This is a genomic window from Wolbachia endosymbiont of Ctenocephalides felis wCfeT, assembly GCF_012277295.1.
Classification (GTDB): Bacteria; Pseudomonadota; Alphaproteobacteria; order Rickettsiales; family Anaplasmataceae; genus Wolbachia.
Map to the genome: position 1 here is coordinate 1268175 of NZ_CP051156.1, position 57671 is coordinate 1325845.

The window sequence follows — 57671 nt, forward strand, 5'->3', positions numbered from 1 at the left end:
TGATTGTATCAGAAGAAATAAAGGCTAGTTTATCAGTTATAAATTTTTCAGAAAGTAGTGTAGATATACTCACTCCATACGAACTGGGAAAATTACTAGGATTAGAGCTAGCTATAAGTCAGAAAGACAAATTCTGCGACACCGTTATTTTATTTCATAGTTTAAAAAATAAACCAATAGCCATCTTTAATACGAAAGAGACAAGAGAATTCTATCTATACAATTCCTTTTCTTTGAATTCTCCTCGAGCTTTTTTATATTTCGCTCTGATATTGGTTGTAATCAATATTCTATCTTTATTAAATTTGCGTTCAAATTTCAATGTTTCTGATAATTTATCAGCGAAAGAGAAGACCTTAAATAATCAATTAGTAAAGCTCAGCCAAGATTATAATGTAAAAAAAATAGATGAAATTTATGATTTTATTAATATGAACAATATTTTATCAAAAATAGAGTATTCTCCTCTTACGCAAGTCAGATACGTGGAAAAATTAAAAGTACCAGGTGCGGAACTTCAGTCTTTTAAATGGCATTACAACGAGCTAAAAAATTCTATTAGCACAGTTTTAAGATTTCATTTGCAGCCAGGCAAAAATCTTACTAGCCAGTATGAAAAGCTACGAAAGAATTTAAATAGTAATTTTCGCACCTATAACACTGATATTTCTAGCTTGCCTGACTCTATAGAACGAAGTGTCTTGGTTGATGTTAAAATAGGAGAGGTAATGTAAATCCATGGCTATTTCTCAACTAAAAAGAAAGGCTACAATACAATTTATATTATATTTATTACTATCTGTTGTGTTAATAGGACTGCTAACGTATATCGTAATATATAACGGCAAGATCTATAGTAAAAACCAAAGCACTGCCAATAAAATACGCTCCATTAATTCACAAATTGTCGAAATTCAAAAGAAAGAAGTTATCCTCAATAAAAACTTAGATTTGTGGCAAAAAATTTCTTCTGCAAATTTACATAGCAGTAGATATATTACAAATTTAAATTTTGAACTTAATAAGTTATATAAGAAGTATTTTATATTAGAACCAGAAATATCAATCTCTGTACCTCAAGAAGTTGATATTCCATATAAAAGTGAACAGGCAGAAGTAATAAAAAGCGAAGTTACTTTAAATTTTAGCTCGATAAGCGATAAACATATTTTTTTCTTTTTACAATCTATTCCAAGTTTGCCTGGTTATGTTATGATTAAGTCTCTTATTTTGAATAAGATAAAAAATATTGACTCTACAATTGTAGATCAAGTTTTAAGTGGTGATATGGTAGAGGTAGTGGGGGCTAATATGGTTTTTGACTGGTACATTTTATTAAGCAGATAAAATGAATATAAAGCTGCTTTTTATTTTGATACTGCTATGTTTCAACTTCAACACGTATTGCGATTGTGAAGATATTGCAGAAAGTATAGAAACGTGTAAAAAGTATTCTTGCACACGGTTTATCAATGATGGCAACTCCATTGAACACAAAATATTAGGATTAAATAGTGAAAATCTATGTGTATATATAGAAAAGCAGGGTGATGATGAAATGGTATGCCATCATTCTCATGATGGAATGATTATAGAAAAAAAGTATTTTGAAAGTATTGCAAGACAAGAAATTGATGATTTGATTGATGTGGCAAAGATTCGTGCAGAAGAATGTTTTTTTATCAATGGTTCAAAGTCAAATGATAAAGATCAAGATTCTGTAATGAAAGAGGCCATCGATTTTGAAGCTTCACCAGAATATAGTGATATAAAAAGCATTTTTTTTGATGAGGAACCAATTAATAGGATGATCCACGAAATGGAGCAATTTAATTTGCGATCTTCAAGAGTAGTAGTAGAAGAAATACTAGATGACTTCGATTGTAAGGTAGTTAGCCTCGATTCGATTTTATACCTTTCACCTGATACGTGGAAAATATGGGTAAATGGAAAGCTATTCATTAACACCCGTGATTTAAAAATACATTCAGTAACTGAAGATTACGCAACTTTTATATGGGCTGTAGATCAACAAGTGGTGAAAAAACAAATAAGCAACCCTAAAAATATATATTTTGAGCGTGAAAGTATTATGTTTACACTTTATCCAAAACAAAAGTTTGATTTGGAAAGTTTATCCATTACATAAGCTTACAGCTGCTAATACCTCATACTAATCTCTCTTTTGATCTTATATAAATTCATCAAGTAAAGTGAGTACAGTATCCACACTACTAAAAAAAATGTGGCGCAAAATATGAACATAACGATTAGCGGTAGCAAAAGAGAACCTTCGATTGCTACTCCACCTTTTCTCATGATGCTAGCTGGTTGATGCAGAGTAGACCACAAATTCACAGAAAATTTTACTATTGGAATGTTTATAGCACTAAAAATAGCAAATACTGACGCTGATTTTTCAGCTCTTGCCTCACTATCAAAGGCACTCCATAATGCGAGATATCCCATATATAGAAAAAACAGGATTAACATTGAGGTAAGTCTTGCATCCCACACCCACCAAGTGCCCCAAGTGCCTTTCCCCCAGATACTGCCAGTAATCAAACATATTGCAGAAAAAATCATTCCAGCGGGAGCGGCTGCGTGAGCTAAAACACTGGCAATGCTATTATTCCACACCAATGAAATAAAACTTAAAGATGCAATTAATCCATATATTCCTAAGGAAAGCCACGCTGAAGGCACATGTAGATACATAATGCGTACAATTTCTCCTTGTTTATAATCCTCTGGGGAAAAAAATAAAGCTAAGAACATTCCGATAAGAAAACATGCAAAACAGATAGCTTCAAGCCAAGGTAATGCCCTCTTAGCAACAGAAGAAAAATTTGTTGGTTTTAACAAAAACATCTTTCACAAATAATCTAGAATAACTTTAATCCCTTTGGTACGCACACAATATTTTTCTTGTATTGCTCATCCTTTCACTCGAATTTCATTCATTTTATCCAATACTCGCTGTAAAATAATACATGCTGCAATTTTATCATCTATTTTTTTTGACTTTGTGATTGATACTCCAGTAACTTTTAGTGTATTTGTCGCAATAGCTGTTGATAAGCTCTCGTCCTGCAAATATATGTCTATTTTATATCTTTTGATTATTTTATTTGCAAATTGAATAATCATTTCACACCATTCACTTTTTTTTTCATCTATTCCATATGGTAATCCTACTACAATTGCGCAAGATTCATTCTCCTTGAAAATTCTATACAGATAGCCTAAATCTTTGCTCATATTTTTTCTATAATATATGCTGTGAGCTGTTGCTATGAGCTGGGTTCTGTCACTAAATGCTATACCTATCCGCTTTTCTCCCATATCAAGGCACATTATACTCTTGTTTCTTGAAATAGATTTTAGAAATTCATCTAAACTATTATGTAACATCTACCAGTTATTTTCCTATATCAATAATATATTGTTTAGTCATTTATGGCTTTTGGCACTACAAAATACCCATGCTCAGACCTTGTATTGGAGAGTATTTCCTCTTTGATATTCCGAGAGTTTACAACGTCATCACGTACATGAACATCCTTATCGATAGTACCGTAACGTATAGGAGAAACGCCATCAGTGTTAACTGATAATAAGATATCATGTATCCAATCAAGCATGGTTAACTCCCTAGAGTAGTGTTTTATCTCATCATCTGATAACTTAATCCTGACAAGATGCGCAATCTTAAGCATTTCTTCTCTAGTAATTGTCACCTTTCTCTTGTTTGAAAACTCTATCAGTGAGGTAATGGTATCTTCTGTTGATTTAGGCACTCTTATCTCCTTGAGTCTTTAATATGAAACTCATTAAAATATCTGCAATTGAAACAACTTCTATTTTATCAATTTTTTCAAATTTGTGAAGCACAGTATCTGTAACTATTAATTTATCTAGTACAGAAGAAGAAATCTTCTCAATTGCATTTCCCGAAAGCACACCATGTGTGATGCAAGCAGTGACAGATTTTGCTCCTTGATTTTTTATAGCAAGTGCCGCATTACAGAGCGTTCCGCCAGAATCTACTATATCATCAACAATGACACAATTTTTACCTGCAACCTCTCCTATTATGTTCATTACTTGTGATATACCAGCCTTTTCCCTATATTTATCAACCACAACAATTTTATCATTTAATTCTACGTTATGTTTTGCTTCTAAGACTTTTGCAAAAGCACGCGCTCTGCCAATTGCTCCAACATCTGGTGCAACAACTGCTAAATCTTCTTTTTTGATAGACTGGGCAAACACTTCAAAACAACTTAGATTAACTACTGGTACATTAAAAAACCCCTCAATTTGAGTTGAATGCAGATCAAAAGCTGCAATGCTGTTTGCACCTGCAGTTTGAATAAGATTTGCAACCAATTGGGCACTCAAAGCTGACTGCATATTATTATTTTTAATAATTCTATCTTGTCTGCTATATCCATAATAAGGAATGACTGCAGTTATTTTTTTAGCATCCGCTCTTTTTACTGCATCAATCATTAGGAGAAGCTCCATAAGATTATCATTCACAGGTGGAGAAATGGACTGTACTATGTATACTTCTTGATTATATAAATTACTTTCTACCTCCACATTTAGCTCACCATCAGCAAATTTTGATATATTACAAGGAGACAGTTCCTCGCTAATCACTAATTCTCTACTAGCATTACCTATTATTATCTTCATGATATTCTTAATTGAATTTTTAAGATTATATAGAAATTATAAAGGTTGCTCAAATTTTGTTAATTTGCCAATACTAAGAAGATTAAGATGTTTACAATATCTTGTAGGCTATTTCATTATGCAAGAGGAGCCCAGTGCAGAGCACTGGGGCAATTATGCATTTTTTATTGGCTAGCAAAATTAACAGTAAGACCAAGTTCTACACTATGTGTAGCAAATAACTTGTTGCTTATGGTTATGTCTTGGGTGTTTGTTGTACTTATTTCTGCACTTTTTTGTCCATTTGTTATTTCGCCGGCTTTAAGTTTTATATCAGTACCAATAGCACCAAAATGTCTATATCCAATGTGTACATTTGTATCATCAGTTATTTTATAATCAAGACCAGCTTTCACTTGGTACGCAGGTTTCCATGACGTTTGTTCAAACATTTTCATTCTTGTCATACCGCCTCCAATTCCAATGTAAGGAGAAAAAGAGAAGCGATCACTCTTCCAGTGATGATAGACATTTGCCATTAAAGATGCATTTTCAATTTGATCATGATTTACTATCACTCCATAATTTTTCGTGCCTCCTTGTCCAGGGTCTTTTATATACGATACAGTCATTTGGCTACTTGCCAGACCAATATTATCCACTTTTATAGAAGAATACATTCCTTCCAGCTCAGCTTTATAGCTATGGTCATTAAGTTCTCCAGCGTAACCAATTGCTACATTTGCAGCAAAAGGTGGATTATAATCTCCCTTGTACTTATCTATCAGCTGACCTTTTGTGTTACTGGCATCTCTATCATTTATAGATACTTTATTAGCAGCTGTAGCATCGGCAGTTCCAATTTTAACTTTCAATGCACTTGTGCTGTTATGAATTTGATTATGATATCCACCGCCAATGTACCATCCATCTGCAGAAGATTGTTGTGACAACAGCAAAGCCATTGCCGTTATTGCTAAAGTTTTTTTACTAATCATTTTACTAATCATTACCACTCCCTCAATTCAAAGTAGCTACTTTAATGCCAGTTAATTAAGAATTGCTTAATATGAAAAGTAAAATTAACCTTTTCTACTTCGTATTAATAATTAACAAAAATGAAACAGTTTTCATGCATCATGTAGTTTTTACAACACATGGAGGGTTAATATGGCGGTTGGTTTAACATTTGAAGAAACTACAGGTACTGCATCAACAGATTTTACCAAGGTGAAAATCATAACTTTGGAAGATAAAACAGGAAATAAATATACTTTAGATATATCTGGAGGAGAGCTTGAATTAGGATATGCACCTAAAACGGGCAATGCAATAAAGTACAAAGTAGAAGGCTTAGGTAAAGCTATGGAAAGCTTGTTTAAAGCAGATGGTTCTACAGCTAGCACACCAGCTCTTGCAGGGGCAGTAGCAGAAGCAGGCGTGGTAGATGCAATAATCGGCGCTCCTGAATTCACAAACAAAGTGTACACTAAAACTAATAATACTGATGCAGTTTACACTAAAACAGAAACAGACGGTGCATTTGCTAAGAAAGCAGATGTATTAAGTTATGATGTTAGTGGTACTTCAACACCTATAAAAGATATAGATACTTTAATAGGTCAATTAACAACTAACGCTGATAAAGCTAAAAAAGTGTACACTGTAGACGGTGCAGATAAAGCATTTGCTCAAATTAGTGGTGACAATGTTGACAAAACTTTTGCAGGGAAAGTGCTTGGTGCAAAAGATGGTGACAAATTTATTTTAGTGGACACATTAGGAACAGCTCTTGACCAAATTACAGACCCTGACCATAAACTATATGGCCCTTCTAGCGGTAAATTATTGGCAAAAGATTTCTTAGGTGCAAAGGGCCTACAGGGGCCAGTTGGACCTGCAGGAGCTCCTGGATCAGCTGCTAACTCTGACGAATTAAAAGTTGATGAAGATTTCCAACAAGCCGTTGCAACAAAGATGTTACAATCATCTTTTGACGCCTCAGGTGATGTGAATACTCCACTTAGCTGGGAGTTTTAATACTAACGAACTTATGGCATCCAAATCTCTGGATGCCTGCGCTCAATGTATAACTGTACGAACGTTGCGTTTTAGGCCATTTACCCACAAAACGGTGTCATCCGAGTAGCTCCCCCTTTGTCATCCGAGTAGCTGACACTTGGGTCAGTAAAAAGAATATCATTACTATACGAACACTGTATTTCCCCCGGCAGGAGTGTGTCATCCCAGTGCTCCCCCTTTGTCATCCCAGTGCTTGACACTGGGATGGCTTTGTTGCATCGCTCTTTGGATAGGAGGCAATGCATAATAAATTCATGAAGCTATCTCAAATTTAGCCATGCCTATTTCAGTAAATTTGTTCAGCAAATAACACTTGAGTAGCATTTCTTTCTTACGGTTAATCTCAGATTTGTTCCTAAAACTAAACCCAAATGTTTGCTTCAGTCGCGAGAAAAAACTTTCTATATAAGATCTCTTCCCATAATTTATCTCTTTTTTCCACTTCTTCATACCATCTTCACCATATGACTTTATGAGCTTGATTGTAGAATTTCTCTCAGCCATATAATCCAGCTTTGGATGCTCCACTGCATTGTTTTGCAGAGGAATTTTTGTCTTTATGCCAAGCTCATTGCACAATTTGTATAACTTCTTTCGATTATATGCTCTGTCTGCATATAGTGTGCTTATATTGTATTTAGCATTAGCCCTTGCAATAAGATCACAGGCTCCATAGTGGTCAGAATAAACTCCACTACTGTATTTTGCAGCTATGACTTTTTTGCTACCTATCTCCAGCATTACATGCAATTTTCTTGTTTGCTTATAGCCACGGTACTTTCTATCTGTACCGTTTGCCTTACTATGGCCTGGAATATTATTGTAGATGCTTATTCCAGTGCTATCTATGGCGATCTCAATATTTTCCATACTGTTTTTATCATGTCTTCGATCATTAATTTTTAAGTTAAGCTTTTTGAATCTTCTGGAAGCCTGGGAATAGCTGATAACTTGCAAATTTTTTCCTATTTGCTCAAGGTATCCCGCTATAAACCCCACCGTTTGTCTTAGGCCTATTCTAAACAAATAAGTTATTATGTGAATTAGAATTACGACTTTATCACTATAAATATTGTTGCTACCGGCCATTTTGGGACTTTTTTCGTACCAATTTTCTATGGCATCGTTGACGTAATAAAAAATATTTCCTCTTTCTTGGAGAAATTTGTTATATTCGTAGCAGTTACTGACTTTCATTTTGACTGGCATATTTTTCCTTTGTCGGTTAAATGCCTGTTTATATCGAAAACGCTGAGTTAAAAGAAAGGCTTGGCTTAAATTCAAAAAATTCATCTATACCAAGCTCCAAAGAATTATATAAGATGAGGGAAAATAAGCCAAAAAGTGACAGGAAAGTAGGAGCACAGGTTGGACATAAAGGCAGTTACCGCCCTAAAATGGAGGCAGATGAGATGGTAAAAATAGAACTGCCCAATACGTGTGAGTGCGGAGGAGAAATTGCGGTATCAAAAGATCCGTATACTCATCAAAAGGTCGATTTGCCGGAAATCAAGCCGTATGTAGTTGAATATTAACTAGAGCATGGACGTTGCAAAAGATGTGGAAAAAGAAAAAGTAGCAAGCTACAAGAAGGAGTAACTGCGGACACATTTGGTCCAAGAGTTAAGTCAGTAATTACAGCATTAAGTGGATTTTACAAGAATTCGAAAAAAGAAGTGGCAAATATTATAAAGGACATTTTCAACCTGGATATCAGCGTCGGTAGTGTATCAAATAGCGAGGCTAGAGTGGCAGAAAAATGCCAAGAAGCATATGAGCAAATTGAGGAAGAGGTAAGCAAGAGCAAAATTTTACATATCGATGAAACTAGCCATTACAACAAAGGTAAACAGGGCTGGTGATGGATGTTTGCGAGCAAAATAGGAAGTGTGATCAAATTGACAGAGTCAAGAGGGATGAAAGTCCTGGAAAATAGTAAATTTGGAAAGAATAACAACCTAGTAGTGACCGACAGATATGCAGCTTACAACTACTTTTCCAGCAAGAAAAGGCAGGTCTGTTGGGCACATTTAGCAAGAGATTTTGAAAGGTTGTCTCATAGTTGGAATAGCGAAGTGAAAGTTTTGGGGTATTATTTAAGGAATGTTGCTACTGAATTATTTGCATTGAAAAAAGCTCTGTTAAAGGATGAAATAGACACATTAAGGTTCATAAGAAGAGCAAGAAAATTACGCAAGCGAACGAGATATTACTTAAAGAATATATCAAATTTACCCGAGGCAATTGGAGCGTCTCGAGTAGCAAAAAATATCATGAAATCGGATCTGATGATGTGGAAATTTTTGGACGATCCAGAAAATATTCCACTGACAAACAACTATGCTGAGCGACAGATTCGGCATTACGTTGTTTACCGAAAAGTTTCATATTTTACACAATCGAAACGGGGAAATATGTTTCTTGAGAGGATAATTTCATTGTACTTGACTTGGAGGCAAAAGAAGTTAAATCCTTTTCAAAACCTACTGGCTATTGCTTCTTAAGCCATACACCTGAATGGATACTTCAAAAGTATTGAATATTGTTAAAAATTGAGTTTCGAAAGAAGTCTAATAAATCCTAATGAAAAAAATTGCGAACACCAGTGAAAAACATAGAAATTTTACTCTCATTTGCAGTTTTTATTACATCTTGATCTCTCAGTGAGCCACCCGGTTGAATAATTGCTGTGATCCCATGTTTTGCACTCTCTGTTATGCTATCTGAAAATGGAAAAAATGCATCCGACGCAAGCACTGCACCTTTACATTTTTCACCTGCTTTTCTTACTGCAATATTTACACTATCTATTCTGCTTGTTTGCCCGGCACCGATGCCAACAGCACATCCATCCTTTGCTATAACTATAGCATTGGATTTCACATGTTTGCACACTTTCCAAGCAAAAATAAGATCTTTTTCCTCTTTTTCTGTTGCAGCACACTCTGTTACTTGCTGTATCTCCTTCGTTGTTATTTTGGAGTCATTACTTTCCTGCACTAAAAAACCACCTATCACATTCTTGATTTGGTATTTTGCATTTCCCTGAAAAGATTTACGAATGACTACTCTTAAATTTTTCTTTTCTTGCAGGACTTTTAGCACCTCATCGCTTACTGAAGGCGCTACTATTACTTCTAAAAAAATCTCATTTAACTTTTTTGCAAGCTTCAAGTCTATTTCCTGATTAAAAGCCACTATGCCACCAAAACTGCTTATTTCATCACACGATAAAGCTTTTTGATATGCTTCAAAAACGTTATTACCAATTGCAGCCCCGCACGGGTTATTGTGCTTGATAATTACTGCTGCTGGCTCTTCAAATTCATCAATTATGTTAAGTGCAGATTCTATATCTACTATATTGTTATAACTTAATTCTTTCCCATGTACTTTTTCTAGTGGATATTTACTGTACTCATTGCTATAAAAAGCAGCCTTTTGATGAGGATTTTCTCCATATCTTAATTCCTGTACTTTATTACCATAAAGAGTAAAAAACTCTGGAAGTTCGTCATTTTTGCTTTGAGATAAAAACCAACTATAAATATTAGAATCATAATGTGCAGTAAGTGCAAATGCCTTAGTTGCCAGATACTTCCTATATTCCAATGTTGTCTTATTATTATTTTTTATCATCTCAGCTTTTAATGTTTCATAATCTTCAATGCTCGAAATCACTGAAGTAAAACGAAAATTTTTCGCTGCAGCTCTGATGAGCGCCACCCCGCCGATATCTATTTGTTCTATTATCTGCTCTTCACTTGCATTACTACTTACCGTTTCCCAAAACGGATACAGATTAGTGATAAGTAAATCTATCGGCTCAATATCTAAATTCTTCATTTCTGCTTTATGTTTCTCTCGATCACCAAGTATTCCGCCATGAATTTTGGGATGTAAAGTTTTCACTCTTCCACCCAATATCTCTGGAAACTTCGTGTAATCTGAAATTTCCTGAGTTTTTATTCCTGCATCAGATAGTACCTTATAAGTCTTTCCTGTTGAAAGAATTTCTACTTGTTGCTCCACAAGAAATTCTGCAAGGTTAACTACATTGGTTTTATCATATACCGATATTAAAGCTCTCATTACTTATTAAAGACAAATTTCTAAATTATAAACCAGAAAAAGAAATTTGGCTATCAAACTTCTTTTATCAATTTATATGTAAAAAATATAATAGATTTCTTTAATTATTAAATTCTTAAGCTTTTTATGATCTTTTCCACTTTTTTATACAGTTGTGTCACTCAGCTCCACAATTATCAAACTTACAAAAAAGCTTTATTATTAAAATACTTTTGTTAATTTCATAAGTGTAGCTATCCATTCTACCTCTTATTAAAAATATCATTACTAATATGTAAATTTCATCTAATATTCTTAACTTTCGTCGATTTTTTAATAGAATTATGGGAAATTATATGAAAATCAGTTATTTCCAAAACGGAAATAACTGCCCTTTAAATGGAAATAACTGGTCTTTAAAAGTATGTTGCCGCATGATGGTAGCGTTAAAGTTGTAATTTCTCCGTAATAACGTTGATATTTTTTCTATTGCCAGTCAAGCTGCTAAATTTTATAATTTTATAGCTTCATAAATCTTACTATGTATAACGCATTTACCAGTAAAAAGGAGAAAATGATGGAAATATATTACTTCAGTAAAAATAATTGCGAAGGTAATGCAGAGATGAAAAATCTGCTAGGGGGAAAGGGAGCAAATTTAGCAGAGATGTGCAATATCGGCATTCCCGTTCCACCTGGTTTCACGATTTCTACTGATGTTTGTAAAATCTATTATCAAGATAATGAGCCTCACGTAGGGTCATCTGTCATCCGAGTAACTGATACTGGAATCCAGAAGAAAGATAAAGATGTGGATTCCAGCGTCACGCGCTGGAATGACATATGTAGTAAAATTAAAAACTACATGGCGATGCTTGAAAGTGATATCAGTTGCAAATTTGGAGACACAAATAACCCTTTATTAGTTTCTATACGCTCTGGCAGCGTAAATTCAATGCCGGGAATGCTCGATACAATTCTAAATGTTGGTCTAAACGATGAGACGGTTGTTGGATTAGCAAAAAAAAGCGGAGAGCGCTTTGCTTACGATAGCTATTGCCGCTTCATTATGATGTATTCCAATGTTGTATTGCAGCTTGATCATCACTTATTTCAAGACGTTATTGATAGTGAACAACAAAACAATGGGGCTAAAAGCTTAGCTGAGCTTGAGATTAATGTTTTAAAACAGATAGTTAATGATTTTAAGCATATAGTGCACGATAAAACCGGAAAACACTTTCCTCAGAGCGTGGAAGATCAATTATTGAATTCGGTTAATGCAGTGTTTGCTTCTTGGAAAAATGATAGAGCTGTTTCTTATAGAAAAATACATAATATTCCTGAAGATCTTGGTACTGCAGTTAACGTGCAAGCGATGGTTTTTGGTAATCTGAATAACAATTCTGCAACTGGTGTGATATTTACGCGAAATCCTTCAACTGGAGAAAAAAAGTGCTTTGGTGAGTTTTTAATCAATGCTCAGGGTGAAGATGTAGTTTCTGGTGTTTACACCCCAACACCAATTGATGGAGAAAAAGAGAATACCATGGAAAAATTGATGCCAAGTGTCTATCAAGAGCTGAAAAGTGTATGTGATAAGCTTGAAAGGCACTATAAGGATATGCAGGATATAGAATTTACCGTACAAGATGGCAAATTATGGATCTTACAAACTAGATCTGGCAAGCGTACAGCCGAGGCAACTGTTCGCATAATAGTTGATATGGTAAATGAGGGAGTGATTACAAAAGAAGAAGGAATATTGCGAATAGACCCGAAGACTTTTGATAGTCTTCTGCACCCAGTTCTTGACGTAAAAAGCGATCAGAAAGTCATAGGGAAAGGGCTACCCGCCTCTCCAGGTGTGGCATCTGGATATGTAGTGTTTAGTGCAAGTGAAGCTGAGAAAGCTGCAGAACAAGGTAAAAAAGTTATTTTAGTAAGATCAGAAACGAGTCCTGAAGATATTAATGGAATGAATGCTGCAAGTGGAATCATAACAGCAAGGGGAGGAATGACCTCACATGCTGCGGTTGTGACAAGAGGAATGGGTAAACCTTGCATTTGCAGTGTGAGCGGACTTTGTATTGATAAAAATGAAAGTTACCTCTCTATAGGGGATATAAGAATAAATAAAGAGAAGCCACTTACTATTAACGGAGGAACAGGAGAGGTGATGCTTGGCATTCTTCCAACCACTTCACCTGAATTATCACCTGAATTTAGGACAATACTCAACTGGATAGATGAAATAAAAACTATTGGTGTAAGAGCAAATGCTGATACTCCAAAAGATGCAAAGATTGCAAGAGAATTTGGAGCAGAGGGAATAGGGTTATGCCGCACAGAGCATATGTTTTTTGCCAGTGATAGAATTGAATTTATTCAAAAATTAATAATTGCCGATGACGAGAATGAGCGGGCAAATGCGTTAAGTAAATTGGAGGAAATGCAAAAATCTGATTTTAAAGAAATATTTTCCATTATGGAAGGTACTGAAGTCACTATACGTTTGCTTGATCCTCCTTTACATGAGTTTTTGCCGAGTAATCAAGCCACTATTGAAAAAATTGCTAAATCATTGAAAAAACCAGTTGAATCAGTAAAAAATAAAATAGAGCAGCTATCAGAAAAAAATCCAATGTTGGGTCATCGTGGTTGCAGGCTTGCTATTTCTCATCCTGAAATATACAGCATGCAGATTCGAGCAATATTATGCGCTGCAGACGAAATTAAAAGAGAAAAGAAGGTTGAAATTAAGCCTGAAATCATGATTCCATTCATAATGAATGAGAAAGAACTTGCTCTGATATGCGAGCTAGTTAAAAAAGAAGCTGAAGGTAAAAATGTAGACTATTCAATTGGAACAATGATAGAATTGCCGCGAGCTGCACTTATTGCTGATAAGTTAGCAAAATATGTAGAATTCTTTAGTTTTGGCACTAATGATTTAACACAAACAACTATGGGACTCTCAAGAGATGATTCAGTGAATTTCCTCGATTCTTACAAGGAAAATAATATATTTAGCGATGATCCATTTGAAAAATTGGACATTGAGGGGGTAGGAGAATTAGTTAAAACAGCCATTGAAAGAAGCAAAAAAACTCGTAAAGGCATAAAACTTGGCATATGTGGAGAACACGGAGCGGATCCACAATCTATAGAATTTTTTATTAAATCAGGGATAGATTACGTCTCATGCTCACCTTATAGAGTACCGGTTGCAAAACTAGTGGCTGCACAGGTTTGCTTATTAAAATAATACTAATTTATTAATATTATTCCTTGACTTTTATATCTGTAGTTAATATAATTTAATAAATTAATTATATTAATAGGAAATTATCATGCTCCCTAATATTACTTTCTCTAATATTATTCTACATAATACTATTTCATACGAAAAAAGTGAGTATAATGCACACACTTTAATGAATTCATGCTCTTTAGCAATAACTCTTCTTGCATCCTCCATAGCTCTGGTATCCTTTTATGCTTATATATACTCTCCATCTTTTGCTGTAGGAATTACTGCTATAATTGCATTGGTTACTGCTCTATCTGCATTTATGTGTATTGCTCATATCTCGATTAATAACAAATTTTCAGCAGATAAGGATAAACTTGTTACATCTAGTGCTAAACCCTATATAGAGTTTGAATTTAAAAAATACAACGGTAAATATTACCTTGTTTTTTCAGAGAATGAACTTAAAGGCTATAGTGAGAAAGCAAAGGAAGAGGTTTTGAATTTTAACACAATAATTGCTGATAAGTGGCATCGTACTATTAATGGGGAAGTAGTTGATCCATACTACAAAAAACTTCACCTTCATTTTTCTAAAGATTTTCATAAAGTATATAATTATCATAAAGCATATAATGAAGCAGATAACAAAATAGATGACAAAGCAGTTAGTTATTATTACAAAGAATTAGAATGGTTTGAGGAATTTAAAAACAATTCACCGTTGAAAGAATACCCAAAGTGTACAGAAGGCCAATTAACAGAGTACATTCTTAGTCCTAAAAATTTTAAATCTCTTAAAAAATATTCAAACGAAGAAATTGAAAAATTTACAGAGCTAAAAAAAGGAAAGTGTTACATACCATCTCCTGATACAGCAGAAGAAATGGCTAAAACGCCTAATAATTTGCTTAATTGGATCTCTTTAAAGCTTCAGCCCAATACTCGATCAGTTCACGTGCAGAACTAGTGGCTGCACAGGTTTGTTTATTAAAATAATATTAATTTCATTCTTGATTTTCATACCTGTGATCAATATAATTATTTATATTCAAAGGAGATTATTATGGCCAGTAGTAAAGTTTTATATACAAGATATCATAATATAGATATAGGTAATAAAGATAGATTATTTTCAACAGAAATGAAATTTGCTTTAGCACTTGCTGTTTTAGCATTTGCTGCAGCTTGTGCACATTCTGGGTTTTTTATTGCAGGAATTATTGCCGTATTCGCAGCCATATGTCTTGCTTATAGGTTTATTAATGACAAATTTGCAAGAGATAAGGACAGCTTTGCTGCAAACAATGCTACCATCACTATAAAGTATAGAATTAAAGAACACAACGGTGAATTTTACTTTGCTGTTCCAAAGGATAAATTTGAAGGTTTTAGTGAGGAAGGAAAGGAAGAGGTTTTAAGATCTACCACAGTTACTACTATCATGCAAGGAGCAGGCCCCTAAATACTTCGTGCTATATAATTTTCGTCTTTCTGAAGATTCTCATGAAGTAGATCTTTATCATAAAGTAGATAATAAGTATAAAATAGATAGTTTTTATTATAAAAAATTAAAATGTATTAATGAAATTCGATACGACTTTCAGTGGAAAAACCCAGGCGATAATAATTACCCTGCTGGTTATCAAAGAGTACCATGTGAATTGAATTCTGAAGAATTGAATGCAAAACTTACAGATTATAAAGAATTAGAAGAAGGAGAGTGGAGAATGCCATCTCCTGATACAGCAGAAAAAATGGCTAAAATGCCTAATAGTTTGCTTGAATGGGTTTCTTCAAAGTTTCAGCCAAAAAAAACTCAACTAGCATAAATAGATTACATATCATATGTAAAACTAGTGGCTGTGTAGATTGCCATAAAACTCAAGGTCTGCTGACTTAAAGCAGTATCCATTCAGCCGGGCGGTAAAATAAAGAGTAGACAAGGAATGCTAAAAAGGTAAACTAGAGTGGCTGTGAGGTAATATGGTTGATCTTTTAGAATTTTGCGAAAGTTTAAGCAGACTATAGAAAAGTTAGAAACAAAAATAGAAGAGCTTAAAGCAGAAAATAAAGCGCTAAGGATCGAAAACGCTGAGTTAAAAGAAAGGCTTGGCTTAAATTCAAAAAATTCATCTATACCAAGCTCCAAAGAATTATATAAGATGAGGGAAAATAAGCCAAAAAGTGACAGGAAAGTAGGAGCACAGGTTGGACATAAAGGCAGTTACCGCCCTAAAATGGAGGCAGATGAGATGGTAAAAATAGAACTGCCCAATACGTGTGAGTGCGGAGGAGAAATTGCGGTATCAAAAGATCCGTATACTCATCAAAAGGTCGATTTGCCGGAAATCAAGCCGTATGTAGTTGAATATCAACTAGAGCATGGACGTTGCAAAAGATGTGGAAAAAGAAAAAGTAGCAAGCTACAAGAAGGAGTAACTGCGGACACATTTGGTCCAAGAGTTAAGTCAGTAATTGCAGCATTAAGTGGATTTTACAAGAATTCGAAAAAAGAAGTGGCAAATATTATAAAGGACATTTTCAACCTGGATATCAGCGTCGGTAGTGTATCAAATAGCGAGGCTAGAGTGGCAGAAAAATGCCAAGAAGCATATGAGCAAATTGAGGAAGAGGTAAGCAAGAGCAAAATTTTACATATCGATGAAACTAGCCATTACAACAAAGGTAAACAGGGCTGGTGCTGGATGTTTGCGAGCAAAATAGGAAGTGTGATCAAATTGACAGAGTCAAGAGGGATGAAAGTCCTGGAAAATAGTAAATTTGGAAAGAATAACAACCTAGTAGTGACCAACAGATATGCAGCTTACAACTACTTTTCCAGCAAGAAAAGGCAGGTCTGTTGGGCACATTTAGCAAGAGATTTTGAAAGGTTGTCTCATAGTTGGAATAGCGAAGTGAAAGTTTTGGGGTATTATTTAAGGAATGTTGCTACTGAATTATTTGCATTGAAAAAAGCTCTGTTAAAGGATGAAATAGACACATTAAGGTTCATAAGAAGAGCAAGAAAATTACGCAAGCGAACGAGATATTACTTAAAGAATATATCAAATTTACCCGAGGCAATTGGAGCGTCTCGAGTAGCAAAAAATATCATGAAATCGGATCTGATGATGTGGAAATTTTTGGACGATCCAGAAAATATTCCACTGACAAACAACTATGCTGAGCGACAGATTCGGCATTACGTTGTTTACCGAAAAGTTTCATATTTTACACAATCGAAACGGGGAAATATGTTTCTTGAGAGGATAATTTCATTGTACTTGACTTGGAGGCAAAAGAAGTTAAATCCTTTTCAAAACCTACTGGCTATTGCTTCTTAAGCCATACACCTGAATGGATACCTCCCAGTTCTTTTTACTTTAGCTATGCAACAAAGCCATTCCAGCTCCACATTCTGTTACATTAGAACAGCTGACCTGGTGAGCAGTAGGGGCAGTAGCTCCAGCATAAGAATGTTGAGAAGATGAATCGTCACTAAGAGCTCTCCAGCCAGGTGCAGGAGGGACGCCAGGGTTAGGATCAAAAGTGGAGTAAGGAGGAGGTGGATCTTGAATAAAAGTATTTGAAGAAGGCTGAGTGCTTGCAGATGAACCACAATTCGGAGCATTAGAAGTGCTAGGATCTGGAGGAGGGTTTCCTACTGCTTCCTTAGCTTTTTTAATATCGCCTGATTCTTTATTGTGTTTATCAATAAAAGCTAAACCACCAACAAAACACACAAGAGAGTTAGCTCCAAGAGCTACCAAGGCCCAGGTAGGTAAAACTGGGTTGAAAGCACAAACTAACAAAATTGCCAAAGAAACAGCAAAACCTACAAATTCTATACCAGCGAACATTTTAAGACTATTATCCAGATAGTATATATCTTCTGATTTCCTAGCTGATTTTTTGCTACGATTATATCAAAAACATATCAACACATGAAAAGCAATGCACACAACTACAGCTACTATACCTAGAGCTGATAACTTTCTATCACCCTCTCTGTCTTGGTTATTGTTATTACCATAACCGTTAATAACTGTAGTGTGACTGCACCTACCGGAAAAAACGTTAATAAAAGCGTTAATACAACATTGTAACAGTAAACAATCTAGAAAAGAATCCCATGCACTTCTATCATTGCCTTGTGTATTTGTATTTACCTGATGGTCAGCAGAGTTGTCATGATCTCGCGGTTGACTTCTGTTAGTATTTTGTCTATTTTGAATAAATTCTTTATATAACTCATCAAATCTTTTTTCGTTCCAGATCAAGCCATTTTGCTGACTTGACGCATTACAAAGACGCACAAAAGCTTTAATCTTATCAATATCCTTATCACCCGACTTCTTTATATACGCTAACGCATATCTTTTTAAAATATCTCTATTTGTTAACATAAACATCCCCTAATTAATATTAATTTAATCAAAATTTATCCTAATAAAATAATATTTATTTGTCAATTTAATTATTAAGTAAATATCATCACTCTTTGGGACCATACACTCTTGAAACGCCTAAATGAGATACCTACAAGAAACAGGTATTACCCTTTAAAAAAAAGAGATATCAAAAGAGCTTTCACTATAGGGATGGTTATGACCTCATTCATATATTAATTCTCCACGTACTTTTCTAATTATTGCAGGGAATGAGGTAACTTTTCATTAAGTAGCCACCGGTGTTTATGATTAAACTAATATTTAGAATAACCAACTTGATGAAAAGTTGGATCTTTATAAAGAGTTGGACGAGAATTTCTGAATGTACTATCAGATTCAGAAGGAGGGTCAGTAGCTCCAGCATAAGAAGAAGCGCTTGCAGCGTTAATATCGTGAAGAGAGTGAATAGGAGGTAATTCAACTTGAGAATCATTTGCAGCGCTAGTACCTTGAAGAGGTGAATTATCATGAGGAGCACCAGGAGCAGGATTTCCAGTAGCTTCATAATAAGAAGGTGGATTATCACTAGGAGCGCTTGAAGGTGAACCACCATTAGAAGCATTCAGAGGAGGGGCACTTGGAGTAGTAACGTTTGGATTAGCACTACTTGGAGCAGTAACTTCACCAGATGGTGAACTTTTACTAGTAGCACTTGCAGCGTTAGTACCTTGAGTAGGGGCACTTGGAGAAGGCTGAGTGCTTGAAGATAAATGTATTCTTACTGCTTTCTTAGCCTCATTAATCTTGCCTAATTCTCCCTTGTGACTCTCATGAAAAATGAAACCAAAAACAAAAAACCCTAAAGCTATCAATCCAAGCACTACCACGCCCCAAATAGGAGTAGATTTTGGCTGAACAACACAAACTATTAAATCTGCCAAAAAGCCAGTAAAAAAGGCAGCAGAACACCCAAATCCTATATTTCCGAACATTTTAAGTACGTCGTCCAGATAGTCTATTTTTTCTGATTTTCTAGCTGTCTCTTTGATACTATTACACAAATCTATAAAAACAGTAAAAACAATGCACAAAAATTGAATTAATTCTAAGACTGCTCTGTCATTAGATAAATTACCATTTACGCCACCACTGCGATAGTTATTTCTAGTAGGGTTACTACCAATTTGCTGTGGATTGCTGTTGGTATTTGGTCTATTACATAACTTATAAAACTCTTTTTCGCTCCACTTTAAATTAAGTACCTTATCGCAGTCCTTCAGGAAAGCTTGAACACCATTACTACCAAACTCATCTATATACGCGCGCGCAAACCTTGCTAGAACACTATCATTTACCATAAACATCCCCTAATTTATTAACTTAATAAATACTTATCTTAACAAAATAATATTAATTTGTCAATTTAATTATTAAGTAAATATCATCACTTTTGGGACCATACACTCTTGAAACCCCAGTTGTGGATTACTGCATGAAATAAATCATTGAAATTCTAGGCTTTTTCGGCTGCATAGAGTATGAAATCAAAACACTAAAAATATGTACCAAAAAACTTATCGGAGATCTATGTCTACTATGCTCAATCTCAAACTTGTTTTTCAGGCAATTAAAGACCGTTTCTATAATCGATCTTTTCCTGAGCAAAATCTTGTCTTCTAGCGAAATTAGTGTGTTTTTCATACCTTTTTTCACTTTAGTAACGAGTTTTAGGCCTCTATCAAAAAGTTTTTCAAAGAGCTCTTTTTTGATATAGCCCTTATCTCCAAATAGCAATCCAGTCAATTTTTTAGTTAAATTTGGCACAGGCTTTCTGTCGTCAACATTACCTTTAGTGAGCGTAACTCCTTGAATTTCTCCCTTTTCATTAATCACTATGTGCAATTTAAAGTCAAAAAACCAACCATATATAGTCTTTCCAATTTTTGCAATTCCTTTAAAAACTTTATTTCTTGAGATTCTTTTTGAATGGCAAACAGCAATAGACGTTGCATCTATGTATGAAATTCCGGTCATTTTTGACTGTTCACAAAACCACTGTAACAAGAGAGCTAAATGCCATAAAACCCTCGATTTTAGTCTGGTAAACCTACTATATGATGGTAAATTAGGAAACTCAGATCCATATAGTGCTTTTAAGTAACGTGTATAGAAAGATTTAAAATCTTCACATCTAGATTGTTGATAAAGCAAAATTATAGTAATAATTTCAGAATGTGTAATCTCTGGAGTCCTGGTAGGTTTTTTACCGCTTGGCAGGAGTTTTTCTGCAAAATTTTTGTTTATAGCTTTGCAAAAATCGTCTACAAAGCAAAATAATTCTGTTATATTTTTATTCATGGGTAACCTCCTATACTGAAAATAAAATACTTTGGAGTTTACCCTATTTTCCTGGCTTTTTCACTGATTTCTAATCCGCAACTGGGGTTTGAAACGCCTAAATGAGATACCTACAAGAAACAGGTATTACCCATTTTAAAGAGGATAATACCTGTTGAAAAGCAAAAATAGTTACAAGATATTATTATCAGCAAAAGTAGAAACATTATTGTCTTTAAAAGAGATATCATCTTTAAAAGAGTTTTCACTATAGTGATTATGATTGCCTAACTCATCTGTTAATTCTTGAAAATTACTATTTAGATCATTTTCTATATCATTTAATACTTCCTTGCAGTGCTGTAGCTTGTTTCCTATGGATAATGCTATATCAAATGTTTCACCATGCATTTTCAGCTGATCAATAAATTCACTCAACTTAGTATCTTTATGATCTATTAAATTATCTAACATTCCTTGCAAATTCTGAAATGTACAGTCCGTATAGTTTTTCATATAATTTACTGCATTTTCTACTGAGCTGTAATCTTCAATCTCATCACGTAAATTGTAACCCATAATATCCTCTTTAAATTATTAAAATGACAAATTAAGTGAAATTCGTTTAATTTTTGTTAATATTAAATTAAATATAATGAAGTTATTCAGTAGTTTTGATTATAATAAATCCTTATAAATCACTTAAAAATGACTATTTATCATCCCCAAATATTGAATCAGCTTTTTTACGTCTAGGAGAAAACTTATCAGCCCAACCGCTTCGTACTTCTTCCACTTTCTTAAGAGGAGTTTTGCTACTGTATTCCTTTATTTCTTTATCTAACTTATCCATTATTTGTGGATCAAGAAAGTTTTTTTTCCACCGGTTAGTAGCGAAAAACAATGTGTTCAAATCATGAGTACGAATTAGGTATTTTTTATCCTTAGGATAAACTTCTTGTGCCCAAGCAAACACCTCAAAATAGCGTGCAAATACTTCAGATGCTTGTAATTTAGTAGTCCTATAAGCTCCTATTTCCTTAATTAGAATTTGCTTAACAATATTTTGCACAAGAATATTTGCTTTGTTTAAATTTTGACTTAGATCTTGATAAATTATGGAATAAAATTTACATTCTTTACGCATATCAAGATCTAAATTAAGCTCCTTCTCAACCATATGTGAAATCTCATGCACTACTATGTAAGGATTTGATCTTTTGACTATAACAACATATCTATTTAAACCACTAGGAGATTTAATTGTTTCACACGTTCCTTCTTCCATATCAACTGGTCCCTCTTGATATACTCCAAATGAGAGCCTATTTTGCTTTATTAATGATAGAGCAAGATTCAACATGTTTCTAAATTGTTCGAACTGATAAAGATATTCTATATATCGTGTAAGATCTTCATAATCTCCTACTGAAGTTGCTTGTTTTACCAAATCTCTAATTAGCGTACTCATAGCGATATTTGCCTTGTAGAGAGCCTTTGTTGTACTTGTATCATAAAATACCCCCTATACACCTAATTTAAAATTTATGTTATGTATACACATATAATGACATTGAAGCTATTCCTGACGTAATATATTTTTATGAATTTTATAAAAGAAAAAAACACTCCTGCAATGGAGCAATATTTAAATCTAAAAACACAATATAAGGACTACTTGCTGTTCTACAGAATGGGTGACTTCTATGAATTATTTTTCGATGATGCTATTCAAGCTGCAAAATTGCTGAATATAGTGCTAACCAAAAGAGGCAATGCAAATGGACAGGATATACCAATGTGCGGCGTACCAGCACATAGTAGTGAATCTTACTTGCACAAGCTAATAGATTTTGGATTTAAAGTTGCAGTTTGTGATCAATTAGAAACAGCAGACGAAGCAAAAAAGAGAGGCTATAAAACTATAGTAAAACGTGATGTAGTGCGCATTGTAACTCCCGGTACAATAGTTGAGGATTCACTACTGGAGGATAAAAGCAACAACTATCTTGCATCTATAGTTGAACAAAATAAAGAATATGCAATTGGTTGGCTTGAGCTATCAACAGGAAAATTTTTCTATACTGTAACAAATCTCAAAGATTTAAATAGCGATTTATTGCGTATTTCACCAAGGGAATTATTGATTTCTGACAAGCTCACTGAAGATGAAAAAATTAGATTAATTCTAAAAAATTATAAAATATCAATTACGCAGCATGCTCAGAGCTTTTTTGAATATAACAAATCCCATAGAACGCTGTGTGAATTTTATAAAGTGCGGGAAGTTGGGGTAATAGGAAATTTCAGCAAAGTGGAAGTTGCTGCATGTGGTGCACTACTTGAGTATGTGAGAGTAACACAAAGAGGCTCCATACCAAGACTTGAATTTCCAAAGCCCTATAAGCAACAAAATTTTATGCTTATTGATGCATCAGCAAGAAGAAATCTTGAATTATTTTCAACTCAATTTGGTGAAAAGAAAGGCTCATTAATCTCAATTATTGACCATACAGTAACAGCTTCAGGTGGACGATTGCTTAAACAAATGCTTGCTTCACCTCTTACCTGCTCTAAAGCGATAAATTTAAGACTCAGCACCGTTGAATTTTTTGTCAATAATCATGAATTACGCAAGAAAGTACGTGAAATACTTTCTAATATTCCAGATGTCGAAAGATCACTATCACGTTTGATGTTAGGGCGTGGTTCACCGAAAGATATGCATTTATTAAAAATAGGCCTTGGGAAAACTCTAGAGCTATCTGAATTGCTATCTCACTACTCTCAGGTGTCATCACAGCACTCATGGATCCCAGTGTCAGCTACTCAGATGACAGATAATAATGAACTCAATACAATACACAAGAGCCTTGGTGATCACAAAGATTTATTTGAAACTCTAAATAATGCAGTACTTGATAATAATCTCAATTCCTTGAAAGAAGGAGGATTTATCAATCCAAAATATAATCAGGAGTTATCTGAGCTATCATATGTTCTAAACAACAGTAATAAACTGATAAATAAACTTCGTGAGTCTTATCGTGATCTAACTGGTATTGCGGCACTTAAAATATTACACAACAACATACTTGGCTATTATGTTGAAGTGTCAGCTAATCACAAAATAGCTGCAGACATATTCATTCACAGGCAAAGCCTGGCAAACAGCAGTCGTTACACTACTAATGAGTTAAAAGAGTTGGAAAACAAAATTCTTACTGCGCGTGATGCTGCTATTAACTTAGAAATAAAAATCTTTAATGAATTGTGCAGTAAAATTGCTGAAGAAGCTGAAAAAATTGCTCTTGCTGCAAATTCACTGGCAAAGCTCGATATTAGAGCTACATTTGCAGAAATTGCCGTTCGGAATAATTATGCAAAACCCATTATTGATGAAAGCAAGGAATTTAAGATTTATAATGGAAGACATCCTGTAGTAGAAATCAACAATAAATTTATTGCAAATAGTATCGATTTAATTGGTATACATTTAATTACTGGCCCGAATATGGCTGGCAAAAGCACTTTTTTGAGGCAAAATGCCCTGATCGCAATTTTAGCTCACATGGGATCATTTGTGCCAGCAGAGAGTGCACACATTGGCGTGATTGATAAAATATTCAGCAGAGTTGGTGCAACAGATAATATAGCAGCCGGTTATTCCACTTTCATGGTAGAGATGATTGAAACAGCAACGATAGTCAATCAGGCAACAGATCGTTCTTTAGTGGTGCTCGATGAAATCGGTAGGGGTACTGGAGTATATGATGGATTGTCAATTGCTCAGGCAGTAATTGAGCATATCCATAATACAAATAGGTGCCGGGCCATTTTTGCAACTCATTACCATGAATTAACTAAAGTAAGTAAATCTCTGGAAAACGTAAAATGTTTTTGTGTAAAAATAAAAGAATGGAATGGAGAAGTTATTTTCTTGCATGAAGTGATCGAAGGCATTGCAGATGAATCATACGGAATACACGTGGCAAAACTTGCCGGCTTTCCTGATTCTGTTTTAAACAGAGCAAGTGAAGTGTTTGAAGAGCTGAAGGCTTGATTTGCAGTATTATTAGGATATAGGAAAATATTTACTCTCTTCTATGAATTATCCATAATATATTATCTAATCAAAGAGAGGGGGTTATCATGGAGCTGCTACATAAAATATTAAAAACATTAAATCACGACCAAAACTTAGACTCAAGTAATATAGTTGAAAAAATAAAACTAGAGTTTGAAAGGGAAATAAAGGAGCTGTACCTGCAACAGGATACTCGCAAACACAAATATAAGCTATGTGAAGAAGAATATGAATTATGGAGGGAAAGTGAGTTTTCGTTAGATCATCAATTTGATACAGGTATACTACTGAATGTGGCTGCTAAATGTGGCTATTTTAATATAGTAAAATACCTAAAGGACAGGGGAGCAAACATTGATATCCAAAACGGGCGTGGAAATAGTCCATTACATGAAGCTGTTGAATATAGATGCCAAGAAATGGTAAAGTTTTTGTTGGAAAACGGAGCTAGTATTAATGCAAAAGCTGGAGTGAGTGAAGAAACTCCTTTGTGCCTTGCTACCCAAGTAGGTGACTTACAGATAATAGAACTTTTAATAAAAGAGAAAGCAGATATTGATGCAACAAATGGTTATGGATCCACTTCTTTACATAAGGCAGTTCTGTGTGAAAATATCAATATAGTAAGACTGCTAATAGAAAATGGTGCAGATGTTAATTTTCAGAATAAAGATGGAGATACTCCTTTACATAACGCTGCCAACAAAGGCAATATAGGTATAGCAGAGCTTCTAATAGAAAATGGTGCAAATACTAACATCAAAAATGCGCAAGGTGATACTCCTCTGCATGAAGCTACTTGGCTACCCCGAGTAGATATAATTAAGCTTCTAGTAGCAAAAGGAGCAAAAATTGACATAACAAATAATATCAGACAGACTCCCTTACATATAGCTGCCCATCGAGGTTATGAGGAAGCAATATTAGCCTTAATAGAACTTGGATCAGATTCTTGGATAAGGGATAACAATGGTGCAACTCCTAGACCATTATGTATCTGAAAGGCAAGCTTGTCAAAGCTGTGTTGACTGTGGTTTCACACAAGACCGCCCTCGTGAGACCGGGTAGGCTTTGTTGCATCGCTCTTTGGATAGGAGGCAATGCATAATAAATTCATGAAGCTATCTCAAATTTAGCCATGCCTATTTCAGTAAATTTGTTCAGCAAATAACACTTGAGTAGCATTTCTTTCTCACGGTTAATCTCAGATTTGTTCCTAAAACTAAACCCAAATGTTTGCTTCAGTCGCGAGAAAAAACTTTCTATATAAGATCTCTTCCCATAATTTATCTCTTTTTTCCACTTCTTCATACCATCTTCACCATATGACTTTATGAGCTTGATTGTAGAATTTCTCTCAGCCATATAATCCAGCTTTGGATGCTCCACTGCATTGTTTTGCAGAGGAATTTTTGTCTTTATGCCAAGCTCATTGCACAATTTGTATAACTTCTTTCGATTATATGCTCTGTCTGCATATAGTGTGCTTATATTGTATTTAGCATTAGCCCTTGCAATAAGATCACAGGCTCCATAGTGGTCAGAATAAACTCCACTACTGTATTTTGCAGCTATGACTTTTTTGCTACCTATCTCCAGCATTACATGCAATTTTCTTGTTTGCTTATAGCCACGGTACTTTCTATCTGTACCGTTTGCCTTACTATGGCCTGGAATATTATTGTAGATGCTTATTCCAGTGCTATCTATGGCGATCTCAATATTTTCCATACTGTTTTTATCATGTCTTCGATCATTAATTTTTAAGTTAAGCTTTTTGAATCTTCTGGAAGCCTGGGAATAGCTGATAACTTGCAAATTTTTTCCTATTTGCTCAAGGTATCCAGCTATAAACCCCACCGTTTGTCTTAGGCCTATTCTAAACAAATAAGTTATTATGTGAATTAGAATTACGACTTTATCACTATAAATATTGTTGCCACCGGTCATTTTGGGACTTTTTTCGTACCAATTTTCTATGGCATCGTTGACGTAATAAAAAATATTTCCTCTTTCTTGGAGAAATTTGTTATATTCGTAGCAGTTACTGACTTTCATTTTGACTGGCATATTTTTCCTTTGTCGGTTAAATGCCTGTTTATAATGAATTTCATCAGTAACTCCCAGTTCTTTTTACTTTAGCTATGCAACAAAGCCGACCGGGTATCTGATGAAGTTAAATAAAGCATACAACAAAGATCTTTTTGTTCGTTATTCAGCTATGTTATTAGGTGCCATAGCAGCAACAACACTTTTTGCAACTGGCAACATTACGCTAGATGTATCACATATAACAGGTACAGCAATTATAGTTATAGCAGCAGCACTTATAGCTGGTCGTGTTATATATGAGGCATTGAAACCCAGCACTGCAATGGCAAGAATGGAACATGATGGTTTTGTAGCTGCACAGCAGTCACAACAGTAATCTATTGTATAGTCCAAAAAATAAGTAGATGAATTTTAAGTATATTGCTATATTGTATTTACTTGTTACGGTATCTATCAACTATGAACCATGTTATAACAGAAGAAACCACAGTAACTAAGGCAACAATAGCAGAAATTATAAATCAAGAGATAGGGTTATCAAAAGAAGATTCTGCTGCAATAATAGAAGACATACTAGATGAAATGAAGGCAAATCTTGTAAATGATGGAGTAGTAAAAATATCGTCATTTGGAACATTTATAGTCAAGAAAAAGAAAGAGAGACCGGGAAATGTTCCAAGAACATCAGAAAAAGTAATGATTAAGGCAAGAAATTCAATTTCTTTTCGGCCTTCAAAAATTATAAAAAGGCTAATAAATGATAACAAGTAAAGAAAAATTGTTTTACACAATTGGCGAAGTAGCAGAAGAGCTACGCTTGGAGCAGCATGTTTTAAGATTTTGGGAGAGTCAATTTGATCAAATTAAGCCTACAAAGCGCAAAGGAAGAAGGCTATATGATCACGAGTGTATAAATATTATAAAAAAGATAAAAGATATGTTGTATGACAAAGGATATACGATAAAAGGAGTACAAAAAGAATTTAATAATAAAAAGAAGGTCAATGGCATTTCAAAAAACTTACTTCAGGAGCTTATAGACTTGAGGAGCTATTTAATGGATAAACTGAGCAACGGAAGATAGCTTTTGCGTAATCCTTTTTTAATTGCTATAGGTTTGGCAAATTTGTTAGCTATAGGTGTGAGGGTTTAAGATGATAAAGAGCATTACTCGTTTAATAAAAACAATGTATCCATTCAGAGGTATGGCTTAAGAAGCAATAGCCAGTAGGTTTTGAAAAGGATTTAACTTCTTTTGCCTCCAAGTCAAGTACAATGAAATTATCCTCTCAAGAAACATATTTCCCCGTTTCGATTGTGTAAAATATGAAACTTTTCGGTAAACAACGTAATGCCGAATCTGTTGCTCAGCATAGTTGTTTGTCAGTGGAATATTTTCTGGATCGTCCAAAAATTTCCACATCATCAGATCCGATTTCATGATATTTTTTGCTACTCGAGACGCTCCAATTGCCTCGGGTAAATTTGATATATTCTTTAAGTAATATCTCGTTCGCTTGCGTAATTTTCTTGCTCTTCTTATGAACCTTAATGTGTCTATTTCATCCTTTAACAGAGCTTTTTTCAATGCAAATAATTCAGTAGCAACATTCCTTAAATAATACCCCAAAACTTTCACTTCGCTATTCCAACTATGAGACAACCTTTCAAAATCTCTTGCTAAATGTGCCCAACAGACCTGCCTTTTCTTGCTGGAAAAGTAGTTGTAAGCTGCATATCTGTCGGTCACTACTAGGTTGTTATTCTTTCCAAATTTACTATTTTCCAGGACTTTCATCCCTCTTGACTCTGTCAATTTGATCACACTTCCTATTTTGCTCGCAAACATCCATCACCAGCCCTGTTTACCTTTGTTGTAATGGCTAGTTTCATCGATATGTAAAATTTTGCTCTTGCTTACCTCTTCCTCAATTTGCTCATATGCTTCTTGGCATTTTTCTGCCACTCTAGCCTCGCTATTTGATACACTACCGACGCTGATATCCAGGTTGAAAATGTCCTTTATAATATTTGCCACTTCTTTTTTCGAATTCTTGTAAAATCCACTTAATGCTGCAATTACTGACTTAACTCTTGGACCAAATGTGTCCGCAGTTACTCCTTCTTGTAGCTTGCTACTTTTTCTTTTTCCACATCTTTTGCAACGTCCATGCTCTAGTTGATATTCAACTACATACGGCTTGATTTCCGGCAAATCGACCTTTTGATGAGTATACGGATCTTTTGATACCGCAATTTCTCCTCCGCACTCACACGTATTGGGCAGTTCTATTTTTACCATCTCATCTGCCTCCATTTTAGGGCGGTAACTGCCTTTATGTCCAACCTGTGCTCCTACTTTCCTGTCACTTTTTGGCTTATTTTCCCTCATCTTATATAATTCTTTGGAGCTTGGTATAGATGAATTTTTTGAATTTAAGCCAAGCCTTTCTTTTAACTCAGCGTTTTCGATCCTTAGCGCTTTATTTTCTGCTTTAAGCTCTTCTATTTTTGTTTCTAACTTTTCTATAGTCTGCTTAAACTTTCGCAAAATTCTAAAAGATCAACCATATTACCTCACAGCCACTCTAGTTTACCTTTTTAGCATTCCTTGTCTACTCTTTATTTTACCGCCCGGCTGAATGGATACAGATGATTAGCTAAAGAGCTATAAAACTCTATGCCTAATGCATACCTCAGTTATAATCATATCAAGCTTTTGATCATGTTCTTCGATTGGTAAATCCTTGCAATATTGTTTTTCATAAGCAACACCAATGAATGTTTTTCCCAGTGGTTGTAATTCCTTTATGATTTTGTCATACCAACCACCACCAATACCTAACCTGTTGCAGTGGTCATCAAAAGCAACAATTGGGGTGATAATTGTATCTGGAACTATGGGTTTTCCGTCTGCTTTGTTCCATTCTTCAAATTTTAATGCTTTGTTGTTTGGTATTACCAACTTATAACCCAAGTTAAGCAAACTGTGCATTAAGGGGATAACATTTATTTCTCCATCCATCGGAATATAGGCTGCTATTATATTGCCTTTAACGCAACTTAAGTTCTGATGAAAAAGATTAATAAGCAGGTTTTCCGCATCATTTCCTTCAACACTTTTTCTTATTGCCCTATATTGCTTCCTTACCTCTTCTTTTCGTTGTTTAATGTCCTTGCACATGGTTTACCCATTTTGCAGTGAGTTTCTCTTGTAAACTATTTTGCTTTAAACGCTCACTCAAGAAACCAAAGTCAACAGATTCCATATTTTGATCTTGGCTGCTACAACTATAGACGAAACTTTCTTCTCCTGTTTTTGCATCAACATGTCGTTGTACACATTGAGCACAGATTTCTTTCATCATGCATTGCATAGGAGAATTAATCGATGATATCGCCACGTGATTTGGCTTTAAATATTGCTTTAAAGTGGTTTTTCTAGCTTCATTTACTGCTCCCATCATTTTATCAGAACCAATAGTAATTATCCTATCTATAGAGTTTAAACTAATATCAATATCATCTAATGTCCCTTGTTGATAAGCGATAATTGCATCAACTATATTGCCATGAAAAGACTTATCCTGAGTTCTATGCGTTTCTATCAATCCTTCTTCACATGCCCACACTACAACACTTGATGCCTGTTCTATAAGTATTCGTTTGAATACATCGTTGAGTTTTCTATAGCCAGCAAAATATAAAACTTTATTGCCATTTTCAAGGCATGCTTTTCCTATAGAAAATAGCACAGCATTTCCAATTCCGCTACCAATTAGCATAACATTTCTCATGCACTATTTTAACCATAAAAACTTATTTAATTCAACTCCTGGATCTTAAGTAGGCGCTATCGATCTTATTTTTCAAAAATCTGAAGCTATAACTCCAAACATGCCTAAAAAGGGATTTACTTATAGTTAAAAATTTTGGGCTAAAACCAGCTTATTTAGAGAATGTTGTGGGTAACAATAGGTATACATTAAACTTACATTACAATAGCAAAAACTTTCCTGATCTTTATAATGATAAACTATTTTACCATATTGCTCACCGCAACAGTACAAGAGATTCTAAAGGTAATACTATTGAGGAAGGCTTCTACCTATTAGCATTGTATGATGAGGCATTTCCCAACTCATATTGCGCCAATAGACATTGTCAAAATAACGGCACTTATTATGGCACAATTACTAATAGCTTCTACCACGTAGAGAAAGATCTCTCAGGCAAAATGATAGGATTAAAGTTTTTGGTAGTCTATTCCGAATTAGGAAAAGATTCTAATGATGACAATGATGGAGCTAAGTTTGCACTCGGAGAGCTCGAATTAAAAAAAGACGATGACAGACTAATTCTTAAATCAGAGTCAAATGGACTAAGGCTATACATCAGAGGAACTAATCACTCAACACAGCTACTGTGCTCTCAAGAAATAGATCATACTATTAGCAAGGGATTAGATTACAATAAGAGTCCGAATGATATCATTAAATCTGGATTGTTTATTCCAAAAGAAGATATAGATCTTGATCCAGGAAAAGATTTCAATGACTCTCAGCTTTATGCATTGACATTAACAACAGATGGTAAATTGGGTGTAATAGAGTATGATATTAATCAACACAAAAACTATAATGGTGAACTAATAGGGCATTTAAATAGCAAAACAACTCTAATACAAGACAAGTTATTAAATGGTCAACATCTTTATGCTCTATATTACGGTGATCCATTTGATACATCTCCTAACCCAAACGGAATTCCATGTGGGTTAGAAAATGACAGTAATCTTTCTATTTTTAGAGATCAGACTGGGAAGTTTATATATGAATTTGTAACTAGTGGTGGAAAATCTATCGTAGGTGGCGAAGCATTTTGTCAAGGTGCAAAAATTTGCAAAATGGAAAATCTCAACCTAATTCCCAACATTAGAACTCACTTAAAAAGCATGCTAGTTTCTGCAGATATTGGGGATATTAAAGGCACTGGTAGTGTTGATGCAACAGCGGTAGCGCTCAATCTGAAAAGTGATACTAGTTTTGGCAAATTAGTACTTAACACAAGGGACAGCAGCGGAAAAACAATACCTCAGCAAATTAATGAAAATCTTGGAGCAGGCTTGAGATATGCGTTAGAAAATAATCAAGAATTTAAGAATCTTATTGCAGGAAATAAGATTCTGGCAGCAAGTGTAGCAACTGAATTAGCAAGCAATCCAAATTTAAAAAATCAAATAAAAGGTAATCCAGGTCCACCAGGTAAAAGAGGTCCAAGAGGCCATGAAGGCCCTCCTGGTTCAAAAGGTGAAGATGCAAGCGTTCAAGATATTGCGGCTGAACTTCTTAACTCTAACAATCACAATATGGGCAATTTAGGTAGGGCAGTGCTTGATGCGAAGGATAGTTAAAGTATGCTACTCTCCGAATATTTAAAAGACAATCTAAAGCGTGATAATGAACTTAGAGGTGGAATTGCGGAAGAATTAAGAAAGAATCCTGGAAATACAAGAGGTCCAGAAGGACCACGAGGTTATCCAGGCCCCCGTGGTCCAAAAGGGAAAGATGTAAACGCTCAGGATGTTATAGATAGTAAAGATTTCAGAAAAGCAATTGCAACCGACGATGATTTTCAAAGGGCAATTGCAGGATTTCAAATTATTCGAGAGAAAGTAAAAGATTTTCTAAAAGATGATTCTCGTTTTCAAGGTAGCATTGCAGAAGAATTAAGAAATAATCCTGGAAATGCAAAAGGTCCACAAGGTGAAAGAGGCCCAAGAGGCCACTCAGCTCCACCTGGGAGGCATGGTGAAGATGGTAGAAATGGAGTAGCAGGCCCACAAGGTGATCAAGGTGAAAGAGGCCCAAGAGGTTACCCAGGTACATCTGGAAGGCCAGGTGAAGATGGAGTGGATGGTAAGCCAGGGCAGCCTGGTGCAACAGGTGATCAAGGTGAAAGAGGCCCAAGAGGTTACCCAGGTCCACCTGGAAGACCTGGTAAAGATGGTGAAAATGGAGCAGATGGTAAGCCAGGGCAGCCTGGTTCTATAGGACCTCAAGGTTATCCTGGTGCAAAAGGTCCACAAGGTGAGCAAGGTGAAAGAGGTCCAAGAGGCCACTCTGGTCCATCTGGAAGACCTGGTAAAGATGGTGAAGATGGAGTAGATGGTCAGCCAGGGCAGCCTGGTGCAACAGGTGAGCAAGGCGAAAGAGGCCCAAGAGGTCATCCAGGTCCATCTGGAAGATCTGGTGAAGATGGAGCAGATGGTAAACCAGGGAAACCTGGTTCTATAGGACCTCAAGGCAGTACCGGTGCAAAAGGTCCACAAGGTGAGCAAGGTGAAAGAGGCCCAAGAGGCCCAAGAGGCCACTCTGGTCTACCTGGAAGACCTGGTGCAGATGGAAAAGATGGAGTAGATGGTCAGCAAGGGCAACCTGGTGCAACAGGTGAGCAAGGCGAAAGAGGGCGGTTACCCAGGTACACATGGAAGGCCAGGTGAAGATGGTGAAGATGGAGTAGATGGTCAGCCAGGGCAGCCTGGTGCAACAGGTGAGCAAGGCGAAAGGGGGCCAAGAGGTTACCCAGGTACATCTGGAAGGCCCGGTGAAGATGGTAAAGATGGAGCAGATGGTCAGCAGGGTGAAATGGGCCCTCAAGGACCGCGTGGACAACCAGGAGAAAAGGGTGAAAAAGGAGAGATTTCTGATTTTAGCTCAATAATAGACGCTAATCACTCTCAGAAGAAGTCTTTATTGAGAATCATACAAGATACTGAGAATCAGAAAAAAGCAAAAATAGTCACAGAAATAAATGGACAAGAAGAGACAGTTGCAAAATTTTTAGAAGTTGGACATTTTTTCAAAAATGATGATCTGTACATAAGAAACCACATAACTGGTAGTAATATACTAATTCCTAAAGACTTTCATTTTCTTAAAGTAATTAAAGATGACCTACAGAGTTACAAACTAGCTTTTTGTAATAATCTGGGAAATCTATTCTTTGAGCATAAAAAATATGATCCAGAGTATACAAGTTTACCAAAAGAATATAAGTCTATTGACTTACAATACATGAAAAACGCCGTAAATATTGATCTGAGTAAGTATTACTATCATACGCACACACCATTATTTGCGATAAAGAGGGGAGAGCTTTAGGGACAATCTTTTGAAAATTACAAAGCTTACATATACGAAAATGCAAGGAATAAAAAAATAGGAACTTTAGCTGATGCATTTGGCTATTTTGATGGAGATAAGTTTCATTATGTGAATCATCATCAAGGGTCTAATCAATAACCGCAAAGTTTAGATGTTACAATAAGAGATTGCAAAGGCGATTTTCAAGCTAGCGATGACATCACAATGCATGCAATTGTGCTAAACCATGACTTACTCAGTTGTTAACTTTTATCACGAAGTTGGTCTATGGATATAATGCTACCGTTTGATGATCTTTCAATGCTTTGATATTCTTCATTAGAGTTAAAATTGATCTTATCAAATACCAAAACATCCCCTGAAATTTTATCATGAAACTCATTGATAGCAAAAAAAGGTATGGTAATCTGTTCTTGTTTGCCGCGAAAACTTAAGTTGACGCTGAACTTATCTTCAAAGACTTTTAAGTTGAAAAATTGATGCTGTAGCACAATAAGCATTTGAGAAGGATATGACTTTTTTAGGTAATCTGGTATAATTACATCATTAAAGTATGTGAAAAATAATATTTCTAAATGAGGAGTAAAATCATTACTTGATATAACGTCTAGAGCTTTTTTTATAACTTGCAATTTGTTAGAGTTAAGCGATTTTTTATAATCTGTATGTTCCATATAACCTTCATTGACATAACGTGGGAAACTTCTGTTACCCGGTGTTCCCCAAACCGTGCTTACAACAATGAATTATTGTGCTTAAATTAAGCAGCAAATGCTACATTGTCTTCAGCTGCAAAATTATCGTTTGCATCTAAATTATGAACTCTTAACGGTGGTGTCTAACCGAGCAAAGGTACCATCTTTACTATGCATGTCGATCCTAATTCGCCCCCATAACTCAAAATCATTTCAAAACTATGGTGGAGGCGCCGAGTACTGCCCTCAGGTCCAATACACCTATTACAAGGTAAGTTTATTGCCATAGTACATAGGATGTACATAACTATTATACAGTAATATTGAACAAATGTCAAGGTATTCGACTTTGTATTAAGCCAAAATTAAAAGTTATTAAACTTCTTTAAAATTCTCTTATTTCTTTATTAAATAAATAAATTTCTTTTTTAGGAAAATATATGATAATAGAAATTATATATTTTTTTAATAAAATATGTAATGATAGAAATTTATGTATAGGAAAATGAATAAGCAAATTCAAACCAGCAGCTTTATGAATATAGATGACAAAATATATGTATCTATATGTGTATTTTTTGCAGTGTTAGTTGTAGTTGGTAATTTAATATACCAAAAGTTTGTTTCACTGCCTATTTTTTCAATACATACTTTCGAACTATCAGTTGGAGCAATATTATATCCCTTAACCTTTTTACTTACGGATTTAATTACTGAATTCTATGGCAAGGAGAAATCAAGGTTCTGTGTAAAACTTACTATTGTAATGAATCTTATTGTAGCAAGTATAATCATGTTGATGGATAGCTTAAGTGCCACCGGATGGTCAAAAATTGATAATGAACTTTTTCACTTAGTATTTGGCAAGTATGGTGTTAATTTTATTGCTTCTATGATTGCATGCTATGTTGCACAATATGTTGATATTAAGATATATCTATGGATAAAAAATGCAACCAAAAACAAGTTTTTATGGCTACGAAGCAATGGTAGTACGGCTATCTCTCTATTAATTGATACATCTCTTGTTATTAGTATATTATGTATCTTTAATGTATTACCACCAGACCGCATGTTTTCACTAATTGCCAGTAGTTATTCATTTAAATTTTTCTTTACTATATGCAGCACTCCCATATTTTACCTTGCAGTGCAGACAGTTAAGGTAATAAAGAAAAATAGCAATTGTTGAGTGTATCCATTCAGGTGTATGGCTTAAGAAGCAATAGCCAGTAGGTTTTGAAAAGGATTTAACTTCTTTTGCCTCCAAGTCAAGTACAATGAAATTATCCTCTCAAGAAACATATTTCCCCGTTTCGATTGTGTAAAATATGAAACTTTTCGGTAAACAACGTAATGCCGAATCTGTCGCTCAGCATAGTTGTTTGTCAGTGGAATATTTTCTGGATCGTCCAAAAATTTCCACATCATCAGATCCGATTTCATGATATTTTTTGCTACTCGAGACGCTCCAATTGCCTCGGGTAAATTTGATATATTCTTTAAGTAATATCTCGTTCGCTTGCGTAATTTTCTTGCTCTTCTTATGAACCTTAATGTGTCTATTTCATCCTTTAACAGAGCTTTTTTCAATGCAAATAATTCAGTAGCAACATTCCTTAAATAATACCCCAAAACTTTCACTTCGCTATTCCAACTATGAGACAACCTTTCAAAATCTCTTGCTAAATGTGCCCAACAGACCTGCCTTTTCTTGCTGGAAAAGTAGTTGTAAGCTGCATATCTGTCGGTCACTACTAGGTTGTTATTCTTTCCAAATTTACTATTTTCCAGGACTTTCATCCCTCTTGACTCTGTCAATTTGATCACACTTCCTATTTTGCTCGCAAACATCCATCACCAGCCCTGTTTACCTTTGTTGTAATGGCTAGTTTCATCGATATGTAAAATTTTGCTCTTGCTTACCTCTTCCTCAATTTGCTCATATGCTTCTTGGCATTTTTCTGCCACTCTAGCCTCGCTATTTGATACACTACCGACGCTGATATCCAGGTTGAAAATGTCCTTTATAATATTTGCCACTTCTTTTTTCGAATTCTTGTAAAATCCACTTAATGCTGCAATTACTGACTTAACTCTTGGACCAAATGTGTCCGCAGTTACTCCTTCTTGTAGCTTGCTACTTTTTCTTTTTCCACATCTTTTGCAACGTCCATGCTCTAGTTGATATTCAACTACATACGGCTTGATTTCCGGCAAATCGACCTTTTGATGAGTATACGGATCTTTTGATACCGCAATTTCTCCTCCGCACTCACACGTATTGGGCAGTTCTATTTTTACCATCTCATCTGCCTCCATTTTAGGGCGGTAACTGCCTTTATGTCCAACCTGTGCTCCTACTTTCCTGTCACTTTTTGGCTTATTTTCCCTCATCTTATATAATTCTTTGGAGCTTGGTATAGATGAATTTTTTGAACTTAAGCCAAGCCTTTCTTTTAACTCAGCGTTTTCGATCCTTAGCGCTTTATTTTCTGCTTTAAGCTCTTCTATTTTTGTTTCTAACTTTTCTATAGTCTGCTTAAACTTTCGCAAAATTCTAAAAGATCAACCATATTACCTCACAGCCACTCTAGTTTACCTTTTTAGCATTCCTTGTCTACTCTTTATTTTACCGCCCGGCTGAATGGATACAGCAAATTAGTTCACACACATATTTTACTAAGTGGTCAGCACTGATATTAAAATGCTCATACAGCGTTTTGTAAGGTGCTGATTCCCCAAAGCTTTTCATGCCGATAAATATACCATTTGAGCCTATATATTTATGCCAACCCATTTCACTTCCGGCTTCAATTGCAACTTTAGTGCTATTATTTCCTAATATTGTTGCTTTATATTCATCATTTTGCTCATCAAAAAGCCTCCAACATGGCATAGAAACAACTCTAATACCCATACCTTTTTCTTGTAATTTATTTTTCGCTTCAATTGCAATTTCAACTTCAGATCCGGTGGCAAAGATAGTAACTTCTAATTTTCCTGAATATTCAGAGAGTATATATGCACCAAATTTAGACAAGTTAGCAGATTGATCAGCATTGTAGTGAAACTTACGTACGTAATTCACATTCTGCCTTGAAAGTGCAAAGAGTGCTGGTGATTCTTTTTTCTCCAATGCAATACTAATGCACTCTAACGCTTCAATTGCATCTGCAGGTCTAAAAACGTAGAGGTTTGGTATTGCGCGCAGAGAAGATAAATGCTCTATTGGCTGGTGAGTTGGGCCATCCTCTCCAACTCCAATTGAATCGTGAGTCATAACGTACATAACTTGCTGTTTCATTAAAGCTGAAAGGCGTATAGCAGGCCTGCAATAATCAGAAAATACCAAAAAAGTGCCACTATAGGGAATAATACCACCGTGGAGAGCCATTCCATTCATACAAGCTGCCATAGCGTGCTCCCTTATTCCATAATGCACGTAAGAGCCATTATAATTATTACTGTCTATTACTTGCATATGTTTATATTTGGTGCAATTTGATCCAGTAAGATCAGCAGATCCACCAATCAACTCTGGCATAGATTTTGTTAACAATTCCATCACTCTACCAAAAGAAGAGCGTGTAGCTTCGTTTGGCATTGATTCGTGTATTTGTTTCTTTAAGCTAGTTAAGTTATTATTGATATTATCTGGCAAGCGCTTGTCTAGTCTTCTTTGAAGTTCTTTATGATCCTCTGTCATCCGAGTAGCTGACACTGGGATCCAGTCTTCTTGCTTTCTGGATTCCAGCGTCACGCGCTGGAATGACAACGATGAATTATAATTCTTTTGCGCTCTTTCAGTCGTTTTTTTCCACTCATTTCTTACATCTTCTGGCACATCAAATGGTTCATAATTCCAGTTTAATTTCTCCCTCATATTTTTTATATCTTCTTCTGTAAAAGCACCGCTATGAGCAGCAGATGTGCCAGCACGACTTGAAAATTTTCCAATAATAGTTTTGCAGCAGATCAGTGTTGGCTTGTCAGATTTTTGAGCCTGTTCTATTGCAAGAGATATTGCTTCAAAGTTATGTCCATCAATTTTGTTTACGTTCCACCCGTATGTTAAAAATCTTTTTTCCACATCATCAGAGCAAGAAAGACCAGTAGAGCCATCTATGGAGATGTCGTTATCATCAAATAGCGCTATTAATTTATTTAACTTAAGATGCCCAGCAAGGGATGCTGCTTCATGGCTTATTCCTTCCATAAGGCAGCCATCTCCAAGCATTACGTAAGTGTAGTGGTTAACTTCGAGTTGTCTTGCAAGTATCGACTCAGCAAGCGCCATACCAACAGCAACTGCAAGTCCCTGTCCAAGTGGACCTGTTGTTGCTTCAACTCCTGGAGTCAAGCCAAATTCTGGGTGGCCTGGAGTTTTAGATCCTAATTGCCTGAAGTTTTTTATCTCATCTATGTCAACATAACCCGTAAGGTATAATATGGAATATAACAGCATTGAACCATGGCCATTTGATAGGACAAAGCGGTCTCTATTGAACCATTGTGGATCATTAGGGTTATGATTTAGATATTTGGTAAATAAAACAGCTGCAACATCTGCCATTCCAAGCGGCATACCTGGATGACCAGAATTTGCCTTTTGCACTGCATCAATGGATAAAAAACGGATTGCATTAGCCATTGTTTCCAGTGGTAAATGATTCATATATCGATGGAAAAGTTTAAAGTGCAAGTATAAGTGATTATATAGGCAAAAACAAGTTGACACTTAGTGCTAAAATCCTTAATAATCTAGAGATAAATTGTGAGAATTTTGATATGACAACTGTTGTAACTAGGAAATATAGGATCAGCCGTAGGCTTGGAGTAAATTTATGGGGTAGAGCAAAGGATCCTGTAAACAAAAGGAAGTATCCTCCAGGTCAACATGGTATTATTGGATTTAAGAAACAGTCTGACTTTGGAAAGCAGTTTGCTGCGCATAAGAAGTTTAAGTTTTACTATGCAATCTCAAGTAAGCAGCTTAGACGGACATTTTTGGATGCTTATAACAGGAGAGGTTATACAGCTGACAATTTTATCGGTATTTTAGAGTCAAGGTTAAGTTCTGTTTTATACCACTCTGGTCTTGTACCAACGATTTATGCAGCAAAACAACTAATATCTCACAAGCATGTTACAGTTAATGATAAGGTGGTAAATATCTCTAGTTATCGAGTAAAATCAGGTGATGTGGTGAAAATTAGAGAACGGGCAGCAAAGATTCCTGCAGTGGTAGAGGCTGCACAAAGACAAGAACGTAAGGCTCCGGATTACTTAGAAGTACAGATTGAAGAGCGTTCAGTAAAATATTTAAGAGCGCCTCAATATTCTGAGGTACCTTACTCAGCAGACATGGGAGTGAATCTAGTAGTAGAATTCTATTCTAGGTAAGTAAAAAGAGCCCGTGTGGCGGAATCGGTAGACGCAGCGGACTTAAAATCCGTGGGTTTTGCGACCTTGGGAGTTCAAGTCTCCCCATGGGCACCAATCAGTTTAGTTTAGATCAAAATAATATGAAATGGCTTGATATAGAAGATATAGCAGAAGCACTGGAGGAAAAATTTCCTGACGAGGATGTAATTAGCATTAGATTTACTGAGCTTAAAAAAAAGGTTTTGAATTTAGAAAAATTTGATGATGATGAAAAACGCTGCAATGAGAAAATACTAGAGGCCATTCAAGCAGCTTGGCTTGGGGAGAGATCTTAACAAAACAAATACGATAGCATGATAAGTATCCATTCAGGTGTATGGCTTAAGAAGCAATAGCCAGTAGGTTTTGAAAAGGATTTAACTTCTTTTGCCTCCAAGTCAAGTACAATGAAATTATCCTCTCAAGAAACATATTTCCCCGTTTCGATTGTGTAAAATATGAAACTTTTCGGTAAACAACGTAATGCCGAATCTGTTGCTCAGCATAGTTGTTTGTCAGTGGAATATTTTCTGGATCGTCCAAAAATTTCCACATCATCAGATCCGATTTCATGATATTTTTTGCTACTCGAGACGCTCCAATTGCCTCGGGTAAATTTGATATATTCTTTAAGTAATATCTCGTTCGCTTGCATAATTTTCTTGCTCTTCTTATGAACCTTAATGTGTCTATTTCATCCTTTAACAGAGCTTTTTTCAATGCAAATAATTCAGTAGCAACATTCCTTAAATAATACCCCAAAACTTTCACTTCGCTATTCCAACTATGAGACAACCTTTCAAAATCTCTTGCTAAATGTGCCCAACAGACCTGCCTTTTCTTGCTGGAAAAGTAGTTGTAAGCTGCATATCTGTCGGTCACTACTAGGTTGTTATTCTTTCCAAATTTACTATTTTCCAGGACTTTCATCCCTCTTGACTCTGTCAATTTGATCACACTTCCTATTTTGCTCGCAAACATCCAGCACCAGCCCTGTTTACCTTTGTTGTAATGGCTAGTTTCATCGATATGTAAAATTTTGCTCTTGCTTACCTCTTCCTCAATTTGCTCATATGCTTCTTGGCATTTTTCTGCCACTCTAGCCTCGCTATTTGATACACTACCGACGCTGATATCCAGGTTGAAAATGTCCTTTATAATATTTGCCACTTCTTTTTTCGAATTCTTGTAAAATCCACTTAATGCTGTAATTACTGACTTAACTCTTGGACCAAATGTGTCCGCAGTTACTCCTTCTTGTAGCTTGCTACTTTTTCTTTTTCCACATCTTTTGCAACGTCCATGCTCTAGTTAATATTCAACTACATACGGCTTGATTTCCGGCAAATCGACCTTTTGATGAGTATACGGATCTTTTGATACCGCAATTTCTCCTCCGCACTCACACGTATTGGGCAGTTCTATTTTTACCATCTCATCTGCCTCCATTTTAGGGCGGTAACTGCCTTTATGTCCAACCTGTGCTCCTACTTTCCTGTCACTTTTTGGCTTATTTTCCCTCATCTTATATAATTCTTTGGAGCTTGGTATAGATGAATTTTTTGAATTTAAGCCAAGCCTTTCTTTTAACTCAGCGTTTTCGATATAAACAGGCATTTAACCGACAAAGGAAAAATATGCCAGTCAAAATGAAAGTCAGTAACTGCTACGAATATAACAAATTTCTCCAAGAAAGAGGAAATATTTTTTATTACGTCAACGATGCCATAGAAAATTGGTACGAAAAAAGTCCCAAAATGACCGGTGGCAACAATATTTATAGTGATAAAGTCGTAATTCTAATTCACATAATAACTTATTTGTTTAGAATAGGCCTAAGACAAACGGTGGGGTTTATAGCGGGATACCTTGAGCAAATAGGAAAAAATTTGCAAGTTATCAGCTATTCCCAGGCTTCCAGAAGATTCAAAAAGCTTAACTTAAAAATTAATGATCGAAGACATGATAAAAACAGTATGGAAAATATTGAGATCGCCATAGATAGCACTGGAATAAGCATCTACAATAATATTCCAGGCCATAGTAAGGCAAACGGTACAGATAGAAAGTACCGTGGCTATAAGCAAACAAGAAAATTGCATGTAATGCTGGAGATAGGTAGCAAAAAAGTCATAGCTGCAAAATACAGTAGTGGAGTTTATTCTGACCACTATGGAGCCTGTGATCTTATTGCAAGGGCTAATGCTAAATACAATATAAGCACACTATATGCAGACAGAGCATATAATCGAAAGAAGTTATACAAATTGTGCAATGAGCTTGGCATAAAGACAAAAATTCCTCTGCAAAACAATGCAGTGGAGCATCCAAAGCTGGATTATATGGCTGAGAGAAATTCTACAATCAAGCTCATAAAGTCATATGGTGAAGATGGTATGAAGAAGTGGAAAAAAGAGATAAATTATGGGAAGAGATCTTATATAGAAAGTTTTTTCTCGCGACTGAAGCAAACATTTGGGTTTAGTTTTAGGAACAAATCTGAGATTAACCGTGAGAAAGAAATGCTACTCAAGTGTTATTTGCTGAACAAATTTACTGAAATAGGCATGGCTAAATTTGAGATAGCTTCATGAATTTATTATGCATTGCCTCCTATCCAAAGAGCGATGCAACAAAGCCATTCCAGGTTGAACAGAAGAGTGCTGTTCATTACCTCTAATTACGGGATTTTGTTCCTATAAATACCCGTTTGTAATGCAAGATGCACCATATGGAAAAGGCATTCCTAAGTCTGTATGCAATTTCTTTCTTTTAAAATCTACTTGTTCCTGTAAGTATTCGTTTGTAACATAAGATGCGTCATCTGGAGTGTATATTCCCAATGTTTTCAAGACTGCAAGTATTTCATCTCATTCTTGTACTTCATTTATTTGTCTACCCTGTAAATAAATAATATTAAATACTTCATTAAAAACATAGCGTAATATTTCTTTGTCTTTAACTTTGCATGCGTTCATTGTGTCGATAAATATCTTGTCAGGTTTTTCACTACTTTCCTTGGATTTTATGGCTATACCAACACGCATTTCTGTACTTTCTATTAGCCCTTTTATGTTAGCAGGTATCTTTTTCTTGCGCCCAGTTTGCCCAGCGACTATGTGGCTACTTTGAGGTTCTTCTACACTACTTGTTATTCCAGCACTTGTGCTTGGCATAGCCTGTTCAGTATTCACTGGATGATCAGTCACAGCCCCTCCTGCTTGTGGAGAAGGTTCTTGCAAAAAAGAAAATTTTAACGCATTAACTGTATTAAAAAAATTACTTGGTTTGAAGGCTTCAAGTAAGGGTTGAAGCCTAAGTTGAACCCTTATTTTTTCACGCGAATCAAACTTAGGAGCTTTTCCACGCAAAGATCCAAACCAATAAGCGTTTTCACGCATCGCTACATCCACCACAGAAGCACGTGTTACTTGCTTTCCACTGTCTTCCTTAGGTTCAAGTAAGTTTGTAGGCGATATATTCTGAGCTATACTCTGTGCTTCTCCATTCTTATTTTCACTTCCCCCTACTTTTATCGCCGTTTCACCCTGCTCGCTTGTTACCGTCGGTGTATCTAGCGTATCGCCCTCTATCCTCTCATCTGGCACGGGCTGAGCTTTGCTGGGATCAATATTTTTAATATCTGCTTGTAGCCTAATTGTTATTCCTTGTAAAAAAATATTCAGTATCTTTGATTGCTCTTCTTCAGGTAAATTATAAAAATCCTCTGCGCTATATAACCATCTACCTAAAACATGACCCCCAATTTTATCTACAATACGCAAAATCGATTTATCTACTCCACCACTATATAATTTTTCAAAAGCATTCCAGGAAGTAGTTAACTCTTTACCAGACACTTCTACCACATATTTATCAAAAGTCTCACCTTTTCTCAAATAACTCGTATGAAGATTTACTGATTCTTTTAATTTCTTGAGAATATCATCGTACAATGTTTTATTATCTGAATCATCTTCTGACACCTTCAATTCAAATGAAAATTCACCTGTGTTATTCTCCTTATACTCCCGATAACCAATAACTTCCATAGAATCACTCTCAATTTCTGTGACAGCTTCTTCTTCGCCTTGGTTAATATCTTTAATGTCTGCTTTATTTGCTGCTAGCCTAATTGTTACTCCTCGAAAAAAAACATCTAATACTTCTTGTTACTCATCTTCAGTTATGTTGTAAAAGTTTTTTTCTTGAAAAAAACTTTTGAAGAATGCAAAGCCTTTTTTGTTGGGTACAGGGCTTCGTCTTTCAATCTTAAAGTTTTCAAAGTCTTTTATGTTAAGTGTAAAGCTTTGTCCTTTATAATCTTCTCCGCTTGATAGAAAAGCTTGCAACTTTCCTTTGTCAAGTATAAAGCTTTCTATTTCCCTTAAAATACTCCATGTGAAAGCGTCAATCTGTTCTTTTTCCCATTCATCTTGTCCCCCACTAGCTTGGTGTAATCTTTCACCAAATCGATGTGATTCTTTACTAATAAAGCTGCCTATAGTCTTAGTAATGGATTGATTAACAATAAAAAACTTTTCTGGCTTTAAGCAACGTTTATAAGATTCTATTTGCTCTCTTATTTCATCAAAGACACTGCTGTACAAATCCTCCTTACTGAATTGAGTTTGTGACGATAATTTTAACTCAAAGGAAAATTCGCCTATGTTATCCCCATACTCCTGATAATCAATAACTTTTACTTCGGTTACTTCCCCAATAGACTTTGTTCTTCCATTTTCTCCCATCATAATTAATATAATAAATCTACTAATATAATATTAAATAAAAAGATACATTTTGTCAATAAATTAGCAATTAAAGAAAGTTTGAGTTATCGTGAGACTGTACTATAATTAGGGTTTAAGTTAGATAAAGGATGAATAAAGAGTTGCTCAATGATATACCTTCGCTTGAATATCAAGCTATCGCAGAAATTGAGAGAGCCTCCTCTTTGCAGGATTTAGAAAAAGTCAGGCTATTATACCTGGGAAAAAAAGGCATAGTCAGAGCATATTTTAATGACTTAAGAAATATAGACAGTGCTGAAGAAAAACGCAATTTGGGCGAAGTTATTAATGCGTTACGTGATAAGCTGGATAATCTAATAAGAAATAAGGAAGATGTGTTAAGAGCTGAGGAAATCACCTCTAAGTTACAAAATGAAGCAGTGGATATTACATTACCTGTAAGGCCAGAAAAAATTGGCAAAATTCATCCACTAAGTAAAGTTATAAATGAAGTAAAACTTATCTTTGCCCATATGGGCTTTTCAGCAGTTGATGGTCCGGACATTGAGGATGAATTCCATGTGTTTGACGCGTTGAATACTCCAAGTTACCATCCAGCACGTGAGGAACAAGATACTTTCTATTTAAAGGAAAAAATAGATGGTAAGAGAATGGTACTGCGCACTCACACTTCATCTGTACAGATTAGAACTATGGAAAAAGCAAAGCGTTTTCCAATTAAAATAGTCGCACCGGGCAGAGTATACAGAAATGACTTTGATGCAACCCATACCCCAATGTTCCATCAGATAGAGGGACTATATGTTGCTGAAAATGTTAATATGGGTCAGTTAAAATTTACCATTCACAACTTCCTAAATAAATTTTTTGGAGAAAAGGGGCTAAAGATACGCTTCCGCAATAGTTTCTTTCCTTTTACCGAACCTTCAGCAGAGGTGGATATCAGCTATAAAGGCAGTAAATGGATAGAAGTTCTTGGCTGTGGTATGGTACATCCTAATGTTTTTAAAAATGTTGGTATAGATCACACTAAATACAATGGTTTTGCATTTGGCATTGGTATTGAGAGGCTTGCAATGCTAAAATATCAAATTCCTGATTTAAGAAGCTTTTATGACAATAAAATAAGCTGGCTTAATCATTATGGTTTTAGCTTTTCATCTTTAAGATAATTAAGTGATAAATAAAGCCCACACTTTCATTATACTTGCTGCAGGTCACGGCAAGCGAATGAATTCAAATTTGCCTAAAGTTTTGCATAAGATAGGCAATTTCTCTATGCTCGAGCATGTAATCTACAATGCAAAACAATTTAATCCTGAAAACATAGCCGTTGTGGTTGACCAGCCTTTAGCTGAAGAGTTAAAAAGCTTAAAACCTATTATACAAGAATCAATACTTGGCACTGGTCATGCAGTTAAAACTGCAATGAAAAGCCTTAAGGAATTACCAGATTCAAGTGTAGTTATCGTGCAATATGGGGACACACCACTTATAAAAAGCTGCACGATCACTAAAATGATTAACCGCTTGCAAGACAATGCCTTAGTATGTCTTGGATTTGAAACGCGCAATAAAGAATATGGAAGATTCGTTATAGAGAATGATTCCTTGGTAGAAATTATAGAAGCAAAAGGTAGTACAAATGGTAATAAAGAATTTCTAGCCAATGCTGGAGCTATGGTTGCATATGCAAAAGATTTACGTGAATTAGTAGAAAAAATAGAACCTAATGCCGCAAGCGGTGAATATTACTTGACTGATATAGTTTCTATTGCGGTAAAAAATAACTTAAATGTAAGCTACATTGTAACTGATGAAGAAGATGCAATGGGGATAAACAATAGAAATGATCTTGCAAAAGCTGAATTTTGCTTTCAAAAAAGCAAAAGAGATTTTTTCATCGATTCTGGAGTCACGCTTACTGCACCAGAAACTGTTTTCTTCTCTCTTGATACGCAAATTGCTAGGGATTCAATTATTGATCCATATGTTTTTTTTGGTCCTAACGTTAAGATAGAATCTGGTGTGAAAATACTGTCATTTTCACATTTAGAGAATTGCTTAATTAAAAGCTGTGCAACAATTGGCCCATTTGCGAGAATACGCGAAAAAACAACGATCGATAACAACGTAACAATAGGTAATTTCGTTGAAATTAAAGCAAGTGAGGTTGGTAATAATACTAAGATAAAGCACTTAAGTTATATAGGAAATACTAAAATAGGACAGAAAAGTAATATAGGAGCTGGCACAGTTGTTTGCAACTATGATGGAAAATATAAACATGAAACAAACATAGGAAATAACTGCTTTGTCGGCTCCAATAGCTCATTAATTGCACCGCTTGATATTTATGATGGCTCCAAAGTTGCAGCAGGCAGCGTTATAGTTGATAACGTACCAGAGAAAAGTCTTGCAATTGCAAGAGAGAAACAAGTGATTAAGGAGATGAAATGAGCTTTAAATCATAAGTTAAAACTCATCCCAAATTCAAATCCATGATAATGATCTTTAAATGCTTTAAGCAAGGTATCCATTCAGCCGGGCGGTAAAATAAAGAGTAGACAAGGAATGCTAAAAAGGTAAACTAGAGTGGCTGTGAGGTAATATGGTTGATCTTTTAGAATTTTGCGAAAGTTTAAGCAGACTATAGAAAAGTTAGAAACAAAAATAGAAGAGCTTAAAGCAGAAAATAAAGCGCTAAGGATCGAAAACGCTGAGTTAAAAGAAAGGCTTGGCTTAAATTCAAAAAATTCATCTATACCAAGCTCCAAAGAATTATATAAGATGAGGGAAAATAAGCCAAAAAGTGACAGGAAAGTAGGAGCACAGGTTGGACATAAAGGCAGTTACCGCCCTAAAATGGAGGCAGATGAGATGGTAAAAATAGAACTGCCCAATACGTGTGAGTGCGGAGGAGAAATTGCGGTATCAAAAGATCCGTATACTCATCAAAAGGTCGATTTGCCGGAAATCAAGCCGTATGTAGTTGAATATTAACTAGAGCATGGACGTTGCAAAAGATGTGGAAAAAGAAAAAGTAGCAAGCTACAAGAAGGAGTAACTGCGGACACATTTGGTCCAAGAGTTAAGTCAGTAATTACAGCATTAAGTGGATTTTACAAGAATTCGAAAAAAGAAGTGGCAAATATTATAAAGGACATTTTCAACCTGGATATCAGCGTCGGTAGTGTATCAAATAGCGAGGCTAGAGTGGCAGAAAAATGCCAAGAAGCATATGAGCAAATTGAGGAAGAGGTAAGCAAGAGCAAAATTTTACATATCGATGAAACTAGCCATTACAACAAAGGTAAACAGGGCTGGTGCTGGATGTTTGCGAGCAAAATAGGAAGTGTGATCAAATTGACAGAGTCAAGAGGGATGAAAGTCCTGGAAAATAGTAAATTTGGAAAGAATAACAACCTAGTAGTGACCGACAGATATGCAGCTTACAACTACTTTTCCAGCAAGAAAAGGCAGGTCTGTTGGGCACATTTAGCAAGAGATTTTGAAAGGTTGTCTCATAGTTGGAATAGCGAAGTGAAAGTTTTGGGGTATTATTTAAGGAATGTTGCTACTGAATTATTTGCATTGAAAAAAGCTCTGTTAAAGGATGAAATAGACACATTAAGGTTCATAAGAAGAGCAAGAAAATTACGCAAGCGAACGAGATATTACTTAAAGAATATATCAAATTTACCCGAGGCAATTGGAGCGTCTCGAGTAGCAAAAAATATCATGAAATCGGATCTGATGATGTGGAAATTTTTGGACGATCCAGAAAATATTCCACTGACAAACAACTATGCTGAGCGACAGATTCGGCATTACGTTGTTTACCGAAAAGTTTCATATTTTACACAATCGAAACGGGGAAATATGTTTCTTGAGAGGATAATTTCATTGTACTTGACTTGGAGGCAAAAGAAGTTAAATCCTTTTCAAAACCTACTGGCTATTGCTTCTTAAGCCATACACCTGAATGGATACTATATATCAAAACACATCCAATAAGTAGAACTATCAATGGAATACACCATATAATATAAGTGCTAGACTTCAGTGGAGGAGTGATTATTATTGAGTTTCCGTAAGCATTTTGCAAATCTGCAATTATTTCTTGATCAGTATACCCATTGTTAATTTTTTTACGAATTGCTTTGCGCATATCGTATGCTACCTGAGACTGAGATTCAGATAGTGACTCACCAGAACACACTGGACATTTGATCACTTCAAATAAGCTAGTAGCTCGCTTTTCCATACTTCTATCTGGAAGCTTATCATCTAAAGTAAAAGCACTCACGCTCCAGCAAAATGCTAATATAAAACTAATTACTACTCTCATTCTTAATGAGCTTATCAATTATGCTCAATTGACTTATGAAATCAGCAGTAGATAACTTGCCAATAAACCCTGTTCCTATATTATTATCATATCTTATTGAAAACTTAACGCTGTCATCAGTTGTTTTTTCTGACAGAGAAGGTAATAATTTCTCAAACGCATCTGCAACTTTTGGTTCTTCTTCACTCATTACATATGAAACTAACTCTTTATAATTTGATACAGATACGTTAACTTGATCTTCAAATGAAGAAGTAACAAAATTGTAATTTCGCACCCCACCATCTGCAATAATAGAGAATTTATTGCTTTGAACTAAAAGCTTTTCTATATTAAAATTCATACTTGAAGCAGAGATATCACTTACAAACTCATAGTCAAGTTTAATGTCCATGCTTAAGTAATCTTCTGGTTTTGCAACATCTTTATATCGGTAAATATAAAGATCCTGTGACGACTTAGCATTGCCATTAATTTCTTTATTAAAAGAGATTTGTATATAGTTGCTTCCGTCATTTACTTCAGTTTCAGCACTCTTTCTGCTTTCCAAGTCCTCACATTTTAGCCCATAATCCTCATAACGTAGTGTATTTACATAATCTATAAGAGTACTATCTGGATCAAACTGCAGCGAGAACAGTAAATCTTTTAGCTTGATCATGAAATTATTGCTATTACTTGTGTGACACTTGATATTCTGTTCCTTCTCTCCATGAAAAGTAATATTAACTTCATTGCTTGGTACATAAGCATATACTGATTTATCAAACAATCTGTTTTTTATCAGCAAATCCTTAGAAGAGAGAGTGAATTGCTCATTAGAAATTTTTGGATTTGTAACATGAAAAGTAAGACTAAAAGGAAAACCACTGAAATTATATGAAATCTCAGATTTTTCATCATTAATATACAAAGCTAAGAATTTTTTTACTTTCCATATACAAAAGCTACCATATGCTAAAGGAATAAATAAAAGTAAAGAAAAAACGGCAGTATAGATAAGGATCTTCCGCATAATTATTCTTTATCTTGCTTATCAAGTGATATATTTCTTGTGCCTTTTGGTATGGTTACACACAAACCATCAATATCTTCTGTGATTTTTATTTGGCATCCAAGCCTTGATGTCTCTGTGAGGCCAAAAGCCAAATCCAACATATCATTTTCTTCATCAGAGATAGGATTGTGTGCTTCCACAGCGCTAAAAAATTTTGGATCAACAATTACATGACATGTGGAACAAGCAAGAGAGCCTTCGCACGCTCCTTCAAGCAGATCAGGATCGCTCCTGTGAGCTAAATTAAGCAAAGTTTCACCCTCTGCAGCTTCATAACTTCTCTTACTACCATCAGGTAGAATAAAAGTAACAGATGGCATATTATTTCCTTATTTAAAATCCTTACTAATATCCTACAGGGAATGACCACGACTTGCAACATTTTGGTTTTCAAACATAGGTACCAACGTTACCTCTGTTGTTAAACCTTCAGACAATTTAGTGCAGACGTATTCTTCCAGATTAAAATCTTTATTTAATCCTGAGTTTATTAAATATTTGTGAGCCATTTCACTAATAAAATAGTTTTTCATCTCTATAAAACTTATACATATTTCATCAGGTTCCAATTCATCGTTATTCAATTTAATATACTTAACTATCAAATGTCCCTCATCATCAATATGAATATTTTCTTTATTCTTACATTCTGTTTGATTGTGCTTAAGTACTACACTTACTCTAAATTGCTGAGGCGTAATTAAACTTGGAAGCCTATATCAGCAAGTTGCGCTTTTTCTGGGGGGATTACAGTGTCACCATCTCTACCTGCAACCATCACAGGGCTTTCCTTTACATCTTTTTCTATAACTTTCTGTTGGTCCCACTCTAAGCCACAACGCCTAAACCAAACATTCACGAATTTTGTAGGGAGCTGTTTTGTAAATAACTTTCCTACATGGGGAAAGTTATTGCTTGCATCTTTAAGTGTACAGTAAGAATTACTATGAATTAATGTTAAATAAATACCTAGTTCTGCAAACCTTTTTAATACTTCTGCTGCAATTCCTCCTCCAAGGGAATTAGTGTCTAAAATTATGTCATTTGGATGTACACCCTCTAGTAACAACTTGTTTACCATTGCCATTCCGGCCTGAACTAACTTTTCTCCGTTTGTCAGAAACTTGTACAGTGCTAATACCTTATCTCCTTTCAAGAGGAAATTAACAATATCTTTTATGTCCTCACTCTTTTCTGGTTTTTGACCATGCACCCCTTCGTTTGATTGTTTACCTATAAGTTGATTCTTGTATAGCTTCACTAACTCAGGATCAAGGCCTTCTAGCAAATTTTCAAGCCTATGTACAACAAACCTCTCCTTAATAAAATCAAAAAGCAGCCATACTGCGCTCACAGCAAAGAATATTACTGCCAAAGCTAATAATATTACTAAAGTAAACGCTAATACAGAAAGCACTAGCAAACACAGAGGCACTATCGTTCCTGTGAATTTTTTCTCCCTACTCCTCAATTCTTTGCAAAAATGCTCTGGATTAACAATGTCAGAAAAGAACGGGTAATCAAAGTAATAATCTACTCTCTTAAATCCATTTTTTTCCTCATCATATTCACTACTTTTCTTTTCATTCTCTCCTAGTACATTAGCCTCAATTCCATTTTCTTGCTTATCAGATTCACTACTCTTCTTTTTATTCTTTCCAAGTACATTAACCTTAATAAAGCCACCCATCCCAAAAAAGTGTACTACGAATTTTGTATTTTTTTCTGGTTTTATACTTTCTTCTGGTTTTATATTGTTATTAAAATTGTAAACAATATGGAAGATTACCTTCATTTTACTGTTACTTACCATTTTAATAATAATATCAATATATATTTAATTTATTTTAATAAAATTTTATAAAAAATCAATATTTGATCTATCATTTAAAAATAAATTATTATAAAATTAATATAATTAATGGACGTATGATTATAATGTAACTACAAGGAAGAGGTTGCAATATTGGAAGTTCTCAGGCAAATAACTTAAAGTATAGGGCATAGCCCTATACTTATTAACCTTTAGATGAACCCTTACTGCTATCCACCTGATCTACTGAGCTAACTGAGCAGGATGTTGATGGTCTATCATCCACAACCTTCATATTCATATCTGCCAGTGTCCTGCTAAGATTTTCAGCTACTTGAGACTGCACATCCGGCATTACCGCTATACAATGTGGCATTTTGATCACTCTGTCTTCAAGTGTTCGCAGATATCTCTTACCACTTTTATCTTTGTAGCTTACAATACACGAAGTGCCTTTGCAGTCAAAACCAGCTCCACTATCTAACAAAAAATCAACAATTTCTGCATAATCACTACGAATAGCAATAGAGGTTGGAGAACCACAAGGACTATCAACATTAACATTGGCCCTACTTTCACCAACAACTTCACGACCTCTAAATGGCCATTACTAGACGCAATAACAAGCGGATTGAACCCGTCCTTAGCTTGAGCATTAACGTTTGCTCCTTTTGTTACTAGCAATTCTGTAATCTTTACATTACCGCTTTGAGCAGCGATATATAGCGGCGTATGTCCTCCAGCTCCAGCCAGATCAACTTGAGCTCCGTTGCTTAATAGTGTTTCAACAACTTCTTGAGAACCATGTTGAACGCTACAGTGTAGCGCAGTAAAACCATCCTTGTTTTGAGCATTAACATTAATTCCTTTTTCTATTAAGAGCTTTACAACTGCTACGTGACCTTCCATAGCGGCCTCGTGTAACTCTGTAGCCCCATCTTTATCTGTAAGATTAACGTCAGCTCCTTTTTCTATTAATAATCCTACGGATTTTTCTTTGCCGCTGGAAGCAGCCCAACTGAGCAATGGGCTACCATCAATTTGAATATTCATATCAGATTTTTTCCTTAGCAGAAATTCGATAGTTCTTAATTGCTCGCCTTCAACAGCAACGCGTAATTTTCTAGTAAACATTTTATAACCCTCTAGCAGAATATGGTATTTTTATAATGTATTACATGCCAGTTGTAAAATATTTTTCTTTACAACATAATAATTTAGCATATGCTAACTTTGTTATAAAATATTAAGGTATAAAATGTGGCCAATTAATTTATGGAATCCTTCTTCAGAAAACACACGAGAAAAGCTGGTTATACAAGGAAGCAAGCATAAATTTTATGACGCTGCTGAAGTACAAAAAAGCAAACATAAATTTTATTATGATACTGAAATACAAAGTGTATTGTCAGATTTTGTTCATTTAGATTTCTCAGACGGACCATTTAACAGCCATCTGTATGATATGAACTACAACGAAGGCCAAAAGGCAAATTCCTTCGACAAAATATCAAAACATTATGGAAGAAACAAAAATATCTTCCTTTTTATTTCTGTGCTGCGAAATAAAGAACAGCTAGCAAGTATAATCAATATAATAAGTAAGAAATGCGATGCTCCAGCTAGAGAAAAATTCCTTGAAAGACTGCGCATATATTTGGACAGGATTAGTAGAGGGAAGAGTGATGCAAGAGAGTTTTTGAATGATGATTCTGCAGATGCCTTTTTTAATGGATATCATGTAGCTTGTCCAGGGCAAGTTCGTAATATTCATGCAAACCTTAATATTAACATTACTAAACCTGACCAGGTTTTAGAAACTAGTAATTTTTTTAGTAGAACAATTAAAAGAATTGAAGAAGAAAAGAGCGAAGTCAAAAGGGTAAAAATATATCACAACGGTAAAAGAACAGTAACAATTGAGAAAAATGAGAAATCACAAAGGAATTACTCTTTTACAAAGCTTGCAACGTGTAGCATGGAAATGAGTTGGAATGCAAAAGACGAAGCTGGAAAAGATATTAATTGTTCTATTGTTTTGAGCATAAATTCTGGTCAAGTTAGCTTTGGAAGTGCAGCTATCAATTGTAATAATGCTGAATTAAAGGACATTTTAGAGTTAGCTAAGCAAAACGAAGCTGTGCTTATAAAAGATAAAGCTTTATATGAAGTTTTAAAAGAGTGTTTAATTGGGCAAATATCAGAGCAAGCATTGTGTGATATGGGAGAAAGTCTGCAATTAAATAGGTCACCTGATTCTAGTGATATTGGGGAAAGTCTGCAATCAAATAAGTTACCCAGCTCTAATGTCAATAAGCTGAAGATAAGTAAGCCTGAAGAAAAACAAGAACTAGAAGGGTTACAACGTTCTTTCAGGGCTTTTGCAGATCAGGTACTAGACGTTAAACCTAAAGTGCATGATGTCGCCATCTTTAACGACGTATTCTCTTCCTTCAAAGCGCATTTTTCCTGCGTCTTTGCAGGCTGATTCACTTCCATATTTTATATAATCATCGAAGCTTATCGTCTCTGCTTTTATAAAGCCTTTTTCAAAATCAGTGTGGATTACACCTGCCGCTTTATCAGCTGTTGATCCCATTTTTACTGGCCATGCACGTGCTTCCTTAGGGCCAATAGTAAAGAAAGTTATCATATTTAATACTTCGTACATAATACGTGCCACTCCATCAAGCCCTGACTCTTGCAGACCAAATTCAGATAAAAAACTCTGCTTTTCTTCCTCACTCTCAAGATTAGCAATATCTGACTCAAGTTTTGCTGAGATACAATAAAATTGACTATTACTTTCCTCTGCCATTTCCTTAACTTTTTCAGATAATTCATTACCAGTTATAACATTGGTATCTTCAACATTGCAGACATACATAACCGGCTTTGTTGTTAGCAGCTGAAGAGCTTTCATTTCAAGTTCGTCCACATTATTTAGAATTCTTGCAGGTTTACCAGATTTTAAAATGACTAAGACCTTCTGCATCAATTCAAATTGTCTTTTTAGCTCTTTATCACCTTGTTTTGCTTTTTTTTCTAACTGAGGTAGTCTTTTTTCAATGCTATCAATATCAGCTAAAATCAGCTCCATCTCCACCACTTCAGCATCTAATATTGGGTCTATTTCGTTATGCACGTGATTGATATCGTCATTGACAAAGCATCTGAGCAGATGAACAATTGCATCAACTTCTCTAATGTGGCTCAAAAACTTATTACCAAGTCCCTCACCTTTACTTGCCCCTTTCACCAGACCTGCAATATCCACAACTTCCAATTGATTATATATCGTCTTCTCAGAACCTGCCATTGCTGCAATTTGCCTCAAACGCTGATCTCTTATTGGCACTTTGCCTATGTTTGGCTCAATTGTGCAGAAGGGATAATTCGCAGCCTCAGCGGCACTTGACTGCGTAAGTGCATTGAATAAGGTCGATTTTCCAATATTTGGCAATCCAACTATGCCACAATTAAAACTCATATCATTAAATAAAGCTAGAATGTGGATAATTATTGCATAATTTGAAAATTTTTGCTATACTTAATTAGTTAACTATTTATTAGTAAGTTTACTATTATAGTTAAATATATAGTTTTATTTTAGGTAAAGACATGCTTATTAATAATAAGGTAATTAAAAAATATTCCACTGTAGGAGATGGAAACTGTTTTTTTCATGCTGTATTTGGAAAAAAAGATAATTTTGGTCAGTATAGAGCTGAAAGAGCACCGGCAATGAGAAAAGAATTCACAGGTTTTTGAGTCAATTTACATCTTTAAATGATAAGAAAATGCCAAAACATTTAAGAGGTGAGCTAGAGACAGTTTTTAGTGATTTTTTACTGGAGCTAGAAGGTTCAATTGGTCAATCTGGTAAGATAAAAGCATTGGCTAAACAAGTGAATAGAAGGATTGACAAAGCTGAAAAAAATATTAAAGCACTGAAGAAAGGAATTGTTGAAAAGTTTAAATGTGATGATGACTTTAGAAACCAAATATATTCAGTGATAAAAGAAACCATTGATACACGTAATAAGCGTAACATTCATTCTCCAGAAGATCAAAAAGCTTTGCTTAGTATTGAGGATTTATTGAAAGAAGAAAATAGTGAAAGGCTACATAATGATATTGAAGCAGATCTTAAACCTTGTGCACTTATCTTAAATCCTAACCTTAGCGGTGAAGATTATGATAACACATATAATCCTAAAGTTATAAAAGATTCGTTTCTGAATAGCAAAGATCTCTATAAAAGCTACCTAGAAGCAATTAACAACCAAAAGTATTTTATCTTCCTTTCAGAAATTCCTATTTTAGCATCTTTAGCTAATATTGAGATTAATGTTCATTATAAAAATAATTATAAAAATAATGGTAGTGATAACAACACAGTGTTTAAACCAAATCTGGAAATGATTAATGAAGATTATCAACAAAATAACGAGCTATGGGGCAACAAGGAGCGAGAAACAATATGCTTAAAAGGAGAAGGGAAAGGGGCTCACTATGAAAGAGCTGAGGTTATAACTCAACAGCAACAAGAGCAAGAAGATTTTCTGCCTGCGCCATCGCTTGATGAAAATAAAAGTTTAGTGAAACAACAAAATAAAAGTGTACTAAAACAACAACAAGAGTATAAAGATTTTGCACTAGCAAAAAAACTTCAGGTAAATGAGATTTTAGATTATTTCGATATCTCAAAAGATAGCTCTGACGCACAAGAAGTTAAAGATGCGTTCAATGAATTATTGGTAGAAAATGCTAATGGAGAAATTACTTATGTTGTAGACCAGCTTGTAAGTGGAATAGAAGAACGCATAAAACAGCGCTCTGAAGAGCAAAAGCCTTTAAGTTTAACAGCAGTGTATCATCAGACTGTAGAGCGGAATTAGCACAGGAGATGGAAGTTCATCAACAACTAAAGAAGACACAACAACCACTTTTAGTAAAATAACTCGTATCCATGTATCCATTCAGGTGTATGGCTTAAGAAGCAATAGCCAGTAGGTTTTGAAAAGGATTTAACTTCTTTTGCCTCCAAGTCAAGTACAATGAAATTATCCTCTCAAGAAACATATTTCCCCGTTTCGATTGTGTAAAATATGAAACTTTTCGGTAAACAACGTAATGCCGAATCTGTCGCTCAGCATAGTTGTTTGTCAGTGGAATATTTTCTGGATCGTCCAAAAATTTCCACATCATCAGATCCGATTTCATGATATTTTTTGCTACTCGAGACGCTCCAATTGCCTCGGGTAAATTTGATATATTCTTTAAGTAATATCTCGTTCGCTTGCGTAATTTTCTTGCTCTTCTTATGAACCTTAATGTGTCTATTTCATCCTTTAACAGAGCTTTTTTCAATGCAAATAATTCAGTAGCAACATTCCTTAAATAATACCCCAAAACTTTCACTTCGCTATTCCAACTATGAGAC

51 protein-coding genes, 1 tRNA gene, 1 other RNA gene and 8 pseudogenes (2 of these 61 cut by a window edge) are annotated in these 57671 nt (G+C 35.1%); 29 read left to right on the forward strand and 32 right to left on the reverse strand.

Features of this window, described 5'->3' with window-relative positions; all coding sequences use genetic code 11:
• The 3 genes in view from HF197_RS06165 to HF197_RS06175 are tightly spaced (at most 4 nt apart) and all read left to right on the forward strand, a layout consistent with a single transcriptional unit that may run on beyond the window.
• A protein-coding gene (locus tag HF197_RS06165) for a hypothetical protein (RefSeq protein ID WP_174855542.1) crosses the window boundary here: on the forward strand, positions 1 to 734 show its 3' portion. Its footprint begins 706 nt before the window's first position; the window shows 734 of its 1440 coding nt (coding positions 707-1440); the start codon falls outside the window, past its left edge; the stop codon is at positions 732 to 734.
• A gap of 4 nt (positions 735 to 738) precedes the next feature.
• Entirely contained in the window at positions 739 to 1347 is a 609-nt protein-coding gene (locus HF197_RS06170; protein WP_168464665.1) for a hypothetical protein, read from the forward strand.
• Position 1348: 1 nt separating this feature from the next.
• Entirely contained in the window at positions 1349 to 2149 is an 801-nt protein-coding gene (locus HF197_RS06175) for a hypothetical protein (RefSeq protein WP_168464666.1), read from the forward strand.
• Between the two features lie 11 nt (positions 2150 to 2160).
• Here HF197_RS06175 and ccmC read toward each other — a convergent pair whose 3' ends face one another.
• From ccmC to HF197_RS06200, 5 genes are all read right to left on the reverse strand, one after another.
• The gene (gene ccmC / locus HF197_RS06180) at positions 2161 to 2871 is read right to left on the reverse strand and encodes a heme ABC transporter permease CcmC (RefSeq protein WP_168464667.1); all 711 of its coding nucleotides are present in this window, start codon (positions 2869 to 2871) and stop codon (positions 2161 to 2163) included.
• Positions 2872 to 2937: 66 nt separating this feature from the next.
• A complete protein-coding gene (gene ruvX, locus HF197_RS06185; protein WP_168464668.1) occupies positions 2938 to 3414 on the reverse strand; it encodes a Holliday junction resolvase RuvX in 477 nt (158 codons plus the stop codon).
• 35 nt (positions 3415 to 3449) lie between these two features.
• The gene (gatC, locus tag HF197_RS06190; protein ID WP_168464669.1) at positions 3450 to 3800 is read right to left on the reverse strand and encodes an Asp-tRNA(Asn)/Glu-tRNA(Gln) amidotransferase subunit GatC; all 351 of its coding nucleotides are present in this window, start codon (positions 3798 to 3800) and stop codon (positions 3450 to 3452) included.
• Complete coding sequence (locus tag HF197_RS06195) at positions 3793 to 4707, reverse strand: ribose-phosphate diphosphokinase (RefSeq protein WP_168464670.1); 915 nt, start codon at positions 4705 to 4707, stop codon at positions 3793 to 3795. The genes gatC and HF197_RS06195 overlap by 8 nt, the downstream gene beginning before the upstream one ends.
• A gap of 164 nt (positions 4708 to 4871) precedes the next feature.
• Positions 4872 to 5696 (reverse strand): P44/Msp2 family outer membrane protein, encoded by an 825-nt coding sequence (locus HF197_RS06200; protein WP_369800008.1) that lies wholly within the window; start codon positions 5694 to 5696, stop codon positions 4872 to 4874.
• Positions 5697 to 5856: 160 nt separating this feature from the next.
• Between HF197_RS06200 and HF197_RS06205 the strand changes: the two genes are divergently transcribed.
• On the forward strand, positions 5857 to 6726 hold the full coding sequence (locus tag HF197_RS06205; protein WP_168464671.1) for a hypothetical protein: 870 nt from the start codon (positions 5857 to 5859) through the stop codon (positions 6724 to 6726).
• Between the two features lie 294 nt (positions 6727 to 7020).
• Here the strand turns inward: HF197_RS06205 and HF197_RS06210 are convergent, their stop codons facing one another.
• The gene (locus HF197_RS06210) at positions 7021 to 7977 is read right to left on the reverse strand and encodes an IS5 family transposase (protein ID WP_168464672.1); all 957 of its coding nucleotides are present in this window, start codon (positions 7975 to 7977) and stop codon (positions 7021 to 7023) included.
• Positions 7978 to 8009: 32 nt separating this feature from the next.
• On the opposite strand from HF197_RS06210, the pseudogene tnpC (HF197_RS06215) reads away from it, so the two are divergent.
• A pseudogene (tnpC, locus tag HF197_RS06215) lies at positions 8010 to 9272 on the forward strand (IS66 family transposase); the annotation flags it as partial.
• A gap of 76 nt (positions 9273 to 9348) precedes the next feature.
• Here the strand turns inward: tnpC (HF197_RS06215) and purH are convergent.
• Complete coding sequence (gene purH, locus HF197_RS06220; RefSeq protein WP_168464673.1) at positions 9349 to 10860, reverse strand: bifunctional phosphoribosylaminoimidazolecarboxamide formyltransferase/IMP cyclohydrolase; 1512 nt, start codon at positions 10858 to 10860, stop codon at positions 9349 to 9351.
• 553 nt (positions 10861 to 11413) lie between these two features.
• Between purH and ppdK the strand changes: the two genes are divergently transcribed.
• The 5 genes and pseudogenes from ppdK to tnpC (HF197_RS06245) all read left to right on the forward strand — a co-directional run bounded on the left by ppdK (position 11414) and on the right by tnpC (HF197_RS06245) (position 17439).
• The gene (gene ppdK, locus HF197_RS06225; protein ID WP_246168487.1) at positions 11414 to 14107 is read left to right on the forward strand and encodes a pyruvate, phosphate dikinase; all 2694 of its coding nucleotides are present in this window, start codon (positions 11414 to 11416) and stop codon (positions 14105 to 14107) included.
• Between the two features lie 85 nt (positions 14108 to 14192).
• Complete coding sequence (locus HF197_RS06230; RefSeq protein ID WP_168464675.1) at positions 14193 to 15062, forward strand: hypothetical protein; 870 nt, start codon at positions 14193 to 14195, stop codon at positions 15060 to 15062.
• A gap of 96 nt (positions 15063 to 15158) precedes the next feature.
• Positions 15159 to 15557, forward strand: coding sequence for a hypothetical protein (locus HF197_RS06235; RefSeq protein WP_168464676.1), 399 nt, complete (start codon positions 15159 to 15161; stop codon positions 15555 to 15557).
• A gap of 7 nt (positions 15558 to 15564) precedes the next feature.
• Positions 15565 to 15924, forward strand: coding sequence for a hypothetical protein (locus HF197_RS06240; protein ID WP_168464677.1), 360 nt, complete (start codon positions 15565 to 15567; stop codon positions 15922 to 15924).
• A 154-nt stretch (positions 15925 to 16078) separates the two neighbouring features.
• Positions 16079 to 17439, forward strand: a pseudogene (tnpC, locus tag HF197_RS06245) (IS66 family transposase).
• 39 nt (positions 17440 to 17478) lie between these two features.
• Here tnpC (HF197_RS06245) and HF197_RS06250 read toward each other — a convergent pair.
• The 6 genes from HF197_RS06250 to HF197_RS06275 form a co-directional block, all read right to left on the reverse strand.
• A complete protein-coding gene (locus HF197_RS06250; protein ID WP_168464678.1) occupies positions 17479 to 17955 on the reverse strand; it encodes a hypothetical protein in 477 nt (158 codons plus the stop codon).
• Positions 17956 to 18021: 66 nt separating this feature from the next.
• A complete protein-coding gene (locus tag HF197_RS06255) occupies positions 18022 to 18501 on the reverse strand; it encodes a hypothetical protein (protein ID WP_168464679.1) in 480 nt (159 codons plus the stop codon).
• Positions 18502 to 18800: 299 nt separating this feature from the next.
• Positions 18801 to 19844 carry a hypothetical protein gene (locus HF197_RS06260; RefSeq protein ID WP_168464680.1) on the reverse strand — a complete coding sequence of 348 codons (1044 nt, stop codon included), beginning with the start codon at positions 19842 to 19844 and terminating at the stop codon, positions 18801 to 18803.
• A 127-nt stretch (positions 19845 to 19971) separates the two neighbouring features.
• Positions 19972 to 20844 (reverse strand): IS982 family transposase, encoded by an 873-nt coding sequence (locus HF197_RS06265; RefSeq protein WP_168464681.1) that lies wholly within the window; start codon positions 20842 to 20844, stop codon positions 19972 to 19974.
• Between the two features lie 171 nt (positions 20845 to 21015).
• On the reverse strand, positions 21016 to 21402 hold the full coding sequence (locus tag HF197_RS06270) for a hypothetical protein (RefSeq protein ID WP_168464682.1): 387 nt from the start codon (positions 21400 to 21402) through the stop codon (positions 21016 to 21018).
• 133 nt (positions 21403 to 21535) lie between these two features.
• On the reverse strand, positions 21536 to 22294 hold the full coding sequence (locus HF197_RS06275) for a WD_0702 family putative metalloprotease (RefSeq protein ID WP_168464683.1): 759 nt from the start codon (positions 22292 to 22294) through the stop codon (positions 21536 to 21538).
• A gap of 132 nt (positions 22295 to 22426) precedes the next feature.
• Between HF197_RS06275 and mutS the strand changes: the two genes are divergently transcribed.
• Together mutS and HF197_RS06285 are read left to right on the forward strand one after the other, a co-directional pair.
• Positions 22427 to 24886, forward strand: a complete 2460-nt coding sequence (mutS, locus tag HF197_RS06280) for a DNA mismatch repair protein MutS (protein ID WP_168464684.1) — start codon at positions 22427 to 22429, stop codon at positions 24884 to 24886.
• 89 nt (positions 24887 to 24975) lie between these two features.
• Positions 24976 to 25911: an ankyrin repeat domain-containing protein gene (locus HF197_RS06285; protein WP_168464685.1), complete on the forward strand. Its 936-nt coding sequence runs from the start codon at positions 24976 to 24978 to the stop codon at positions 25909 to 25911.
• 112 nt (positions 25912 to 26023) lie between these two features.
• On the opposite strand, the gene HF197_RS06290 is transcribed toward HF197_RS06285, so the two are convergent.
• Positions 26024 to 26980 carry an IS5 family transposase gene (locus tag HF197_RS06290; protein ID WP_168464050.1) on the reverse strand — a complete coding sequence of 319 codons (957 nt, stop codon included), beginning with the start codon at positions 26978 to 26980 and terminating at the stop codon, positions 26024 to 26026.
• A 100-nt stretch (positions 26981 to 27080) separates the two neighbouring features.
• Here HF197_RS06290 and HF197_RS06295 point away from each other — a divergent pair, with 100 nt between their 5' ends.
• The 3 genes from HF197_RS06295 (at position 27081) to HF197_RS06305 (ending at position 28046) form a co-directional block, all read left to right on the forward strand.
• The gene (locus HF197_RS06295; protein WP_168464686.1) at positions 27081 to 27338 is read left to right on the forward strand and encodes a hypothetical protein; all 258 of its coding nucleotides are present in this window, start codon (positions 27081 to 27083) and stop codon (positions 27336 to 27338) included.
• A gap of 83 nt (positions 27339 to 27421) precedes the next feature.
• On the forward strand, positions 27422 to 27733 hold the full coding sequence (locus HF197_RS06300) for an integration host factor subunit alpha (RefSeq protein ID WP_168464687.1): 312 nt from the start codon (positions 27422 to 27424) through the stop codon (positions 27731 to 27733).
• Positions 27720 to 28046 carry a MerR family transcriptional regulator gene (locus HF197_RS06305; protein WP_168464688.1) on the forward strand — a complete coding sequence of 109 codons (327 nt, stop codon included), beginning with the start codon at positions 27720 to 27722 and terminating at the stop codon, positions 28044 to 28046. Before HF197_RS06300 ends, HF197_RS06305 begins: the two co-directional genes overlap by 14 nt.
• Positions 28047 to 28172: 126 nt before the next feature.
• On the opposite strand, the pseudogene tnpC (HF197_RS06310) reads toward HF197_RS06305, so the two are convergent.
• The 3 genes and pseudogenes from tnpC (HF197_RS06310) to HF197_RS06320 form a co-directional block, all read right to left on the reverse strand.
• A pseudogene (gene tnpC / locus HF197_RS06310) lies at positions 28173 to 29533 on the reverse strand (IS66 family transposase).
• Between the two features lie 97 nt (positions 29534 to 29630).
• Complete coding sequence (locus tag HF197_RS06315; protein ID WP_168464689.1) at positions 29631 to 30146, reverse strand: 5-formyltetrahydrofolate cyclo-ligase; 516 nt, start codon at positions 30144 to 30146, stop codon at positions 29631 to 29633.
• On the reverse strand, positions 30130 to 30759 hold the full coding sequence (locus HF197_RS06320; protein WP_168464690.1) for a ferredoxin reductase domain-containing protein: 630 nt from the start codon (positions 30757 to 30759) through the stop codon (positions 30130 to 30132). The genes HF197_RS06315 and HF197_RS06320 overlap by 17 nt, the downstream gene beginning before the upstream one ends.
• 440 nt (positions 30760 to 31199) lie before the next feature.
• Here HF197_RS06320 and HF197_RS06325 point away from each other — a divergent pair, with 440 nt between their 5' ends.
• From HF197_RS06325 to HF197_RS06335, 3 genes are read left to right on the forward strand one after another with little or no spacing between them, the layout of a single operon-like run.
• Positions 31200 to 32375 (forward strand): collagen-like triple helix repeat-containing protein, encoded by a 1176-nt coding sequence (locus HF197_RS06325; protein ID WP_168464691.1) that lies wholly within the window; start codon positions 31200 to 31202, stop codon positions 32373 to 32375.
• Between the two features lie 3 nt (positions 32376 to 32378).
• Positions 32379 to 33464, forward strand: a complete 1086-nt coding sequence (locus HF197_RS06330; protein ID WP_168464692.1) for a collagen-like domain-containing protein — start codon at positions 32379 to 32381, stop codon at positions 33462 to 33464.
• Positions 33412 to 34125, forward strand: a complete 714-nt coding sequence (locus tag HF197_RS06335) for a collagen-like protein (RefSeq protein WP_168464693.1) — start codon at positions 33412 to 33414, stop codon at positions 34123 to 34125. Before HF197_RS06330 ends, HF197_RS06335 begins: the two co-directional genes overlap by 53 nt.
• Before the next feature lie 245 nt (positions 34126 to 34370).
• On the opposite strand, the gene HF197_RS06340 is transcribed toward HF197_RS06335, so the two are convergent.
• Together HF197_RS06340 and ssrA are read right to left on the reverse strand one after the other, a co-directional pair.
• The gene (locus HF197_RS06340) at positions 34371 to 34802 is read right to left on the reverse strand and encodes a ClpXP protease specificity-enhancing factor SspB (protein ID WP_168464694.1); all 432 of its coding nucleotides are present in this window, start codon (positions 34800 to 34802) and stop codon (positions 34371 to 34373) included.
• A gap of 19 nt (positions 34803 to 34821) precedes the next feature.
• Positions 34822 to 35165: a transfer-messenger RNA gene (gene ssrA / locus HF197_RS06345) on the reverse strand.
• Positions 35166 to 35328: 163 nt separating this feature from the next.
• On the opposite strand from ssrA, the gene HF197_RS06350 reads away from it, so the two are divergent.
• Positions 35329 to 36015: a queuosine precursor transporter gene (locus HF197_RS06350; RefSeq protein ID WP_246168488.1), complete on the forward strand. Its 687-nt coding sequence runs from the start codon at positions 35329 to 35331 to the stop codon at positions 36013 to 36015.
• 23 nt (positions 36016 to 36038) lie between these two features.
• On the opposite strand, the pseudogene tnpC (HF197_RS06355) reads toward HF197_RS06350, so the two are convergent.
• Positions 36039 to 37399, reverse strand: a pseudogene (gene tnpC, locus HF197_RS06355) (IS66 family transposase).
• Positions 37400 to 37455: 56 nt separating this feature from the next.
• Positions 37456 to 39501 carry a transketolase gene (tkt, locus tag HF197_RS06360; protein WP_168464696.1) on the reverse strand — a complete coding sequence of 682 codons (2046 nt, stop codon included), beginning with the start codon at positions 39499 to 39501 and terminating at the stop codon, positions 37456 to 37458.
• Positions 39502 to 39614: 113 nt separating this feature from the next.
• On the opposite strand from tkt, the gene rpsD reads away from it, so the two are divergent.
• The 3 genes from rpsD (at position 39615) to iscX (ending at position 40546) form a co-directional block, all read left to right on the forward strand.
• A complete protein-coding gene (gene rpsD / locus HF197_RS06365) occupies positions 39615 to 40229 on the forward strand; it encodes a 30S ribosomal protein S4 (protein ID WP_168464697.1) in 615 nt (204 codons plus the stop codon).
• 9 nt (positions 40230 to 40238) lie between these two features.
• Positions 40239 to 40325: transfer RNA gene (locus HF197_RS06370), tRNA-Leu, on the forward strand.
• Positions 40326 to 40351: 26 nt separating this feature from the next.
• A complete protein-coding gene (gene iscX, locus HF197_RS06375) occupies positions 40352 to 40546 on the forward strand; it encodes a Fe-S cluster assembly protein IscX (RefSeq protein WP_168464698.1) in 195 nt (64 codons plus the stop codon).
• Between the two features lie 46 nt (positions 40547 to 40592).
• Here the strand turns inward: iscX and tnpC (HF197_RS06380) are convergent.
• Positions 40593 to 41855 (reverse strand): annotated as a pseudogene (tnpC, locus tag HF197_RS06380) (IS66 family transposase); the annotation flags it as partial.
• Between the two features lie 32 nt (positions 41856 to 41887).
• On the opposite strand from tnpC (HF197_RS06380), the gene HF197_RS06385 reads away from it, so the two are divergent.
• A complete protein-coding gene (locus tag HF197_RS06385) occupies positions 41888 to 42844 on the forward strand; it encodes an IS5 family transposase (RefSeq protein WP_168464050.1) in 957 nt (318 codons plus the stop codon).
• Positions 42845 to 43120: 276 nt separating this feature from the next.
• On the opposite strand, the gene HF197_RS06390 is transcribed toward HF197_RS06385, so the two are convergent.
• Complete coding sequence (locus HF197_RS06390; RefSeq protein WP_168464699.1) at positions 43121 to 44302, reverse strand: hypothetical protein; 1182 nt, start codon at positions 44300 to 44302, stop codon at positions 43121 to 43123.
• Positions 44303 to 44422: 120 nt separating this feature from the next.
• A complete protein-coding gene (locus HF197_RS06395) occupies positions 44423 to 45004 on the reverse strand; it encodes a hypothetical protein (protein WP_168464700.1) in 582 nt (193 codons plus the stop codon).
• Positions 45005 to 45132: 128 nt separating this feature from the next.
• Between HF197_RS06395 and pheS the strand changes: the two genes are divergently transcribed.
• From pheS to tnpC (HF197_RS06410), 3 genes and pseudogenes are all read left to right on the forward strand, one after another.
• Positions 45133 to 46176, forward strand: a complete 1044-nt coding sequence (gene pheS, locus HF197_RS06400) for a phenylalanine--tRNA ligase subunit alpha (RefSeq protein WP_168464701.1) — start codon at positions 45133 to 45135, stop codon at positions 46174 to 46176.
• A 4-nt stretch (positions 46177 to 46180) separates the two neighbouring features.
• On the forward strand, positions 46181 to 47464 hold the full coding sequence (glmU, locus tag HF197_RS06405) for a bifunctional UDP-N-acetylglucosamine diphosphorylase/glucosamine-1-phosphate N-acetyltransferase GlmU (RefSeq protein ID WP_168464702.1): 1284 nt from the start codon (positions 46181 to 46183) through the stop codon (positions 47462 to 47464).
• A gap of 151 nt (positions 47465 to 47615) precedes the next feature.
• Positions 47616 to 48976 (forward strand): annotated as a pseudogene (gene tnpC / locus HF197_RS06410) (IS66 family transposase).
• Here the strand turns inward: tnpC (HF197_RS06410) and HF197_RS06415 are convergent.
• The 6 genes and pseudogenes from HF197_RS06415 to HF197_RS06445 all read right to left on the reverse strand — a co-directional run bounded on the left by HF197_RS06415 (position 48963) and on the right by HF197_RS06445 (position 53359).
• Positions 48963 to 49355 (reverse strand): cytochrome c-type biogenesis protein, encoded by a 393-nt coding sequence (locus HF197_RS06415; RefSeq protein WP_168464703.1) that lies wholly within the window; start codon positions 49353 to 49355, stop codon positions 48963 to 48965. The pseudogene tnpC (HF197_RS06410) and the gene HF197_RS06415 sit on opposite strands and share 14 nt — an antisense overlap.
• Positions 49339 to 50370, reverse strand: a complete 1032-nt coding sequence (locus HF197_RS06420; protein ID WP_168464704.1) for a hypothetical protein — start codon at positions 50368 to 50370, stop codon at positions 49339 to 49341. Before HF197_RS06420 ends, HF197_RS06415 begins: the two co-directional genes overlap by 17 nt.
• Before the next feature lie 2 nt (positions 50371 to 50372).
• Complete coding sequence (locus tag HF197_RS06425) at positions 50373 to 50732, reverse strand: ferredoxin family 2Fe-2S iron-sulfur cluster binding protein (protein ID WP_168464705.1); 360 nt, start codon at positions 50730 to 50732, stop codon at positions 50373 to 50375.
• A gap of 33 nt (positions 50733 to 50765) precedes the next feature.
• Positions 50766 to 52207: pseudogene (locus HF197_RS06435) on the reverse strand (alpha/beta hydrolase family protein).
• Positions 52208 to 52430: 223 nt separating this feature from the next.
• Positions 52431 to 52712, reverse strand: a complete 282-nt coding sequence (locus tag HF197_RS06440; protein ID WP_168464708.1) for a hypothetical protein — start codon at positions 52710 to 52712, stop codon at positions 52431 to 52433.
• A complete protein-coding gene (locus tag HF197_RS06445) occupies positions 52706 to 53359 on the reverse strand; it encodes an ankyrin repeat domain-containing protein (protein ID WP_168464709.1) in 654 nt (217 codons plus the stop codon). The genes HF197_RS06440 and HF197_RS06445 overlap by 7 nt, the downstream gene beginning before the upstream one ends.
• A 124-nt stretch (positions 53360 to 53483) precedes the next feature.
• Between HF197_RS06445 and HF197_RS06450 the strand changes: the two genes are divergently transcribed.
• A complete protein-coding gene (locus tag HF197_RS06450; protein WP_168464710.1) occupies positions 53484 to 54713 on the forward strand; it encodes a hypothetical protein in 1230 nt (409 codons plus the stop codon).
• On the opposite strand, the gene ychF is transcribed toward HF197_RS06450, so the two are convergent.
• Complete coding sequence (gene ychF / locus HF197_RS06455) at positions 54621 to 55715, reverse strand: redox-regulated ATPase YchF (RefSeq protein ID WP_168464711.1); 1095 nt, start codon at positions 55713 to 55715, stop codon at positions 54621 to 54623. The genes HF197_RS06450 and ychF overlap by 93 nt on opposite strands.
• 131 nt (positions 55716 to 55846) lie before the next feature.
• Here ychF and HF197_RS06460 point away from each other — a divergent pair, with 131 nt between their 5' ends.
• The gene (locus tag HF197_RS06460; protein WP_168464712.1) at positions 55847 to 55996 is read left to right on the forward strand and encodes an OTU domain-containing protein; all 150 of its coding nucleotides are present in this window, start codon (positions 55847 to 55849) and stop codon (positions 55994 to 55996) included.
• 29 nt (positions 55997 to 56025) lie between these two features.
• On the forward strand, positions 56026 to 57126 hold the full coding sequence (locus HF197_RS06465) for a hypothetical protein (RefSeq protein ID WP_168464713.1): 1101 nt from the start codon (positions 56026 to 56028) through the stop codon (positions 57124 to 57126).
• 94 nt (positions 57127 to 57220) lie between these two features.
• Here HF197_RS06465 and tnpC (HF197_RS06470) read toward each other — a convergent pair.
• Positions 57221 to 57671, reverse strand: a pseudogene (tnpC, locus tag HF197_RS06470) (IS66 family transposase); it runs 909 nt beyond the window's last position.

Bases quoted from the DNA above. Each gene is read 5' to 3' on its own strand.
- HF197_RS06445 (WP_168464709.1), bottom strand. From the start codon at position 53,359: ATGTTTACTAGAAAATTACGCGTTGCTGTTGAAGGCGAGCAATTAAGA.
- HF197_RS06265 (WP_168464681.1), bottom strand. From the start codon at position 20,844: ATGAATAAAAATATAACAGAATTATTTTGCTTTGTAGACGATTTTTGC.
- HF197_RS06200 (WP_369800008.1), bottom strand. From the start codon at position 5,696: ATGATTAGTAAAATGATTAGTAAAAAAACTTTAGCAATAACGGCAATG.
- HF197_RS06420 (WP_168464704.1), bottom strand. From the start codon at position 50,370: ATGCGGAAGATCCTTATCTATACTGCCGTTTTTTCTTTACTTTTATTT.
- mutS (WP_168464684.1), top strand. From the start codon at position 22,427: ATGAATTTTATAAAAGAAAAAAACACTCCTGCAATGGAGCAATATTTA.
- HF197_RS06255 (WP_168464679.1), bottom strand. From the start codon at position 18,501: ATGTTAACAAATAGAGATATTTTAAAAAGATATGCGTTAGCGTATATA.
- HF197_RS06330 (WP_168464692.1), top strand. From the start codon at position 32,379: ATGCTACTCTCCGAATATTTAAAAGACAATCTAAAGCGTGATAATGAA.
- iscX (WP_168464698.1), top strand. From the start codon at position 40,352: ATGAAATGGCTTGATATAGAAGATATAGCAGAAGCACTGGAGGAAAAA.
- HF197_RS06205 (WP_168464671.1), top strand. From the start codon at position 5,857: ATGGCGGTTGGTTTAACATTTGAAGAAACTACAGGTACTGCATCAACA.
- HF197_RS06325 (WP_168464691.1), top strand. From the start codon at position 31,200: ATGATAGGATTAAAGTTTTTGGTAGTCTATTCCGAATTAGGAAAAGAT.
- HF197_RS06315 (WP_168464689.1), bottom strand. From the start codon at position 30,146: ATGTGCAAGGACATTAAACAACGAAAAGAAGAGGTAAGGAAGCAATAT.
- HF197_RS06350 (WP_246168488.1), top strand. From the start codon at position 35,329: ATGAATAAGCAAATTCAAACCAGCAGCTTTATGAATATAGATGACAAA.
- HF197_RS06170 (WP_168464665.1), top strand. From the start codon at position 739: ATGGCTATTTCTCAACTAAAAAGAAAGGCTACAATACAATTTATATTA.
- ruvX (WP_168464668.1), bottom strand. From the start codon at position 3,414: ATGTTACATAATAGTTTAGATGAATTTCTAAAATCTATTTCAAGAAAC.
- HF197_RS06320 (WP_168464690.1), bottom strand. From the start codon at position 30,759: ATGAGAAATGTTATGCTAATTGGTAGCGGAATTGGAAATGCTGTGCTA.
- HF197_RS06295 (WP_168464686.1), top strand. From the start codon at position 27,081: ATGAAGTTAAATAAAGCATACAACAAAGATCTTTTTGTTCGTTATTCA.
- purH (WP_168464673.1), bottom strand. From the start codon at position 10,860: ATGAGAGCTTTAATATCGGTATATGATAAAACCAATGTAGTTAACCTT.
- ychF (WP_168464711.1), bottom strand. From the start codon at position 55,715: ATGAGTTTTAATTGTGGCATAGTTGGATTGCCAAATATTGGAAAATCG.
- HF197_RS06450 (WP_168464710.1), top strand. From the start codon at position 53,484: ATGTGGCCAATTAATTTATGGAATCCTTCTTCAGAAAACACACGAGAA.
- HF197_RS06230 (WP_168464675.1), top strand. From the start codon at position 14,193: ATGCTCCCTAATATTACTTTCTCTAATATTATTCTACATAATACTATT.
- HF197_RS06305 (WP_168464688.1), top strand. From the start codon at position 27,720: ATGATAACAAGTAAAGAAAAATTGTTTTACACAATTGGCGAAGTAGCA.
- HF197_RS06285 (WP_168464685.1), top strand. From the start codon at position 24,976: ATGGAGCTGCTACATAAAATATTAAAAACATTAAATCACGACCAAAAC.
- HF197_RS06270 (WP_168464682.1), bottom strand. From the start codon at position 21,402: ATGGGTTACAATTTACGTGATGAGATTGAAGATTACAGCTCAGTAGAA.
- tkt (WP_168464696.1), bottom strand. From the start codon at position 39,501: ATGAATCATTTACCACTGGAAACAATGGCTAATGCAATCCGTTTTTTA.
- rpsD (WP_168464697.1), top strand. From the start codon at position 39,615: ATGACAACTGTTGTAACTAGGAAATATAGGATCAGCCGTAGGCTTGGA.
- HF197_RS06385 (WP_168464050.1), top strand. From the start codon at position 41,888: ATGCCAGTCAAAATGAAAGTCAGTAACTGCTACGAATATAACAAATTT.
- HF197_RS06300 (WP_168464687.1), top strand. From the start codon at position 27,422: ATGAACCATGTTATAACAGAAGAAACCACAGTAACTAAGGCAACAATA.
- pheS (WP_168464701.1), top strand. From the start codon at position 45,133: ATGAATAAAGAGTTGCTCAATGATATACCTTCGCTTGAATATCAAGCT.
- HF197_RS06340 (WP_168464694.1), bottom strand. From the start codon at position 34,802: ATGGAACATACAGATTATAAAAAATCGCTTAACTCTAACAAATTGCAA.
- HF197_RS06275 (WP_168464683.1), bottom strand. From the start codon at position 22,294: ATGAGTACGCTAATTAGAGATTTGGTAAAACAAGCAACTTCAGTAGGA.
- HF197_RS06235 (WP_168464676.1), top strand. From the start codon at position 15,159: ATGGCCAGTAGTAAAGTTTTATATACAAGATATCATAATATAGATATA.
- HF197_RS06460 (WP_168464712.1), top strand. From the start codon at position 55,847: ATGCTTATTAATAATAAGGTAATTAAAAAATATTCCACTGTAGGAGAT.
- HF197_RS06210 (WP_168464672.1), bottom strand. From the start codon at position 7,977: ATGCCAGTCAAAATGAAAGTCAGTAACTGCTACGAATATAACAAATTT.
- ccmC (WP_168464667.1), bottom strand. From the start codon at position 2,871: ATGTTTTTGTTAAAACCAACAAATTTTTCTTCTGTTGCTAAGAGGGCA.
- ppdK (WP_246168487.1), top strand. From the start codon at position 11,414: ATGATGGAAATATATTACTTCAGTAAAAATAATTGCGAAGGTAATGCA.
- HF197_RS06390 (WP_168464699.1), bottom strand. From the start codon at position 44,302: ATGGAAGTTATTGGTTATCGGGAGTATAAGGAGAATAACACAGGTGAA.
- HF197_RS06395 (WP_168464700.1), bottom strand. From the start codon at position 45,004: ATGATGGGAGAAAATGGAAGAACAAAGTCTATTGGGGAAGTAACCGAA.
- HF197_RS06175 (WP_168464666.1), top strand. From the start codon at position 1,349: ATGAATATAAAGCTGCTTTTTATTTTGATACTGCTATGTTTCAACTTC.
- HF197_RS06195 (WP_168464670.1), bottom strand. From the start codon at position 4,707: ATGAAGATAATAATAGGTAATGCTAGTAGAGAATTAGTGATTAGCGAG.
- HF197_RS06465 (WP_168464713.1), top strand. From the start codon at position 56,026: ATGCCAAAACATTTAAGAGGTGAGCTAGAGACAGTTTTTAGTGATTTT.
- HF197_RS06290 (WP_168464050.1), bottom strand. From the start codon at position 26,980: ATGCCAGTCAAAATGAAAGTCAGTAACTGCTACGAATATAACAAATTT.
- HF197_RS06250 (WP_168464678.1), bottom strand. From the start codon at position 17,955: ATGTTCGCTGGTATAGAATTTGTAGGTTTTGCTGTTTCTTTGGCAATT.
- HF197_RS06260 (WP_168464680.1), bottom strand. From the start codon at position 19,844: ATGGTAAATGATAGTGTTCTAGCAAGGTTTGCGCGCGCGTATATAGAT.
- HF197_RS06415 (WP_168464703.1), bottom strand. From the start codon at position 49,355: ATGAGAGTAGTAATTAGTTTTATATTAGCATTTTGCTGGAGCGTGAGT.
- HF197_RS06425 (WP_168464705.1), bottom strand. From the start codon at position 50,732: ATGCCATCTGTTACTTTTATTCTACCTGATGGTAGTAAGAGAAGTTAT.